The following is a 57020-nucleotide window of genomic DNA, read 5'->3' as shown; positions in this document are numbered from 1 at the left end:
GTCGGAATCCAGCAGCTGCGCGCCCAGCACGAAGTCGCGCAAGGCGCCGGCGCTCATGCGGCGCGGCCCCGACAGTCCCGCGGCCACGCAGCCGCCGATGGTGGCGGCGGGCGAGAAATGCGGGGGTTCGAAGGCCAGCATCTGGCCGTGCTCGGCCAGCGCCGCCTCCAGCTCCGCCAGCGGCGTGCCGGCCCTGACCGTCACCACCAGTTCCGACGGGTGATAGCTGACGATGCCGCGATACGGGGTCATGTCCAGCAGGCAATGGCCATCCTGCGGCGTCACCGGCCGGTAGTTGCCGTAGAACGCCTTGCTGCCGCCGCCCATGACGAACAGCGGCTTGTGACCGGCGCGAGCCGTCATGACCTGGTCGCACAATTCCGACAGGACGAAATCCATAAGGGAGACGTCCTAGAAGCGTGCGAGATCCGGGAAGCGCAGCTCGCCCGCATGTACATGCATCTTGCCGTATTCAGCGCAGCGGGCCAGCGTAGGTATGACCTTTTCGGGATTGAGCAGGCACGGCGGATCGAATGCCCGCTTGACCGCCAGGAACGCGTCGAGTTCTTCGCGAGAGAATTGCACGCACATTTGATTTATTTTCTCCATTCCCACACCGTGCTCTCCAGTCACGGTTCCTCCCACCTGCACGCACAGTTCGAGTATGGCCGCGCCGAATTTCTCGGCGCGCTCCACTTCGTCCGGTTTATTCGAATCGAACAGGATCAACGGATGCAGGTTGCCATCGCCCGCATGGAACACGTTGGCGCAACGCAGGCCGAACTCGTCTTCCATTTGCTCGATGGCGCCCAGCACCCGGGCGAGATGACGGCGCGGAATCGTGCCGTCCATGCAGTAGTAATCGGGCGACACGCGCCCGGCGGCGGGAAACGCGTTCTTGCGCCCCGCCCAGAATTTGAGCCGCTCGGCCTCCGAGGCCGACACCTGGCAGCGGGTGGACCCGGCCGCGCGGAAGATGGCTTCCATGCGCGCGATCTCGTGCGCCACTTCCTCCGGCGTGCCGTCGGATTCGCACAGCAGGATGGCCTGCGCGTCCATGTCGTAGCCGGCGCGCACGAAGGGTTCGACCATGTGCGTGGCGCGCCGGTCCATCATCTCGAGCCCGGCGGGAATGATGCCGTCGGCGATCACCTGCGTCACCGCGTTGCCCGCGGCCTCGACACTGGAAAAACTGGCCATCACGACCTGGGCGCAGGCCGGCTTGGGAATCAGCTTGACCGTCACTTCGGTCACCACCCCCAGCATGCCTTCCGAGCCGATGAATACCGACAGCAGATCCAGTCCCGGCGCGTCCGGCGCCTCGGAACCCAGTTCCACCACGTCGCCGTCGATGGTGACCATGCGCACCCGCAGCACGTTGTGCACGGTCAGGCCGTACTTCAGGCAATGCACGCCGCCCGAATTCTCGGCGACGTTGCCGCCGATCGAACAGGCGATCTGGCTGGAAGGATCCGGCGCGTAGTACAGCCCATAGGGCGCCGCGGCCTCCGAAATGGCCAGGTTGCGCACACCGGGCTCGACCACCGCGGTCGCGCTGGCCAGGTCGATATGCTTGATGCGATTGAATTTGGACAGGCCCAGCAGCACGCCCTGGCTGTGCGGCATGGCGCCGCCCGACAGGCCGGTGCCGGCGCCGCGCGCGACCACCGGGGCATTCAGGCGCTTGCAGATGCGCATCACGGCCTGCACCTGCTCTTCGCTCTCGGGCAGGGCCACTACCGCCGGCAGCGCGCGGTACAGCGACAGGCCGTCGCATTCGTAGGGACGCGTGTCCTCTTCACGAAACAGCACGCAATGCGACGGCAGCGCGGCCGACAACGCCTCGACGAGTTGCTGCAACGAATAAGGCGCCTGCGCTTGAGCCAGGCCGGTTTCGACCAGTGAATTCATGAGCGCAACAATAGCGCGACCGCAGATTGGACGCAGGCCGGGATTTACCCGCATCCTGCGTACATCCGCCGGCCACAAGGGCGCACAGACGTAACCAGCCGTAAAGTCCCTGCGCGCCGAATGGACATGGACGTTGCCGGCCCAGGCGCCCGCTTCATTCCCATCCATTGGGAATGCCTCTCGGCCATGCCCGTCGCCGGTTCCGCTGGACGAAAAAAAACCGGCGGGTCGCCCCGCCGGCCTTCACCTGCGCCCCTTGGGACGACTCACCAGGACACGATCTTGCCCGGGTTCAGGATGTTGTTCGGATCGAACGCATGCTTGAGGCTGCGCATCAGGTCCAGCGCGTCGTCACCGTGCTCTTCGGCCATGAACTGCATCTTGTGCAGGCCGACGCCGTGTTCGCCGGTGCAGGTGCCGTCGGCGGCGATCGCGCGCCGCACCAGGTTGTGGTTGATGGTTTCCGACTCCTGCCATTCGCGTTCGCTGTCGGCGTCCAGCAACATCAGCACGTGGAAATTGCCGTCGCCGACGTGGCCGACGATGGTGTACGGGAAGCTGGCCCGGTCCAGTTCCTCGACGGTGTCGCGCACGCAATCGGCCAGGCGCGAAATCGGCACGCACACGTCGGTGGTGCTGGCGCGGCATCCCGGACGCAGCTGCAGGCCGGCGAAGTAGGCATTGTGGCGCGCGGTCCACAGGCGGCTGCGGTCCTCGGGGCGCTCGGCCCATTCGAAGTCCATGCCGCCATGCTCGGCGGTGATGGCCTGCACGGTCTCGGCCTGCTCCTGCACGCCCGCCGGACTGCCGTGGAATTCGAACACCAGCAGCGGCGTCTCGCGCAGCGTCAGCTTGCTGTGCAGGTTGACGGCGCGCACGCTGGCCGCGTCCATGAACTCGACACGCGCCACCGGCACGCCCATCTGGATGATCTCGATCACGCTTTGCACCGCGGCGTCGAGCGTGGGGAAGTTGCAGACCGCGGCCGACACGGCCTCGGGCTGCGGATACAGGCGCACCGTCACTTCGGTGATGATGCCGAGCGTGCCTTCGCTGCCGACGAAGATGCGGGTCAGGTCGTAGCCGGCCGACGACTTGCGGGCGCGGCCGGCGGTGCGCACGATGCGGCCGTCGGCGGTGACCACGGTCAGCGACATGACGTTTTCGCGCATGGTGCCGTAGCGCACCGCGTTGGTGCCGGAGGCGCGCGTGGCGGCCATGCCGCCCAGGCTGGCGTCGGCGCCCGGATCGATCGGGAAGAACAGGCCGGTGCTGCGGATCTCTTCATTGAGCTGCTTGCGCAGCACGCCCGCCTGCACCGTCGCGGTCAGGTCTTCGGCGTTGACGGCCAGCACCTTGTTCATCTGCGACAGGTCCAGGCTGATGCCGCCCTGGATCGCCAGGATGTGGCCTTCCAGCGACGAACCCGCGCCATAGGGAATCAGCGGCACGCGGTGTTCGTTGCACAGCCTGGCGACCTCGGCGACTTCCTCGGTGCTCTGGGCGAAGACGACGGCGTCGGGCAGCATCGCCGGATACGGCGATTCATCGCGGCCGTGGTGCTCGCGCACCGCGGAAGACTCGGAGAAACGATCGCCAAAGCGGGCGCGCAGGGCCTCGAGACAGGCGGCCGGCACCGCGCGGCGCAGCGATTCAGCGTGCAGGGGAGCATTCATGATCAGCGGATTCTCGGGTTGGGTAATCCGGCTATTCTACGCCGCCCGCCTTGCTGCGCCGCAAACCGCCGCCCGCGGCGGCTTGCGGCAATCCTGCCTTATTTGCCGGAGGTCAGCGCGACGCGGCGGCGTTCACGCACGGCATGGGCCAGGCGCTCGAGCACGGCCACCGACGCATCCCAGTCGATGCAGCCGTCGGTGATGCTCTGGCCGTAGACCAGCGGCGTGCCCGGCACCATGTCCTGGCGGCCGCCCAGCAGGTGGCTTTCGACCATCACGCCGACCAGGCGCGCGTCGCCGGCTTCCATCTGGCGCGCCACGTCCTCGATCACCAGCGGCTGGTTCTCGGGCTTCTTGCTGCTGTTGGCGTGGCTGGCATCGACCATCACGCGTTGCGCCAGGCCGGCCTTGGACATGTCCTGGCAGGCCGCGTCGACGCTGGCGGCATCGTAGTTCGGCGTCTTGCCGCCCCGCAGGATGACGTGACAGTCTTCGTTGCCCGCCGTCGAGACGATGGCCGAATGCCCGCCCTTGGTCACCGACAGGAAGTGGTGCGGCTGCGACGCCGCCTTGATCGCATCGACCGCGATCTTCACATTGCCGTCGGTGCCATTCTTGAAACCCACCGGACACGACAATCCGGACGCCAGTTCGCGATGCACCTGGCTCTCCGTCGTGCGCGCCCCGATCGCCCCCCAGGAAACCAGGTCCGCAATGTATTGCGGCGTAATCATGTCCAGGAACTCGCACCCCGCCGGCAGGCCCAGGCTGTTGATGCCCAGCAGCAGTTCGCGCGCCACGCGCACGCCCTTGTTGATGTCGAAGCTGCCGTCCAGGTCCGGATCGTTGATCAGGCCTTTCCAACCGACCGTGGTGCGCGGCTTCTCGAAATACACGCGCATGACGATTTCCAGATCCGCGCTCAGACGGTCGCGCACCGGCTTGAGCCGTTTCGCGTATTCGATCGCCGCGCGGGTGTCGTGGATCGAACACGGGCCGATCACGACGATCATGCGGTCGTCCATGCCATGCAGGATGCGGTGCATCGACTGGCGGGCGGCGAACACGGTGTCGGAGGCCTCTTTGGTGCAGGCGAACTCGCGCATCACGTGCGCGGGCGGATTCAGCTCTTTGATTTCTCGGATGCGAAGGTCGTCGGTATTGTGTGACACGGTACTGCTCCTGGGTTTCCCGCCACCGGGATCGGTCCCGGGGTGTTCCTCAAGCTGACGGCACAAAAAAAGCCGCCAGTTCGCTGGCGGCTTTTTTGGGGGGATTCTTTCCAAACTTCAGATTGAGCGCGTCCCTTCCTCCGCCAGCGGCTTCAGAAAACCATAAAAGTAAAAGTAAAAGGCGGGGGACGCGAATTTCATGGGAAAAGACTCTAGCACAAAATTTTGGAGCCGTCACGCCGGATTTCAGCGGCGGACGGCGCCCCATTTCACGCGGTGCCGCCCACCGTCAGGCCTTCCATGCGGACGGTCGGCATGCCCACGCCCACCGGCACGCTCTGGCCATCCTTGCCGCAGGTGCCCACGCCCGAATCCAGTTTCAGGTCGTCGCCGATCATGGTGACGCGGGTCATGGCATCGGGGCCGTTGCCGATCAGCGTGGCGCCCTTGACCGGATACGTCACCTTGCCGTCCTCGATCATGTAGGCCTCGGAGGCCGAGAACACGAACTTGCCGTTGGTGATGTCGACCTGGCCGCCGCCGAAATTGACCGCGTACAGGCCGCGCTTGACGGACGAGATGATTTCCTCTGGCGCCTTGTCGCCGGCCAGCATGTAGGTGTTGGTCATGCGCGGCATCGGCAGGTGCGCGAACGATTCGCGGCGGCCGTTGCCGGTGGCCGCGGTCTTCATCAGTCGCGCATTCAGGGTGTCCTGCATGTAGCCGCGCAGGATGCCGTCTTCGATCAGGACGTTGCGCTGGGTGGCGTTGCCCTCATCGTCGATGTTGAGCGAACCGCGGCGGTCGGGGATGGTGCCGTCGTCGACCACGGTCACGCCCTTGGACGCGACGCGTTCACCGATACGGCCCGAGAACACGCTGGAGCCCTTGCGGTTGAAGTCGCCTTCCAGGCCATGGCCGACCGCTTCGTGCAGCAGGATGCCGGGCCAGCCCGACCCCAGCACCACCGTCATTTCGCCCGCGGGCGCGGGACGGGCTTCCAGGTTGACCATGGCTTCGTGCACGGCGCGCTCGACGTAGCCCTGCAGCATTTCGTCGGTGAAATATGCCAGCCCCAGCCGGCCGCCGCCGCCCGCATGGCCCATTTCGCGCCGGCCGTTGCGCTCGGCGATCACGGTCAGCGACAGGCGCACCAGCGGGCGCACGTCGGCGGCCAGGCGGCCATCGCTGCCGGCTACCAGCACCACGTCGTACTCGGCGCCCAGGCCGGCCATGACCTGGATCACATGCGGGTCGCGGGCCCGCGCCATGCGTTCGATGCGTTCAAGCAAGGCGACCTTCTCGGGGGCGCTCAGCGTGGCCACCGGATCGATGTCCGCATACAGGCTGCGGCCCATCTCGGCTTCGACCTGCGCCGCGACCTTGACCTTGCCGGCGCCGCGGCGGGCGATGCCGCGCACCGCGTGGGCCGACGACAGCAGCGCCTCGGGCGACAGCGAATCGGAATAGGCAAACGCGGTTTTCTCGCCACTCACGGCGCGCACGCCGACGCCCTGGCTGATGGAGAAGCTGCCGGTCTTGACGATGCCCTCTTCCAGGCTCCAGCCTTCGCTGCGGGTGTATTGGAAGTACAGGTCGGCATAGTCGACCTTGTGGGTGAAGATTTCGCCGAGCGCGCGCGCCATGTCGGCCTCGGTCAGCCCCCAGGGGTCGAGCAACAGCGATTTGGCGGTGGCCAGGGATGCAATAGCGGGATCGATGATTTTCATAGGACTCTGTTTGGGGGCGCAGGCGCGGAAAACGCGGCAGCCGTGACACGCAAGCCTCTATCGTAACGCCGACACGGGTCCGGCGTCCCGGGCCGCGAATATTGTCTATCAAGTTAACCAATTGGGGACTGTTCCCAAACTGTTGCGGAATCGCGGCACAAAATAAGAAAGCCCCCGGCACGACCCGGACGCCGGCGGCTCCGTCGCCGTCCGGACGCGCCAAATCGGCCTGCCGCGCTTGGATCAAAAACTTGTCATACAACCCAACGACAAAATGAACACCCGGGAAAATACACGGCGCAACGGGCACGCATACCATTCTCGCAGGATGGGAATGAAAATCCGCATACCCTGGCCAAATCCCGCGAATATGCCACGGTATCCATGTCGTCCTACCACTGATTTGCCGCGCGCATTCTTCATCCGCGGAGTTTGCCAAACCCTGGCCAGGCGTGTTCCGTTACCGCGAAAAATACCGATTCCCTTCCCATCCGCTCGCTTCGTGAAACAAAACCGTGCAATTCGGCGCCCGACCGGCGGCATTCGTCCGCCCTGTGAACCAAAGACTATCTTGTTTCAATTAGTCCCAAATTTGGGAATATCATTCCCAATACTTGTTCCAGGCCGGAAGCCGCAAGACTGAACGCTCTCAGGCGGTTTTGATACAAAGTAATTAGTCCGAAACTGCGGCAATGGCTCGGTAACTTCTGTATTATGCGAGGCACAACAAATAAACATAACTCCGCCGGCGATTAAAGCAGTTCCATAATCAGGAATAACCATGGCCCGAGAAACCTACGCAGCTCTGCAAGCAAAGATCGAAAAGGAAATCAACAAGCTCCAAAAGAAGGCTGAAGTCCTCCAGACCAAGCGTCGCAAGCCGGTGATCGCTTCGATCATCACCTCGATGCGCGAGTACGACATCACGCCCGAAGAAATTGCCGCCGCCTTTGGTGCTGGCAAATCCGTTCGCACCGCCAGCAGCGGTGGTCGCCGCAAGACCGGCGCCGCCGCCCGCCCCGCCAACGCCGCCAAACGCGCCGTTGCGCCCAAGTACCGTCATCCCCAGACCGGGGAGACCTGGAGCGGCCGCGGCAAGGCGCCTCGCTGGCTCGCCGCGGAAGAAGCCGCGGGGGCCACGCGCGACAGTTTTCTTATCAAAGAATAAAACCTATCTTTCAGTAAGAAAAATAAAGGCGCACCAAAATGGTGCGCCTTTTTTATTTTCGAACAACCCTTGCGGGCTGCTGAAATTTACTGAACCGGGAATTGGATTTCGCGCTCGGCGCCATTATTTCCTGGAAAGTTGTCAAATATTGCACGAACCAGATAGGGCATCATGCGCATGAAATTGTCCTGCTCGCTGAGTATGAAAGCGCTGGACCGATAGACTTCGGCCCCGCCCCGCTGGCTGTCGTGGATCTGCAGCGTGAGCGTATTGCGCTGGGCCACCACGGGCACGTCGACCCATTCGGGACCCCAGTAGCCGTAGTAACCGCCCCAGGGACGCGGGCCGTAGAAACCGCCATAACCGTAACCGCCATTGAAATACGGATCGTACGGGCGCCGCACCATGACCTGCGTCTGCGTCGTGCCATAACGGAACGAGACATTGAAACGGGCCTTGGCGCCGCCCTGGGCTTCCACCAGTCCGGTGGCGCCGATACCGGCGCGAACCATGTCCTGGTAGGACTGGTATTCGAGGTTATTGGCCTGCGACGGCTCGGCCGGCACGAATTGGTAAGTCTGGCCTTCGACCCCGGCAGGCCATTGCTGGAACGAGGTGACGCGCGCCGATACGGTGGGGGTGGCGCATCCGCTCAGCACCAGTGCCCCGAATACGGCCAGGACGGCCGCCCAGCGGCCGGTATTGAACGGGAAAGAACGGAACATTTGCAACTCCTCATCGCGCGCAACGGCGCCCATCATACTGAGCTTGGACCGCGCGGCCCGTGGAAAGTTTACGCCTTGCGACGCCTTGCAGCCCTGCGCCCGCCGACCCAGCCACTACAATAGGACTCTCGTTCATACAGGACTGCAATCCCATGCGCACCGACACGCCCGTTACCGTATACCGCAAGGATTACCAGCCCTACCCCTACGACATCCCGCAGGTTTCCCTCGCCTTCGATCTCGCGCCCGACAGCACCGAAGTCCGCTGCGTCATGCAGGTCCGGCGCAAAGCCGAGGCCAGCGCCGACGCCGCGCTGGTGCTCGATGGCGAAGAGCTGGAACTCGTTTCGGTAGCGGTGGATGGCCAGGCGCTGCCACCCGACCGCTACCGCCTGTCCGAACACAGCCTGGCGCTGTACGGCCTGCCCGCCGAGGCCACCATCGAGATCGTCAGCCGCTGCAAACCCTCGGCCAACTCCACGCTGATGGGCCTGTACGTTTCGGGCGGCAATTTCTTCACGCAATGCGAGGCCGAGGGCTTTCGCCGCATCACCTGGTTCGCCGACCGTCCCGACGTCATGTCGCGCTATCGCGTGACCTTGCGCGCCGCGCCGGCTTACCCGGTACTGCTGTCCAACGGCAACCTGGTGGCCTCGCGCCAATTGCCCGACGGCCGCAACGAGGTCGAATGGGAAGATCCGTTCCCCAAGCCCTGCTACCTGTTCGCCCTGGTGGGCGGCAACCTCACCCACCGCGAAACCACGGTCAAGACCGCCAGCGGCCGCGACGTGTTGTTGCAGGTCTACAGCGACCCGGGCGCCGAGACCAAGACCGAATGGGCGCTGGATTCCCTGGTGCGCGCGCTGCGCTGGGACGAAACCCGCTTCGGCCTGGAACTCGACCTGGACCGCTTCATGGTGGTGGCCGTCCATGACTTCAACATGGGCGCGATGGAGAACAAGGGCCTGAACATTTTCAATGCCGCCTACGTGCTGGCCGACGCGGATACCGCCACGGACGCCAACTACGAAGGCATCGAATCGGTCATCGGCCACGAGTACTTCCACAACTGGACCGGCAACCGCGTCACCTGCCGCGACTGGTTCCAGTTGAGCCTGAAGGAAGGCCTGACGGTCTTCCGCGACCAGGAATTCAGCGCCGACATGATGGCGCAGGACATGGACGAGGCCGCTGCCGCCAGCGCCCGCGCGGTCAAGCGCATCGACGACGTGGTGACGCTGCGCGCGGCGCAGTTCCCCGAGGACGCGGGCCCGATGGCCCACCCGATCCGCCCCGACAGCTACCAGGAAATCGGCAATTTCTATACCGCCACGGTGTACGAGAAAGGCGCCGAGGTCATCCGCATGCAGCACACGCTGCTGGGCGAGGCGGGCTTTCGCGCCGGCATGGACGAGTATTTCCGCCGCCACGACGGCCAGGCCGTGACCTGCGACGACTTCGTCGCCGCCATGGAATCGGTCTACACGCGCCAGCACCCGGGCCGTGATCTGTCGGTGTTCCGCAACTGGTACCGCCAGGCGGGCACGCCGCGCGTGACGGTCAAGCTGACGCACGACGCCGCGGCGCGCCGCTGCACCGTGACGCTGTCGCAGGAATGCCAGCCGGTCGGCGTCGAGAAGAAGGCCCCCGCCGGCTTCGTCAAGGCGCCGTACCACATCCCGTTCGCCATCGGCCTGCTGGACCGCAATGGCCGCGCCCTGCCCCTGCGGCTCGACGGCGCGGAGCGTGACACGGCGCTGCTGGAGCTGACCACGCAAACCCAGCAATGGCATTTCGACGGCATCGACGAGATGCCAGTGCCTTCGCTGCTGCGCGATTTTTCCGCGCCGGTGATCGTCGATTACGACTGGAGCGACGAGGAACTGGCGCTGCTGTCGGCCCACGACGGCAACCCCTTCGCGCGCTGGGAAGCCGGCCAGGAACTGGCCACCCGCCAGATCCTGGCGCTGGCCGAGGCGCGCCAGGCCGGCCGCACGCTGCACGTCGACCCGGCCTTCATCGCCGCCTGGCGCGCGCTGTTGACCGACCCGGCGCTGGATGCCGCCTACCGCGCCCGCGCCCTGGCGCTGCCGTCGGAAAAGACGCTGGCCGAACGCATGCAGGCCGTCGATCCGCCGGCGCTGGCGGTGGCGCGCGACTTCCTGCGCGCCGAGCTGGGCCGGCAGTTGGCGGCCGAATTCCGCCAGGCCTTCGATGACAACCAGACGCCGGGCGCATACAGCCCCGCGCCAGTGCCGGCCGGCAAGCGCGCGATGAAGAACCTGGCGCTCAGCCATCTGATGGCCGCCGGCGAGCACGAGGCGCAGCGCCTGGCCGAGCAGCAATACGAGCACGCCGGCAACATGACCGACAGCATGGCGGCGCTGTCGGCCCTGATCAACTACGGCCAGGGCGATTTTCCGCAACAGGCGCTGGCCGCGTTCTACGACAAGTGGCGCGACAACGCGCTGGTGGTGGACAAGTGGTTCGCGTTGCAGGCCGCGGCGCGCTACACCACGGTGCAAACCGCGCGCGAGCTGATGACGCACCCGGCATTCACGCTGCGCAATCCCAACCGGGCGCGCGCGCTGATTTTCCAGTTCTGCCTGAACAACGCCCGCGGCATGCACCATCCGGATGGATCGGGCTACGCCTTCTGGGCCGAGCAGGTGCTGGCGCTGGATGCGCTCAACCCCGAAATCGCGGCGCGCCTGGCGCGCGCCCTGGACAACTGGTCGCGCTACGTGCCCGCCCTGCGCGGCCCCATGCAGGAAGCCCTGCAGCGGGTGCGCGGCCACGAGGGGCTGTCGCGCAACGTGCAGGAAATCGTATCCAAGGCTTTAGAATTCGCAGCATAGGGAGAACCTCTTGAAACGTAAAACACTTACCCAATACCTGGTGGAGCAGCAACGCTCCGCGCAGGCCCTGGCCCCCGAAGTGCGGCTGCTCATCGAAGTCGTGGCGCGCGCCTGCAAGGCGATCAGCCACGCGGTCAGCAAGGGCGCGCTCGGCGGCGTCCTGGGCAGCCTCGAAAGCGAGAACGTGCAGGGCGAAGTGCAGAAGAAGCTGGACGTGCTGTCCAACGAGATCCTGCTCGAAGCCAACGAATGGGGCGGCCATCTTGCGGCCATGGCTTCGGAAGAGATGGAGACCATCCACCTGATTCCGAACCGCTACCCCAAGGGCGAATACCTGCTGCTGTTCGATCCGCTGGACGGCTCGTCGAACATCGACGTGAACGTGTCGATCGGCACCATCTTCTCGGTGCTGCACGCTCCTCACAACGTGTCGGGCGCGCCGGTCTGTGAAGCCGACTTCCTGCAACCGGGCAACAAGCAGGTGGTGGCCGGCTATGCCGTCTACGGCCCGCAGACCATGCTGGTGCTGACCATCGGCAACGGCGTGGTCGGCTTCACGCTGGACCGCGAAATGGGCTCGTGGGTGCTGACCCACGAGAACATCCGCGTGCCGGAGGACACCAAGGAATTCGCCATCAACATGTCGAACATGCGCCACTGGGCCGCCCCGGTCAAGCGCTACATCGACGACTGCCTGGCCGGCTCCACCGGCCCCCTGGGCAAGGACTACAACATGCGCTGGATCGCCTCGATGGTGGCCGACGTGCATCGCATCCTGACCCGCGGCGGCATCTTCATGTACCCCTGGGACGCGCGCGAACCGGGCAAGGCCGGCAAGCTGCGCCTGATGTACGAAGCCAACCCCATGAGCTTCCTCATCGAACAGGCCGGCGGCGCCTCCATCAACGGCACCCAGCGCATCATGGACATCCAGCCGGAAAAGCTGCACCAGCGCGTCAGCGTGATCCTGGGCTCGAAGAACGAAGTCGAGCGCGTGGGCCGCTACCACGCCGAGGACGCGGGCAAGTAAGCCACGCACGCGGCCAAACGAAAAGCCCCGGCATGAGCCGGGGCTTTTTTCATCCAGATCCCGCGAAGGGGTTACTTGACCTCTTCGATGGACTTCACGTCGTCCTTGTTGATCTGGACCTTCTTGCCGTCCTTGTCGTACTCGTACATGCCGGACTTCTTGTCGTAGGTCGGCTCGTCGGGCGTCACGGTCGAGGTCCCGTCCCGTTGCTGAATAACCGAGGGCGACGAGCATCCGGCCAGCACCCCTACTCCGGTCACCACCAGGGCCAACGTCATGGTCTTCAGATTCATGGGCGTGTTCTCCGATTGTGAATGGTGAATTCACTTTATCGGATGACCGCCCGGAAAAAGTGACGGCATGTGGCCAAAATGCGTATGAACGTAAAAAACCCCTCGCGGTTCACACCGGCGAGGGGTTGCAACCCCATACAACCGCAAGCTGCCTTTACACCTTGGCGTGCGCCTCGATGTAGCGGCGCACGGCGGCGGCATCGCAGTCCATGACTTCGACGCGCTGCGGCAAGGATTCCAGGTTGGCCAGGTTGCCCGGCGGCGTGGCCGGACGGCCCAGCGCGGCCTCGATGGTTTCCGAGAACTTGGCCGGCAAGGCGGTTTCCAGAACCAGCATCGGCACGCCGGGTTCGACGTGCTCGCGCGCGACCTTGACGCCGTCGGCGGTGTGCGGATCGACCAGCACGCCGGTCTCGTCGTAGAGCGAACGGATGGTGGCCAGGCGGTCTTCGTGCGTGCTGGCGCCCGAGACGAAGCCGTACTGCGCCTCGAATTGCGGCTTGAGCGCCGACAGGTCGAAGAAACCATCGCGCGCCATGTCGGCCCACAGCGCCTTGACGCGGCCGGCGTCGCGGCCCACCAGGTCGAACACGAAGCGCTCGAAGTTCGAGGCGCGCGAAATGTCCATCGACGGGCTGGAGGTGGCGTAGGTCTGTTCGGCCGGGCGCGGACGGTAGATGCCAGTGCGGAAGAACTCTTCCAGCACGTTGTTCTCGTTGGTGGCCAGCACCAGGCGGCGCACCGGCAGGCCCATGCCGCGGGCGATGTGGCCCGACAGGATGTTGCCGAAGTTGCCCGAGGGCACCGTGAACGAGACCTGCTGGCCCGGCTTGTCGGTGGCGCGCAGCCAGCCGTGGAAGTAGTACACCACCTGGGCGGCGATGCGCGCCCAGTTGATCGAGTTGACCGCGCCCAGGCGGTACTTGGCCTTGAAAGCCAGGTCGCCGGCCAGCGCCTTGACGATGTCCTGGGCTTCGTCGAACACGCCGCGCACCGCGATGTTGTGGATGTTCTCGTCCTGCAGCGAGTACATCTGGGCGCGCTGGAACGCGCTCATGCGGCCGTGCGGCGACAGCATGAACACGGCCACGCCGCGTTTGCCGCGCAGCGCGTATTCGGCCGCCGAACCGGTGTCGCCGGAGGTGGCGCCGACGATGTTGAGCGTGGTGCCGCGTTGGGTCAGCACGTACTCGAACACCTGGCCCAGGAACTGCATGGCCATGTCCTTGAAGGCCAGCGTCGGGCCTTCGGACAGCCCCAGCAGCGACAGGCCGTCGTTCAGCGGACGCAGCGGGACGATGTCTTCGCTGTTGAAGATCTGCGGGGTGTAGGCGGCGCGGGTCAGGCGGCGCAGGTCCTCGGCCGGGATGTCGGTGGCAAAGCGCGACAGCACTTCGAACGCCAGGTCGGCGTACGACAGGCCGCGCCACGATTCCAGCGTCTCGGCCGAAATCTGCGGCAACTGTTCCGGCACGGCCAGGCCGCCGTCCGGCGCCAGCCCTTCGAGCAGGATGTCGGAAAACGGCAGGGGCGCCATGCCCCCACGGGTCGAGATGTATTTCATATCAGAAACTCCACAATGCACGGCATCCAGCCAAGCCAGGCCGCGCGGAGCCGGCTCCGCCGGGCCGCCGCCGGCGCCCCCTTGAGGGGGAAGCGCCGCAGGCGCTTCGGGGGTGGGCCCTCATACCAAATGCTCCACGCGCAGGCGCGTGACCTTGGAACGGACAAAGGGCAAGGCCTCGATGCGCTCGATGGCCTGGTTGACGTTGCCTTCCACCGCTTCATGCGTCAGGAAGATGATGTCCGCGCCGCCGATGTGCGAGGGCTGCTGGATCATCGAGCCGATCGAGATGGAGCGGTCGGCCAGGAGGCGCGCGATGTCGGCCAGCACGCCCGGCTGGTCGTCCACGCGCAGGCGCAGGTAGTACGACGTGCTGACCTGCTCGATCGGCAGGATCGGCGTGTCGGCCATGGCGTCCGGCTGGAACGCCAGGTGCGGCACGCGGTTGCCCGGATCGGCGGTGTGCAGGCGGGTCACGTCGACCAGGTCGGCCACCACCGCCGAGGCGGTCGGCTCTTCGCCGGCGCCCTGGCCGTAGTACAGCGTCGGGCCGACGGCGTCGCCCTTGACCAGCACCGCGTTCATCGCGCCTTCGACGTTGGCCAGCAGGCGCTCGGCCGGCACCAGCGCCGGATGCACGCGCAGCTCGATGCCGTCGGCGCGGCGCTTGGTGATGCCCAGCAGCTTGATGCGGTAGCCCAGGCGCTCGGCGTGCTCGATGTCCTCGGCGGCCAGCTGCGAGATGCCTTCGATGTACGCGCGGTCGAACTGCACCGGCACGCCGAAGGCCAGCGAGGCCAGCAGCGTCAGCTTGTGCGCGGCGTCGACGCCTTCCACGTCGAACGTGGGATCGGCTTCGGCGTAACCCAGGCGCTGGGCCTCGGCCAGCACGTCGGCGAACGGCAGGCCGCGCGAGCGCATTTCCGACAGGATGAAATTGGTGGTGCCGTTGATGATGCCGGCGACCCACTGGATGCGGTTGGCGGTCAGGCCTTCGCGGATGGCCTTGATGATGGGGATGCCGCCGGCGACCGCGGCTTCGAACGCCACCATCACGCCGCGCTCGGAAGCCGCGGCGAAGATCTCGTTGCCGTGCTTGGCCAGCAGCGCCTTGTTGGCGGTGACCACGTGCTTGCCGTTGGCGATGGCTTCCAGCACCAGCTCGCGCGCCAGGGTATCGCCGCCGATCAGCTCGACCACGATGTCGATCTCGGGATCGCGCACCAGCGCGTGCACGTCGGTGTCCACGGGCAGCGTGTCGCCGACGCGGGCGCGCGCCTTGGGCACGTCGCGCACGGCGGCGCGGGTCACTTCAATGCGGCGACCGGCGCGGCGCGCGATCTCTTCCGCATTGCGCGACAGCACCGTCCAGGTGCCGCCGCCGACCACGCCCAGGCCGAGCAGGCCCACTTTCATGGGATTCATCGCGGCGCCCTCCGCGGGCGGGCGTTGAGGCGAATTCATTTCATTTCTCCATAATGCGGGCGCTACGCCACGCAAGCCACGCAAAAAACGGCTGCCCCCGTATCGGGATGCCGCGGATCCGGCTCCGCCGGTCCGCAGGCATGCCCCCTCGAGGGGGAAGCGCCGCAGGCGCTTCGGGGGTGGGCCTACCTTCGGGGGGGGGACCTTACCTATAGCCGTCCTTGCGGAACATGTCCTTGATGCCGCGCACCGCCTGGCGGGTGCGCTGCTCGTTTTCGATAAGAGCGAAGCGCACGTATTCGTCGCCATACTCGCCGAAGCCGATCCCGGGGGACACGGCCACTTTCGCATCCGACAGGACACGCTTGGCAAACTCCAAAGAGCCCATCGCCCGGTAGGGTTCGGGGATCTGCGCCCAGATGTACATGGACGCCTTGGGAATTTCCACATTCCAACCTGCTTCGTGCAGACCGCGCGCGAGCACGTCGCGGCGGCTTTGGTACTGCGCCACGATCTCGTTCACGCAGTCCTGCGGGCCGTCCAGGGCGGCGATCGAGGCCACCTGGATCGGCGTGAACGTGCCGTAGTCGTGATAGCTCTTGATGCGCGCCAGCGCGCCCACCAGCTCGCGGTTGCCGACCATGTAGCCGATGCGCCAGCCCGCCATGTTGTAGCTCTTGCTCATGGTGAAGAACTCGACCGCGACATCGCGCGCGCCGGGCACCTGCATGATCGAGGGGGCGACGTAGCCGTCGAAGGTGATGTCGGCGTAGGCCAGGTCGTGCACCACCAGGATGTCGTGTTCCTTGGCCAGGGCCACCACGCGCTCGAAGAACGACAGGTCGACGCACTGGGCGGTCGGGTTGCTGGGGAAGCCCAGCACCATCATCTTGGGCTTCGGAATCGACTCGCGCACGGCGCGCTCGAGTTCCTCGAAGAAGTCCACGCCCGGCGTCATGCGCACGGAGCGGATGTTGGCGCCGGCGATGACCGCGCCGTAGATGTGGATCGGGTAGCTGGGGTTGGGCACCAGCACGGTGTCGCCACGGTCCAGGGTGGCCAGCATCAGGTGCGCCAGGCCTTCCTTGGAGCCGATGGTGACGATGGCTTCGGAATCGGGATCGAACTCGACCGCGTAGCGGCGCTGGTACCAGTCACAGATGGCCTTGCGCAGGCGCGGGATGCCCTTGGATACCGAGTAGCCGTGGGTGGTCGGGCGGGTGGTGGCCTCGACCATCTTGTCGACGATGTGCTTGGGAGTGGCGCCGTCCGGATTGCCCATCGACATGTCGATGATGTCCTCGCCGCGCCGACGGGCTGCCATCTTGAGCTCGCCGGTAATGTTGAAAACGTACGGGGGCAAACGCTCAATGCGAGAGAACTTCCTCATGATGGGAATCCTTAGGGGCGAAGGGGCAAAAATCCAGGGCGCGGGCGCGCGAAGGGGAAACGGGCTCAAAAGCCGCGCCAGCGCAGGTTTGCGGCGCAGCAAAACCCTGTAATCTAGCGCAAGGACGCCCGGGCGGCAAATGGAACAAAAATAGGGCCTGCTTGATGGCGAATTTGGTGGCGAAAATGCCCGCCCGCCCGCCGGGCCGCCCCAAGGGCGGGCAGCCCCCGCAGGGGGGCGGAGCGCGAGCGCAACGAGTCAAGCGTGGGGGTATTCCCTTTGCAACATACGGCCATCCTGATGCGCTATTATCGGAACCATAAAGCCGGAGTATTTATTGAAGCTGCATACCGATCCTGCGACGGCCGCCCTGAACACCGTCACCGCTTATGGTGATGGCTATATCGAGGTCAACCAGGTACGTTTTTCCTCCTCGGTCGCTTTTGGCCCCGAAGGCGAAGTTACCCCTTGGCCCGTTCAGTCGCCGGCCGACATCACCCCCACCCTCTTGCGCCAGGCGGCCGGATTGTCCGAACCCGTCCGCGACCCGTTGGCGTTCCTGGACGAACCCGAAGCCACCCCCAGCCGCCCGGCCAATGCGCCGGAAGTGCTGCTGGTCGGCACGGGCGGCCGGCAACAGTTCCTGCGCCCCGAGGTGCTGCGTCCCCTGTTGGCGGCCGGCATCGGCGTCGAAATCATGGACACCCACGCCGCCTCGCGCACGTACAACATCCTGATGGCGGAGGGCCGGCGCGTGGTCGTCGCCCTCATCCCCCCCAACGGAGACCCCCAGACATGATGATGCCCATCATCGGCAAGCCCGCCCCGCTGTTCACCGCTGAAAGCACCATCGGGCCGATCAGCCTGGAGCAGTGCCAGGGTCGCGCCGTGATCCTGTATTTCTACCCCAAGGACAACACCCCTGGCTGCACCACCGAGAGCCAGGATTTCCGCGACCTGCACGCCGACTTCCTGTCGGCCAGCGCCGTGGTGGTCGGAATCTCGCGCGATTCGCTGAAGTCGCACGAGAACTTCAAGGCCAAGTACGAGCTTCCTTTCCCTCTCATCTCCGACGCCGACGAAACCGTGTGCAACCTGTACGGCGTCATCAAGCAGAAGAACATGTACGGCAAGCAGGTGCGCGGCATCGAGCGCAGCACCTTTCTGATCGACGCTTATGGCGTGCTGGTGCAGGAGTGGCGCGGGGTGAAGGTCCCGGGCCACGCCAAGGAAGTCCTGCAGGCCGCCAAGAGCATCGGTTAGCCGTGCACAGGAATACCCGTCAGGTGCCATAGCCGGCCCATACTGGAGAGTGACGCATATGCCGCTTCCGAAGTTGCCCACCCGCCCCGCAGCCATCCTGACCTTCCCCTCGGGCGATAACGCCCGGGCGCAGGCCCGCACGACCAAGACCGCCGCTGCGCGGTCCAATACCAATACCCAGGCCGTCCTGGCCGAAGACGACGAGGACGAGCTGCTGGTCCAGCCCGAACTCGACGGTATCGGCTCGCCGGCCCGCAAGGCGCAGATCCCGGCCCGCCAGGTTCCCCCCCCGCCGCCCGCCGCGCCGGCGCCGCGCCCCCAGGCCCGCCAGGCCAAACCCGCGCCGGCCCCGGCCAAGCGCGCCAAGGCGCGTGCCCAGAACGCCCCGCGCAAGCTGTTCGTGCTGGACACCAACGTGCTGCTGCACGACCCCAGCTCGCTGTTCCGCTTCGAAGAGCACGACATCTTCCTGCCGATGATGACGCTCGAAGAGCTGGACCACCAGAAAAAGGGCATGTCGGAAGTGGCGCGCAATGCCCGCCAGGTCAGCCGCTCGCTCGACGCGCTGGTGCAGGACGCGACCCAACTCGAAGACGGCCTGGAGCTGGCCAAGCTGGGCAACAAGGACGCCACCGGGCGCCTGATGTTCCAGACCACCGCCATCCACAGCACCCTGCCGTCGGACCTGCCCATGGGCAAGGCCGACAACCAGATCCTGGGCGTGGTGCGGGCCTTGCAGGAAAAATACCCGCAGCGCGAAGTCGTGCTGGTGTCCAAGGACATCAACATGCGCCTGAAGGCGCGCGCGCTGGGCATGGCCGCGGAAGACTACTTCAACGACCACGTCCTGGAAGACTCGGACCTGATGTACTCGGGCGTGATGCAGCTGCCCGAGGACTTCTGGAACAAGCACGGCAAGGACGTCGAGTCCTGGCAACAGGGCGGCACCACCTTCTACCGCATCCACGGCCCCTTGTGTTCGCAGTTCGTGGTCAACCAGTTCGTCTACTTCGAAGGCCAGATGCCCCTGTATGCCCAGGTGCGCGAGGTCAGCGGCAAGATGGCGGTGCTGGCGACGCTGCGTGACTACACCCACGGCAAGAACAACGTCTGGGGCATCACCGCGCGCAACCGCGAGCAGAACTTCGCCATGAACCTGCTGATGAACCCGGAATGCGACTTCGTGTCGCTGCTGGGCCAGGCGGGCACGGGCAAGACGCTGCTGGCGCTGGCGGCCGGCATCACGCAGGTGCTGGAAACCAAGCGCTACACCGAGATCATCATGACCCGCGTCACGGTGCCCGTCGGCGAAGACATCGGCTTCCTGCCCGGCACCGAGGAAGAAAAGATGCTGCCCTGGATGGGAGCGCTGGAAGACAACCTCGACGTGCTGAACATGGGCGAAGGCGAAGGCAATGGCGACTGGGGGCGCGCCGCCACCATGGACTTGATCCGTTCGCGCATCAAGGTCAAGTCGCTGAACTTCATGCGCGGGCGCACCTTCCTGAACAAGTACCTGATCATCGACGAGGCCCAGAACCTGACGCCCAAGCAGATGAAGACGCTGGTGACCCGCGCCGGCCCCGGCACCAAGGTGATCTGCCTGGGCAACATCGCCCAGATCGACACCCCCTACCTGACCGAAGGCAGCTCGGGCCTGACGTTCGTGGTCGACCGCTTCAAGGGCTGGCCGCACTCGGGCCACGTGACCTTGCAGCGCGGCGAACGCTCGCGCCTGGCGGACTATGCCGGGGACGTGTTGTGAACCCTCGCGGGTGAGTCTCCGCGCCGCGCCCACTGCCGTGGACGGGCGCCGCCTCCCCGGGATGGCGTCTCCAAAGAAAAAGCCCCTTGAGCGATCAAGGGGCTTTTTTATCACCGGGGTCGGACGATTACTTGTCGGCGGCGTTGGTGATGGCGTTGCCGGCCCGCGACATGTCCTTGCCCATGCCCGCCACGGTATTGCAACCGGCGAGTACGAAGCCGAACACGACGAAGGCGGTCAGCACGATCTTGCTGCGCATGCTGGCGCTCCTGAAGTGAAGAAACGGTTCCGGGGCGTACTTTAAACGATCTGGACGCGGAGTTCGCCCAGGCCTTCCACGCCGCCGGTGATGACATCGCCCTGCACCACGGCGCCCACGCCTTCCGGCGTGCCCGTGAAGATGATGTCGCCCGGTTGCAGCTCGAACAGGCCCGACAGGTAGGCGATGCTTTCGGGCACGTTCCAGATCATCTGGGAGATATCGCTGGCCTGCTTGCGCTGGCCGTTCACGTCGAGCCAGATGGCGCCCTTGTCGAGCGTGCCGACCACGCTGCGCGGATGGATCGGGCCCAGCGGCGCCGACAGGTCGAAGGCCTTGCCCACTTCCCAGGGACGGCCCTGCTTCTTCATCTCGCCCTGCAGGTCGCGGCGCGTCATGTCCAGGCCGAGGGCATAGCCCCAGACGCAGTCGTTGGCTTCTTCAACGGGGATGTCGCGGCCGCCCTTGCCCAGCACCACCACCAGCTCCATTTCGTAGTGCAGGTTGGAGGTCTTGGGCGGGTACGGCATCTTGCCCGTCTCGCCGTCGGCCACGCTCAGCACCGCGTCGGCGGGCTTGCAGAAGAAGAACGGATCTTCACGGCCGGTGAAACCCATTTCCTTGGCGTGCTCGGCGTAGTTGCGGCCGACGCAGTAGACGCGGCGCACCGGAAACAGCGCGGCGCTGCCGGCAACGGGAACCGCGGTCAGCGGCTGGGGAGGCAATACGTAGTCCATGATCTATCAACCTATGACGGGTGGGACGGTCCGATGGCAAAAATCATCCGCGAGTGTATCCCTTTCCGGGAACGCGAATATTCAGGAAATTGTAGGGATTTCCCCGTCGAACACCACCAGGCGTTCGATGAAATCCGCCATGTAGGCCTTCATTTCCTGGTGGGCGGGCGACACCTGGTAGCGGTCGTGGGCGGAGGCATCGGTGAAAGCCGCCACCACGGCGTGGGTCAGGCCGTCCGCGCGGCTGGCCAGATTGGGCCGGAAGGCGTAGCCGGCCACCCCGTCGCATTCAGCCAGGATGCGGTCGCAGTACCCCTGCACCCGGTCATGGAAGCGCGCATCGGCGGCGCCGGACAATTGCAGCATCACGACATGCAGGAACATCAGGACTCCTTTTTCGAACGGGCGACGGCCAGCCAGGCCCGGGACACCAGTCCCATGATGCCGTCGCGGAACAGCAGGACGCAGAGGATGAAAATGGCGCCTTGCACGATTAAGACCCAGGAACCCAGCGGCGCCAGGTAATTCTGCAGCGAGACGAAGGTGAAGGCGCCGGCAAGCGGCCCGAACACCGTGCCGATGCCTCCCAGCAGCGCCATCAGCACCACTTCGCCGTTGGCGTGCCAATGCACGTCGGTCAGCGAAGCCACGCCGAACACCAGCACCTTGAGCCCGCCGGCCAGCCCCGCGACCGCGGCCGACAGCGTGAAGGCCAGCAGCTTGTAGCGCGAAGTCGAATAGCCCAGCGAGCGGGCACGCTGCTCGTTGTCGCGCACGGAACGGATCACCTCGCCGAACGGCGAGTTCAACACCCGCAGCACGAAGGCGTAGCCCAGCGCGAACACCGCCAGCGTGAAGTAGTACATCGGCATCACGCTGTCCAGGTCGAACAGGCCGAACAGCTTGCCGCGCGGCACGCTCTGCAGGCCGTCCTCGCCGCCGGTGAAGCCCGCCTGCACCGCGATGAAGTACACCAGTTGCGACAACGCCAGCGTGATCATGGCGAAGTAGATGCCCTGGCGCCGGATCGCAATGGCGCCGAACACCAGCCCCAGCAGGCCGCCGGTCAGCACGCCGGCCAGCAGGCCCAGTTCCGGCGTCGCGCTCAGCAGCTTCATGACGATGCCGGTGGCGTAGGCCGCCGCGCCAAAGAAGGCCGCATGGCCGAACGACAGCAGGCCGACATAGCCCACCAGCAGGTTGAAGGCGGCGGCGAACAGCGCGAAGCACAGCACCTTCATCAGGAAGGTGGGATAGACGAACCAGGGCGCGGCCAGCGCCACCACGGCCAGGCCTGCCATGCACCAGCGCATGGCGCGGCGGCCCAGCTGCACCGGCTCGCGCGTGGCTTCGGCCGCCAGCACGTTCTGCACCTGCAACGGCTTGCCGAACAGGCCGGCCGGCTTGCACAGCAGCACCAGCACCATGATGATGAAGATCGCCAGGTTGGCGGCCTCCGGGTAGAACACCTTGGTCAGCCCCTCGATGATGCCCAGCCCGAAGCCGCTGACGATGGCGCCCATGATGGAGCCCATGCCGCCGATCACGACCACGGCGAACACCACCACCACCAGGTTCGAGCCCATCATCGGGCTGACCTGGTAGATGGGCGCGGCGATCACGCCCGCCACCGAGGCCAGCGCCACGCCCAGCGCGTAGGTCAGCGTGATCAGCAGCGGCACGTTGATGCCGAACGAGCGCACGATGGTCGGGTTCTCGGTGGCCGCGCGCAGCATGGCGCCGACCCGGGTCTTCTCGATCAGCACCCATACCGCCAGGCACAGCACCAGCGACACCACCACCGCCCAGCCACGATACCAGGGCAGGAACATGAAACCCAGGTTGACCCCGCCGGTCAGCGCCTTGGGGATGGTGTAGGGCAGCCCCGACACCCCATAGGCCTGGCGCAGCCCGCCCTCGATCAGCAAGGCCAAACCGAAGGTCAGCAGCAGCCCGTACAGATGGTCCATGCGGTAGGTGCGCGAGATCAGCACGCGCTCGACCAAGATGGCGAACGCCGCCATGATGAGCGGCACCAGCACCAGCGCGGCCCAGTAGTTCACCCCCAGGTAGTTCAGCAGCATCCAGGCCAGGAACGCGCCCGCCGTGTACTGCGCGCCATGGGCGAAGTTGATGATGTTCAACAGACCGAAGATCACCGCCAGCCCGATCGAGAGCAAGGCGTAGAACGAACCGTTGATCAGGCCGAGCAGGAGCTGGCCGAACAGTGCCGTGGACGGCACGCCGAAAATTTCGAACACAGGATTCTCCCCCTCAGACACCCAGGCGGCGCGCGATCCGCCCGGGATCGTTGCGCGCCTCTTGCGCCGACAATTGGTCGACCACGCGGCCATGCTCCATCACGTAGTGGCGGTCGGCCACCTTGGTGGCGAAGCGGAAATTCTGCTCGACCAGCACAATGGTGAAGCCGCGCTCCTTGAGCGTGCGGATGGCCTGCCCGATCTGCTGCACGATTACCGGCGCCAATCCTTCGGTGGGCTCGTCCAGCAGGATCAGCTGGGCGCCGGTGCGCAGGATTCGGGCGATGGCCAGCATCTGCTGCTCGCCGCCGGACAGGTTGCCGCCGGAGCTGCCGCTGCGTTCGCGCAGGTTGGGAAACAGGGCGTAGATCTCGTCCAGCGACATGCCGCCGTCGGCCAGGCGCGGCGGCAGCATCAGGTTCTCGGTCACGTCCAGGCTGCGGAACACCGCGCGTTCCTCCGGGCAATACACCACGCCCAGGCGCGGGATGCGGTGCGGCGCCATGCCCACGGTTTCCTGGCCATTCAAGAGGATCGAGCCGCGGCGCTTGTCCAGGATGCCCATGACGGCGCGCAGCGTGGTGGTCTTGCCGGCGCCATTGCGGCCCAGGATCGTGACCAGCTCGCCGCGCCGCACCTCGATGTCGACGCCGTGCAGCACATGCGATTCGCCATACCAGGCGTTGAGGTCCTTGATCGACAGCATCAGTCGTCTCCCTCGTCGGCGCCCATGTAGGCGGTAATGACGCGCTCGTCGCGCGACACCGTGGCGTAGTCGCCCTGCGCCAGCACCGCGCCGCGCGCCAGCACCGTGATGGAATCGGACAGGTCCGCCACCACCGACAGGTTGTGCTCCACCATCAGGATGCTGCGATTGGCCGAGACCCGGCGGATCAACGCCGCGATACGGGCCACGTCTTCCTGGCCCAGGCCGGCCATCGGCTCGTCCAGCAGCATCACTTCGGGTTCCAGGGCCAGCGTCATGGCGATTTCCAGCGCGCGCTTGCGGCCGTAGGGCAGCAGCGCCGCCGTGGTGTCGGCCAGGCCCGCCAGGCCGACGGCCTCCAGCAGGGCCAGGCCCTGGTCGTTGAGCCGATCGACGCTGCGGCGGCTGCGCCAGAACCGCATGCCGTCGCCATGCTGGCGCATCAGCGCCACGCGCATGTTCTGCAGCACGGTCAACCCCAGGAACACCGCCGAGATCTGGAACGAGCGCACGATGCCCAGCCGCGCGATCTGCTCCGGCGCCAGCGCGGTGATGTCGCGGCCGCGGTAGTGGATCGTGCCCTGGTCGGGCGTCAGGAACTTGGTCAGCAGATTGAAGCAGGTGGTCTTGCCGGCGCCATTGGGGCCGATCAAGGCATGGATGGAACCTTCCCGCAGGGCCAGGGACACGCCGTCGACGGCATTGAAGCCGCCGAACCGCTTGACCAGCCCCTGGGCGGACAGAACCGCTTGGGTGCTCATGGCCATCCTCCTACATGCGGGCCAGCAGGCCGCCATCGATGGCCAGCACGTGGCCGTTGACGAACGCGGCGCCCGGCGAGGCCAGGTAGACCACCGCCGGCGCGATGTCTTCGGGCGTGGCCCAGCGTCCCGCCGGCACCGCGGTCGACAGGAACGACTGGAACTGCGGATTGTCTTGCAGCCCCTGGGTGAAGTCGGTGCGCACGAAACCCGGCGCCAGCGCATTGCAGGTGACGCCCTGGCCGCCATACTCGACCGCCAGCGCGCGGGTGAACGCCGCGATCGCGCCCTTGGCGGTGGCGTAGGCCGCGATGTTGGGCATGGTCGCCTGGCCCGCGACCGACGACATCAGCACGATGCGGCCGAAGCCGCGCGCCGTCATGGCGGGCAGCACCGCGCGGGCGCAATGGAAGGCGCCGTTGACGTGGACGTTCTGCAGCGCCTGCCACTCGGCCGGAGTCATCTCGACCACCGGCTTGCGGTTCTGGTTGCCGGCATTGCTGACCAGCACGTCGATGGCCACGCCATCGGCTTCCAGCTGCGCGACGGCCGCCGCCACGGCGGCGCCGTCGGCCACGTCGAACACCGCGCTACGCGCCGTGACGCCGGCCGCGGCCAATCGTTCGCAGGCGCCATCGCAGGCGGCCTGCGACAGATCGTTGATGATCACGCGCGCGCCCGCCCGGCCCAGGCCGGCGGCAATCGCATAGCCCAGCCCGCGCGCGCCCCCCGTCACCAGCGCGGTGCGCCCGGCCAGCCCGAAGGCCTGGCCCAGATAGTCCTGATTCAAGCTTGTCTCCTTGTTTTATAGGCGCCGGATCTCTCGCCGCGGCGACCTTCGGGACTGGCTCCTGAAGGTCGCCGCGCCCTGGCCCGGCCCGTGTCGCTCCGCTTTCCTTGCTGGAAAACGTGATTGACATAAATCTCAATATACGCGACTATTTTTAAACACTCAATAACAAGATTTTTAGTTTTTCTTCCATAACGAGTTTTGGCTAGGAGACATCATGGCCCTCGAAACCCCTGGCTGCCCTGCGGCCAACGCGCTGCCGCCGCTGGCATCGCGCTTTTTGAAAGTGGATGAATTGCCCTGGAAACCCACGCAAGTGGCAGGCATCGACATGAAGGTACTGATGCAGGACAAGGAGTCCGGCCTGCTGACCGCCCTGTTCCGCTGGCAGCCGGGCACCGAGCTGCCGCTGCACGAGCACGTCGAGGTCGAGCAGACCTACGTGCTGGAAGGCTCGATCGTCGATGCCGAAGGCGAAGTGCGCGCCGGCGACTACGTCTGGCGCCCGCGCGGCAACCGCCACGTGGCGCGGGCGCCGCACGGCGCGCTGGTGCTGAGCTTCTTCCTGAAACCCAATCTGTTCATCGACGCCTACGCCGGCCAGACGCTGGAATAGACGCCGGAACAGGCGCACCCCGGCAAGACCCGCGCGACCGCCCGGCACAGGATGGCGCGCCAAGATACAAGCCCCCGAGGAGACAAACCCATGAAGATCCGTTTCAAGCATTGCCTGGCCGCCTGCGCGCTGGGCGCCGTTTCACTGTCGGCCCAGGCACAGGTGTCCGACGACGTCGTCAAGATCGGCGTGCTGGGCGACCAGTCTGGCATGATGGCCGACCTGTCCGGCAAGTTCGGCGTCGAGGCCGTGAAGATGGCCGTGGAGGATTTCGGCGGCACGGTGCTGGGCAAGCCGATCGAGGTGGTGTCCGCCGACCACCAGAACAAGGTGGACATCGGCGTAGCCACCGCGCGCCGCTGGTACGAGAACGAAAAGGTCGACCTGATCCTGGACGTGCCCAACTCCGCCATCGCCCTGGCGGTGCAGGACCTGACCCGCCAGATGAAGCGCGTGGTGATCTTCACCAGCGCCGGCTCGGCCGACCTGACCGGCAAGGCGTGCTCGCCCAACGGCATGCACTGGACCTACGACACCTACGCCTACGCCACCGGCGTGGCCAGCGGCGTCATGGAGGACGGCGGCAAGAGCTGGTACTTCATCACCTCCGACTATGCCTTCGGCCATTCGCTCGAACGCGACGCCATGGCGGTGGTCAAGGCCAAGGGCGGCCAGGTCGTGGGCAGCGTGCGCCACCCCATCGCCAGCGCCGATTTCTCGTCATTCCTGCTGCAGGCGCAGGCCTCCAAGGCCCAGGTGATCGGACTGGCCAACGGCAGCGGCGACACCATCAACAGCATCAAGCAGGCCTTCGAGTTCGGCATCATGGGCAGCAAGCAGCGCGTGGCCGCGCTCTTCATGAGCATCGTCGACGTGCGCAGCGTCGGGCTGGAATACGCGCAGGGGCTGAACCTGGTCGAGCCGTTCTACTGGGACCAGGACGACAAGGCGCGGCAATGGTCCGAACGCTACTTCAAGCGCACCGGGCGCATGCCCTCGATGGTGCAGGCCAGCAACTACAGCGCCGCCATGCACTATCTGAACGCCATCAAGGCGGCCGGCACCGACGGCTCCGAGGCGGTGATCAAGAAGATGCACGAAACGCCCATCAACGACTTCATGACCGAGAACGGCCGCGTCCGCGAGGATGGCCGCGTGATGCGCGATCTGTACCTGTTCCAGGTGAAGAAACCGTCCGAATCGAAGCGCGACTGGGACTACTACAAGCTGGTGCGCAAGATCCCCGCCGAACAGGCGTTCCGTCCGCTGGACCAGGGCGGCTGCGCGCTGGTGAAGCCATGAGCGGCGGCGCGCCCGGCCTGCTGGCAGGCAAGCGCGCCGTGGTCACGGGGGGCGCCAACCCCCGTGGCATCGGCGCGGCCATCGTCGCGCAGTTCCTGGCGCAGGGGGCCAGCGTGGCGGTGCTGGACCGCGACTACCCGGCCGGCGCCGACGCCGCGCTGGCCGGCGGCCGCGTCAACCTGCACTGCGACGTGTCGAGCGGCGCCTCCTGCGAGCAGGCCGTGGCGCGGGCGGCGCAGGCGCTGGGCGGCATCGACCTGCTGGTCAACAACGCCGGCATCGTCGCCGCCACCCGCATCTGGGACCTGCCCGAGGACGAGTTCCGCCGCATGCTCGACGTCAACCTGACCGGCACCTACAACGTCACCCGCGCCGCCCTGCCCCATCTGTTCGAGAGCGGACGCGGTCCCGCCATCGTCAACCTGGGCTCGACCGCCGCATTGCGCGGCGGCGGGCTGCTGGGCGGTTCGCACTATGCCGCGTCCAAGGGCGGCGTGATCAGTTTCACCAAGGCGCTGGCGCGCGAACTGGGGCCTCGCGGGGTGCGCGCCAACTGTGTGGCGCCGGGCATCATCGAGACCGACATGACGCTCGGCAAATTCGGCGAAAATTGGGAACAAGAACTCAAACAGGGCATTCCGCTGCAACGCTTCGGCTCTCCGGCCGAAGTGGCGCAGGCCATTCTGTTCCTGGCCTCGGACCTGTCCTCCTACTCAACCGGCATCGTGGTCGACGTCAACGGCGGCTTCCACATTCACTAGGCGCGTCAGCAGCAATGAGCACTCCCGATCGCATGTTGTCCATCCTCGACCTCTTCCGCGACGACACCACCGCCGCCTTCCAGGAGGACGTCATGGCGCATCTGGAGTGCTCGCGCGCCACCGCCTACCGCTATCTCAAGTCGCTGACCGAAAGCGGGCTGCTGGCGCCCACCGCGGGCGGCGCCTACGTGCTCGGCTCGCGCATCATCGAGCTGGACCGGCACCTGCGCCGGCACGATCCGCTGATGCGCGCGGCGCGCGACGTCATGCGCGCCGCCGGCGACGAACTCAACGCCAACCTGATGCTGTGCAGCTATTACGGCGACAAGGTCATGTGCGTGGACCGCTACTGGACCGACCATTCGATCGAATCCAGCTACGCCCGCGGCCGCCCCTTCCCGATGTTCCGCGGCGCCACCGCCAAGCCCATCCTGGCCAACCTGCCGCCCTACCAGCTGCGCAACCTGATGCTGTGGCATGCCGCCGAGATCCGCGAGGCCGGGCTGGGCGAGGACTGGGATGCGTTCCGCGCCAACCTCAAGCAATTGCGCGCGGCCGGCGTGTGCGTGTCGCACGGCGAGGTCGACCCGGGGTTGATGGGGATCGGTTCGGCCATCTTCACGCCGGACCAGAAGGTGGTGGGCAGCCTGGTGTTCATCGCCGCCGAGGCGCGCACCCCGGCCAAGCGGCTGGCGCTGCTGCAGGAACGCATCCAGGCCGCGGCGGCGCAGGTGACGCAGAATCTGCAGGGCCTGCAAGACAACGGCGCGGCGGCGATCGGCATCATGCCGTCGCGGCCGCGCCGCCTGAAGACGCCCGCCGGTGCGACACCGGCGCGGCGTGGCAAGGCCTGATCAGGCCTTGTTGTAGCGCTCAGCGCTCTTGGTGATTTCCTCGTGGGCGGCATCGACGCCCTTCCAGCCCTTGACCTTGACCCACTTGCCCTTTTCCAGGTCCTTGTAGTGCTCGAAGAAATGCTGGATACGGGCGGTGTCTTCGGCCGGCAGGTCCTCGTAGGACTTGATGTTGCGGTACGGGGGGTACAGCTTTTCGATCGGCACGGCCAGCAGCTTGGCGTCGCCGCCGGACTCATCGTCCATTTCCAGCACGCCGATGGCGCGGCAGCGCACCACGGCGCCGATCTGGATCGGGAACGGGGTCAGCACCAGCACGTCGGCGGGGTCGCCATCTTCCGACAGGGTCTGCGGGATGTAGCCGTAGTTGCACGGGTAGTGCATGGCCGTCAGCATGAAGCGGTCGACGAAGATCGCGCCCGATTCCTTGTCGACCTCGTACTTCACCGGGTCGGCGTTCATGGGGATTTCGATGATGACGTTGAAGTCTTCCGGCAGCTTCTTGCCGGGGGGCACGCGGTCATAACTCATGATGGAACCTTGTCAGTCTGAAAAGAGGATCAAAGCGAACCGTCGTCCTTGAACGGCGGCTTGGTGGTCGGCACCGGCACGGCGGGCGGCGCGGCCGGCTTGGGGGCGGCCGGCGCGGCCGGCGTATAGGTCGGCACGGGATTGTCGAAAGCCGCCGCGGGAATTGGCGCGCTGTCGAAATACTCGTCGATGTCGGAGGTGCTGCCGCCGACGACCGGCGCGTCTTCGGGCGCCAGGGCGCGGGCCTGCTGCTCCTTGCTGGCGCGGGCATCCGGATCCAGCACGTAGTCGGACGCCGATGCCGCCACGGCGGGCGGCAACGCGGGATAGTCGCCGCCAATCTCGGCGTCGCCATCCGACAGCCCCACCGCGTAGCCGCCCTCGGCGTCGACGTGGTAGGGATCCGACCCGGTATCCGCGGCCGGCAGCGCCGCGTCCGCGGCCAGCACCGGCAGCGCCATGCTGGCCGCCGTCGCCAGGCGCCAGTGGCGCACCGCGTCGGCCGGCCGATCGAGGCGGTCGTACAGGCTGCCCAGCAGCGCGTGCGTCTGCGCGTCGCTGCGGCGCGACAGGCTGCGCAGCAGGTAGCGCTCGGCCTGGCCCCACAGCTGGCCGTTCAGGCACAGCATGCCCAGCGCGGTCAGCAGATCGGGATCGGTGGGACGCTGCTGCAGCCAGGTCTCGGCCTTGGCCAGGCGACGCGAGACCTGCCCGGCATCACAACGGGCGTAGGCAGCCACCAGGGCGGGATTGAATTTCACGGCGATGGCGGCTTCCAGCACCTTGGCGGCCTCGTTGGCCTCGCCCGCCGTCTCGAAGGCGGAGGCGCCGGCCAGCGCGATTTCCGGCAGCAGGCGCTCTTCGGCCTTCAGGTCTTTCCAGATGGCGCGCCAGGCGTCATTGGCCGCACCCGCGCGCAGGCGCGCCGCGCCGGCCGCGTCGATCAGTTGGTCGCCTTCGCTGCGCGCCAGCGCATTGCGGCGCAGCAGGCCGCGCGCCAGCGTGAAGACCTGCTCGTCATGATGCAGGGCCGTGTGGGCGCGCAGCAGCAGGCGCATGGTGTGCAGATGACGGGCGCCGCCGTCGGCCAGCGGCGCCAGCACCGCCAGCGCGCGTTCGGCGCGGCCCTGGTCGAGCAGCATGTCGGCCGACACCGTGGCGGTTGCCTCCACCAGGCCCGGCTCGGCGCCGGCATGTTCCTGGGCCACGGCCAGCAGGCGGTCACGACGGTCGAATTCACCCAGGCCATGCGCCGCGCGCGCGGCGGACAAGGCGGCCAGCACACGGCGGGTCTGCACCTTGGTCTGGTCGAGCAGGCGGGTCAGGTCTTTCTCGGCATGGGAATAGCGGCCTTCCAGCAGGCCGATCCAGCCGCGTTCGAGCAATTCGTGATCACGCGCCTGCGCTCGCTTGCCGCGCCAGGCGCGGACGCGATCGGGAATCGCCAGCAGCCAGGCCAGCAGGCGCAGGCCCACGTACAGCACCACGAAGGCCGCCACGATCAGCAGCACGGCCAGCGTCAGCGACATGGAGATGCGCCACGGCCACACCAGCAGCAGCACATTGCCGGAATGGGAACGCAGCACCACCGCCAGGGCGACGGCGATGACGGCAAGCAGCAGGGTCCAGAACCAGGTACGCATGGGCCTAGTCCTGGTCGGTGGTCTTGAAGCCGGCGGCGCGCAGGGCGGCCACGGCGTTCAGGCTGTCGGAGACGTCCGGCATGCGCACGGCGATGTCCGTCTGCGCCAGTTCGCGGGCCAGGTTCTGGGCCGCGACCGTGTCAGGTGAGCGGTTGTCGAAGTACTTGGCCAGCGTGGTGCCGACGTTGTCGAGTTCGCTCTTCCAGACCGCGGGCTGGCGCATCAACATGGCCAGTTGCACGGTCAGCAGACGCTGGCGCAGCGTGCCGCGCACCTGGTCGGCCTGTTCCGGCGACAACAGCAGCGCCGCGGGTTCGTCCACGCGCTGGATGGTGATCAGGCCGCCCAGTTCATGCGCCAGCGCCGAACCGGCACGGCCAGGCCAGGACGCCACTTCGGCGCGCCAGCGTTGCCACCAGGGCGCATCGGCCGGCAAGCCGGCCTGCGGGTCGGCCACGGCCGGAGCCGGGGCCGCGGGACGGGCGTCGCCGGCGGCGGCGATGCCGGGCGCGGCGGCGTCCGGCACCAGCAGCGGTGCCTTGCCGATCAAAGCAGTCAGGCGCTCGATGCGCGCCGATTGGGCGGGGATGTCCACGGTGGACACGGCGCGCAGGCGGTCCAGGTCGCCATTGATGGCTTGCTGCAGGCTGGAGAAGCGCGGACGGTCGGCGCGGGCCAGCCGCGACTGCGCAGTTTCCAGCGCGACGATGGCGTTGGAGACGTTGCCGGCCAGGCGCAACTGCTGGCTGCCGATGGTCAGCAGGCGCTCGACGTCGTTGGCCAGCAGTTCGTCACTGGCGCTGTCGTTGAAGTTCTGCCAGGCCTGTTGCAGGGCGTTGTATTGGCTCTGGGTCTCGCGCACGCTTTCTTCGAGGTCGCCCAGGCGACCGGCCTGGGCTTGCGCCAGCGCCAGCGCTTCGCGCGTGTCCTTGCGCGCCTGCGCCACGTCGGCGGTCAGCGTATCGAGCCGCGAGGCGACCTCGCGGCCGGCGGCGACGAACTGGGTACGCTGTTGCCACAGCGCGTAGCCCAGGCCGACGGCCAGCAGGATGACGATGATGAGGGCGGTGACCAGGGGGCCACTGCCGCGCTTGGCCGGACGGGCCTTGACGGAATCGGCCGGGGCCGATGCGGGCGCGCTGGCGCCCGGGGCGGCCGGGTGAACGGCCGGATCGGTAGCGGGAGTCTTGTCTGTCATGACGCGATTGTATTCGGTGTCAGTCCGAAGCAACGAATCAAGCAGCAACAAAAGCCTGGAAAATCGACTCGTCGTTGGGCATGCAGATTTTTACCATTGCCTGCTGCCCGGCTCCACCGGCCGGTGCGGGCACGCGGGCGCCGAGCGAGGGATGGGTCAGGACGAAGCGGCAGCGCTGCCACCAGTCGGCCAGCCCCGCGGCCCGCAGTTGCGCGCGCACCGCGTCCGCGCCCTCCCCGCTGGTGATGAGCCAGGTGGGGAAAACGCCTTCCGCGGCCCAGCGCCGCAGGCGCGACAGCTCGGATTCGTCCCATTGCGCGGGAGACCGCGCATAGGCCGCATGACGTGTCACGACAACGCCATGCCCCGCCAATTTGTCGCCCAGCCAGTCACGCCCCTGCGTGCCGCGGACCAGCAGAACCCGGGCGGGCAGCCGTGGCAGCCCGCGAAGGACCTCCCAGAGGGCTTCGGAGTCATGGCTGGCGGCCTCGTCCCCAGGGTGCAGAACTGTTGTATTCGCGCCAAAACCGGGCATTTCCCGCAGCCCCGCCGCGCTGGCCGGCCCGACCGTGGCGACGACCACCTGCCGCGGCCAGGCCGTGCAGGCTCCGATGCGCGCCAGCTGGTCCAGGTACTGCCGGGCGGCATTGCCGCTGACGAACACCACCATGTCATGGTCGGCCGGCCGCGGCAGGTCGTCCGCGGCCACCGGCAAGGCGTGGATGGCAAGCGCCGGCAGGACGCAAGGCGTCCAGCCGGCGGCACGCAGACGGTCGGCCAGCGCCTCATTGCGGCCCGCGGGCCGTGTCAGCACGGCCACGCGCGACGCTCGGGCGGCGGCCCTTTCCATCACTCGGGGGCGGCGTCTTGCTGCAGTTCGTCGAGGATGGCCTGGGCGCCGGCGTCGAACAGCTCGGCGGCGACCGCCTCGCCGATCGCCTGGGCCTGGGCCACCGGGCCGCTGCCGTGGGCGCGCAGCATGCGCGTGCCATCGGGCGACGCCACCAATGCGCGCAGCGTCAGGGTGTCATCGGCGATTTCAGCGTAGGCCGCCAGCGGCACCTGACAGGAACCGCCCAGCCGGCGCGACACGGCGCGCTCGGCCAGCGAAATCGACGTGGCGCCCGCGTCGTTCAGCGGCGCCAGCCAGGCGCGCATATCGTCGCGATCGTCACGGATTTCGATGGTCAGCGCGCCCTGCCCGGCCGCCGGCAGGCTTTCGGCGGGATCGAGCAGGCTGCTGATGCGGTCGGTCAGGCCGAGCCGGTTCAGGCCGGCCGCGGCCAGCACGATGGCGTCGTATTCACCGCGATCGAGCTTGCCCAGGCGGGTGTCGAGGTTGCCGCGCAGCGGCTTGACCAGCAACTGCGGATAGCGCGCGCGGATCTGCGATTCGCGGCGCAGGCTGGAGGTGCCGACGACCGCGCCGGCCGGCAGGTCGGCCAGCGTGGCGTAGCGGTTGGAGACGAAGGCGTCGCGCGGATCGGCGCGATCGAGCACCGCGCACAGCTCGAACGGGGCCTGCATGTCGACCGGCATGTCCTTCAGGCAATGCACGGCCAGATCGGCGCGGCCGTCGAGCAAGGCGGTTTCGAGTTCCTTGACGAAGAGTCCCTTGCCACCCACCTTGGAGAGGGTGCGATCGAGGATCTGGTCGCCTCGGGTCGTCAGGGTGAGAAGCTCAACCGCGCACGCCGGATACAGCGTGCGCAGCCGATCGCGCACATGCTCGGCTTGCCACAGGGCAAGCCGGCTGGCGCGGGTCGCGATGACCAAGCGTTGCGGTAGCGACACGTCGCGCCATCAAACGAAGTTGGAGACGATGACCGTCGCCACGACCCCGAGGATGGCCAGCACGAACAGGCCCTGCAGGAGGCTCAGGCCTGATTCGGATTGCTGGGGATCGGCGGATCTACGCAGACTCATGTACGGATTCCTTGGAGGCGGTTTTGCGGCTTGCCAGCCACCGTCCAAGGACAACAACGAGCAAGGCGCCGAAGATTTCTACGCCGATTTTAACCGCAGTGGGCTGGACGCCGAATTGACTTTCGACAAACACGTCCGTAACCAGCATGCCGCCCGCGATCCAGCCCAGCAACGCCGCGCCGAAGGTCACCACCAGCGGGTAGCGGTCGATCAGCTTCAGGACCAGCGTGCTGCCCCAGATGATGATGGGCACGCTCACGATCAGGCCGAAGATCACCAGGCCGATCTGGTGATCGGCGTGGGCGTTCTGGGCAGCGCCGGCAATGGCGATGACGTTGTCCAGGCTCATCACGAAGTCCGCGATGATGATGGTCTTGATGGCGCTGATGATGGACGTCCCGCCCTTCACGTTGCCATGGGCGTCGTCTTCGGGGATCAGCAGCTTGACGCCGATCCACACCAGCAACGCGCCGCCCACCACCTTCAGGAACGGGATCGACAGCAGGGTCAGCGCGAAGGCGATCAGGACCACGCGCAGCAGGATGGCGCCGGCGGTGCCCCACAGGATGCCCTGCATGCGTTGCTTGGGCTCCAGGTTGCGGCACGCCAGCGCGATCACCACCGCGTTGTCGCCACCGAGCAGGATGTCGATGAGGATGATCTGGAATACCGCTGCCCAACTCAGCGTCTGGAAAAACTCAAGCAATTTGAACCCCCGAAGGCATTTATCAAAATAAAGGCCGGCCCCGTGCCGGCCAGCCCGCCGCGCGCCTGGCGCGGGCGGGCCCATTCAAAACAACATATTATTGTAGTTCAGCTTTCAGTCAGCTTTCTGGCGCATCAACAAAACTTTGCCAATTGCCAGGACCAGCAGCGCACCCATCGCGCCGGTCATGAGGGCGAAACTGTGCTGCGTCACGCCCAGGGCCGCGTCGATGCGCGCCACCGGCTCCTGCAGGGCCGGATCGCCCACCAGCAGTTCGCCGGCGATGAACCCGAGCAGCGCCGCGCCCACCCAGACAATGAGGGGGAAGCGCTCGATGACCTTGAGCAGCAGCGTGCTGCCGAAAATGACCAGCGGAATACTAATCGCCAGGCCCAGCACCAGCAGGGTCGTGTCGCCCATGGCCGCGGCGGCCACGGCCACCACGTTGTCCAGGCTCATCACGAGGTCGGCAATCATGATAGTGCGGATTGCGGTCAGCAGATTGCCGTGGGTCTTGCCATCGCCCTCTTCTTCGCCTTCGGGCAACAGCAGCGTCACGCCGATGTAGACCAGCAGCAACGCGCCGATGAGCTTGAGCCACGGCAGCATCAGCAGCTTGGCGGCAACCAGCGTCAGCACGATACGCATGATGATCGCGGCGGCAGAGCCGATCACGATCGCTTTCTTTTGCTGCGCCGGAGGCAGCGAGCGCGCGGCCAGCGCAATTACCACGGCGTTGTCGCCCGACAGCAGAATGTTGACCCAAATGATCTGGAGCAACGCTAACCAGAATGCCGCTGAACTGAGTTCCATACCTCTCTTTCCTAGGACGTGATCCCCCTAGGACAAACCAAATGAATGGGTGGAAAAGACAAAAAGACGTACTGACCGTCTTGGTGCGAGCCCGACGGCATTCTTGCTGGGTACGTGCAGAATTTCTTTCATTATAGTTTCGTTCAGCTTTCCGTATGTTTCACCCGGCCGCATCATGGACGCGGGATTTCCCCTAGGCCCTGCGGTGAGCGGGCAAGAGAAAGGCCCGCCGAAGCGGGCCTTTTGGGTCAGGCTGACAACCTTACAGCACCGACTTGAGCAGCTTGCCCATTTCGGAGGGGTTGCGCGTGGTGCGGATGCCGCAGGCTTCCATGACTTCCAGCTTGGCGTCGGCCGTGTCGGCGCCGCCGGAGATCAGCGCGCCGGCGTGGCCCATGCGCTTTCCGGGAGGGGCGGTGACACCGGCGATGAAGCCGACGACCGGCTTCTTCATGTTGTCCTTGGCCCACTGGGCGGCGTTGACTTCGTCCGGGCCGCCGATTTCGCCGATCATGATGACGGCGTCGGTGTCGGGATCGTCATTGAACATCTTCAGGACGTCGACGTGCTTGAGGCCGTTGATGGGGTCGCCACCGATGCCGACGGCGCTGGATTGACCCAAGCCCAGCTCGGTGACTTGCGCCACGGCTTCGTACGTCAGGGTGCCCGAGCGGCTGACGATGCCGATGCGGCCCTTGCGGTGGATGTGACCGGGCATGATGCCGATCTTGATTTCGTCCGGGGTGATCAGGCCGGGGCAGTTCGGGCCCAGCAGCAGCGTTTTGCTGCCCTTGGCCTTCATGCGGTTCTTGACTTCCAGCATGTCACGGACCGGGATGCCTTCGGTGATGCAGATCACCAGATCCAGTTCGGCCTCGACGGCTTCCCAGATGGCGGCGGCAGCGCCGGCGGGCGGCACGTAGATGACCGACACGGTGGCGCCGGTATCGGCCTTGGCGTCCTTGACCGACGCGAAGATCGGCACGCCTTCGAAGTCCTCACCGGCCTTCTTGGGGTTCACGCCGGCCACGAAGGCGGCTTTGCCATTGGCGTACTCGCGGCACATGCGAGTGTGGAACTGACCGGTCTTGCCCGTGATGCCCTGGGTGATGACCTTGGTGTCCTTGTTGATCAGAATCGACATTTGTGAATCCTTGGATTTTCTTTGTACCGCCGGGCCGTCCCTAGGTGCAAAGCGCCCCCTTGGGGGGCAGCAAGCCACGAAGGGGCGCGGCGTGGGGGCATAGTTACTTGACGGCGGCAACGACGCGGGTGGCGGCTTCGGCCATCGTGTCGGCGCTGATGATCGGCAGGCCCGACTCGGCCAGCATCTTCTTGCCGAGTTCTTCGTTGGTGCCCTTCATGCGCACGACCAGCGGCACGTTCAGGTTGACGGCCTTGCAAGCGGCGATCACGCCTTCGGCGATGACGTCGCAGCGCATGATGCCGCCGAAGATGTTGACCAGGATGGCCTTCACGCTCTTGTTCTTGAGCATGATCTTGAAGGCTTCCGTGACCTTCTCGGCCGTGGCGCCGCCGCCGACGTCCAGGAAGTTGGCCGGCTCGCCGCCGAACAGCTTGATGGTGTCCATGGTGGCCATGGCCAGGCCGGCGCCGTTCACCAGGCAGCCGATGTTGCCGTCGAGCTGGATGTAGGCCAGGTCGAACTTCGAGGCTTCGATTTCAGCCGGATCTTCTTCGTCCAGGTCGCGGTAGGCGACGATTTCCGGATGGCGGAACAGGGCGTTGGAGTCGAAGTTGAACTTGGCGTCCAGGGCGATGATGTTGCCCTTGCTGTCGCGGTTCAGGGGGTTGATTTCGACCAGCGAGGCGTCGGTGTCCATGTAGCACTTGTAGAGCTTCTGGAACACGTCCACGGCCTGGGCGGTCGAGTCGGCGGGCAGGCCGATCGCGTTGGCGATCTTGGTGGCTTGCTCGGCGGACAGGCCGGTCAGCGGGTCGATGTATTCGGTGACGATCTTCTCGGGGGTGGAGTGGGCCACTTCCTCGATGTCCATGCCGCCTTCGCTGGAGGCGATGAAGGCGACCTTCTGGGTGGCGCGGTCGGTGACCAGCGACACGTAGTATTCCTTCTGGATGTCGGCGCCGTCTTCGATGTACAGGCGGCGGACCTTCTGGCCTTCCGGGCCGGTCTGGTGCGTGACCAGCTGCATGCCCAGGATTTCGGAGGCGAGCTTGCGCACGTCGTCCAGCGAGCGCGCCAGCTTCACGCCGCCGCCCTTGCCGCGGCCGCCCGCGTGGATCTGTGCCTTGACGACCCAGACCGGTCCACCCAGCTTTTCAGCGGCAGCCACGGCCTCGTCGACGGAAAGAGCGGGGATCCCGCGCGGCACCGGGATGCCAAATTGCTTCAGCAGTTCCTTGCCTTGATACTCGTGGATTTTCATGTGTTACCTGTCAGGACGTATGAGAAAGAGAAGGTGAATCGGAGGTCGAATCGGCCGATGCCTCAGCGCTGCCCCCGGTGTACCACTTGGGATAGTGCTCAGCCACCACCGGGCCGTCGGTGCTCAGCGCATGACAGCCGTCCAGTTGGAATGGACGCCGGTTCGGGTTGCTTTCCTGCCGCCGGCGGTTGGCCATGGTCTGCACCGCCGCGGTGGGAAGCACCTGCGACAGTTCGGTCATGTGCGTACAGCCCTCGACATGGCCGAAGCGCTCCTTGACCTGGCGGCGGAACCCCTTGAGCAGGTTCATGCCGATCAGGTCAGCGTAGGCGGATTCGATGGCCATGCAATGCTCGCCGTAAGGCGCGGCATCATAGACGGCCTGCGCCGCCACGATGGTGAAATCGCCATCGATGGTGATGCGCAGGTGCATATGGTGGATGGGCTGCCCCGCCTTGAACATCTCGCCGTCGCGCTTGGGGAAATCGTACGCCTTGACGTCGATGAGTTCGGCCTCCAGGTCCCAGTTGCCGTCATCGCGCGCATACGACTGCACGCGTATGGAACGCGTGTGCAGCGGCTGGCGAGGACAATCCGGCGGTGGCAAGGGCATGCTTGGGGCCTGCGGGGCAGAGACGGCCGGCGCATGGTGCGCGGCAACAAAACCTTCAAAGTATAGCGCAGCCCGCCCTGCCCCGACCGTCAGAATACGCGTCGCGCTCGCCCCGGCGCCGGGCGTGCCGGCGCCTGTCGGCTCATTGGCGCGTCCACGGCGTGGCCGGGCTGCCCATCCAGGACTGCCCAGCCGGGATGCTCTCGCCCTTGAGCACCAGGGTCAGCGGTCCCAGCCGGGCGCCGTCCTCGACCCGGGTGTCGTACAGGATGGTGCTGCGCGGCCCGACGTTGACGCCATGGCCGATCCGTACCGGCCCGATTTTCATCACGCGGTCCTCGAACAGGTGGGTCTGCGGGCCCGACCAGGCGTGCATGACGGCATCGTCCCCAATTGATACGCAGTCGTACTCGGTGACGTCGGTGGTGTCCATGAACACGCGCTTGCCGATGCGCGCCCCCATGCAGCGCAGCGCCAGCGGCAGCCAGGGCGTGGCGCGCAGGAAATTGAAGAAATTGGGCACCGCGATCGATTCATACAGGCTGGTGACGGCCTCGCTCTTCCACACGAACGGCGTCCACATGGGCTCGGCGCGCGGCCGGTAGCGGCCGACCAGCAGCCACTTGAGCAGCACCAGGAACAGGAAGGTGCCGACGCCGTAGAGCACCCCGGCCAGCATCAGCTCGTCGAAGGCGGCCAGGAATCCCTCGCGCGCGGCGATCGGGATGACCTTCATGACCGTCAGGTAGCCCACCGCGATCACCACCGCCAGCGGCAGGATCATGCGCATCAGCTCGACCGCGCCGCGCGCGACCTTGCGGCCCAGGCTGGGGCGGAAGGTCAGGTGCTCGGGAAAACCGGCCGCCTGCTCGCGCGCCGGCAGCGCCAACGGCGGATTGCCGAGCCAGGTCTGGCCGCTGGCCATGCGGGCATTGGCCGGCGCCCGGCTCTGCACGCCGATCAGCACGTCATCGGGCAGCACCGAGCCGTCCGGCACATAGGCGCCGTTGCCCACGAAACTGCGATTGCCGATGACGGTGGGCCGCATGGTCATCCAGCCCCGGTCGATCTCCTCGTCGCCCAGCATCACGCCGTCGGCGATGAAGCTGTCGCGGCCCAGGGTCAACATGTCGGGCACGATGCCCATCGCGGTCGAGATTTCGGTGCCGCGCCCGACCCTGGCGCCCAGCAGCCGGTACCAGGTGCCGGCGTAGATCGACGCATACAAGCCGTGCAGCACGCTCAGGCTGGATTCCTGGATCTGGTTGGTCAGCCAGCGCCGCAGGTAGATCTGTCCATACACCGGCCAGCGGCCGCTGGCCAGGCGCGGCAGCAGCGTCCAGCGCAACAGCGCGGACACCAGCACGGTCAGCAGCAGCAGCAAGGCGCTGGCCGGCAGCGCCAGCAACAGGTAGACCAGGAACGCGTAGGGCCAGGACACGCGCGAGCCCATCAGGTCCAGCCAGCGCGCGTCGATCCAGTCGATCAGCACGAAACTCGGGAACACGGGCATGAAGAACAGGGCCGCGATCAGCGTGCCGCCGGCCGCATAGGCCAGCACGTCCAGCCGCGCCCAGCGTCCTTCGCGCGCCGGCCGCGCGGGTAGCTCGGGGGCGCGCGCCTGCGGATCGTGCCGCGCCGGCGCGCCGGTCCAGATCTGGCCGGCCGGGATACGGGCGCCGGCGGGCAGCGAAGACAGGCCCTCGAGCCGGCCGTCGTCCTCGATCACGACGTCGCCCTGCACCACCGCGTAGGAGCCGACGTAGGCATTCGCGCCCAGCGCGATGGGCGCCACCTCCCAATGCGCGCCGCGCACTTCAAAGTTCTCCAGGTTGACGGCGGCGCCGATGCTGGCGCCGTCAGCCACCGTCAGCAGATCCGGGGCGCGCACCGAAATGCGGCTGATGGCGGTGTCGCGGCCAATGCGCGCGCCCAGCGCCCGCAGGTACCAGGCCTGCAGCGGCGAGCCCGCCAGCAGGTGAGCCGGCGGGATGTCGAGGATGCGGTCGACCAGCCACCAGCGATAGAAGGTCCAGCCATAGAGCGGATAGCGGCCGGCCTTGAGTCGCCCCAGGATGCCCCACTTGCAGACCACCGCCACGCCAAAGCTGAGCAGGTTGCAGGCCAGGTAGCTGGCGATCGACAGCGCCACCGCGCGCCATACCGAATCGCCCTCGTCGCCGGTGAAGTAGTGGTAAGTGAAGAACGGCGTCAGCCAGATCAGCATGCGCACGCCGATCAACAGCGGCAGCACCGCCAGCTGCGCCAGGCCGCAGGCCCAGCGGCGCCACTGCGGCGCGCGCTCGACCTCCGCTGCCTCGGCCGCCGGGGCCTGGACCTCGTCCGAAGCGAGCGCCAGCGCATCGAGCCGGGCCGCCAGCGCCCCCAGCACCGAATGCTGGTAGAGCTCGTGCATGGTCAGGGCCGAGAACTGCGGATGCTTGCGCAACGACGACACCAGCCGCGCCGCCAGCAGCGAATGGCCGCCCAGGTCGCGGAAGAAATCGCTCGCCAGCCGCAGCGGCTGGCCCGGAAAGAGTGGCCGCAGCGCCTCGAACAGGGCCTGCTCGCCCGCCGAGACCGGCACGTCATCCTCGCCGCTGGGCTCGGACGCCGTGGCCAGTTCGCGCGCCTTCAAGGCCTTGCGGTCGATCTTGCCCGAGGTCAGGCGCGGCACCTCGGCCACCAGCTCGAAACGGGCCGGAATCATATAGGCCGGCAGCTCGGCGGCCAGCGCCGCCCGCAGCGCGTGCGGGTCGAGACGGACATCGCCCTCCGGCGTCAGGAACGCCACCAGCTGGTCGATGCCCGCCAGGTCGCGCAGCACCACGGCGGCGGCGCCAACGCCAGCCTGGCGGTACAGCGCGGCCTCGATCTCGCCCAGTTCGACGCGAAAGCCGCGCACCTTGACCTGGTCGTCGCTGCGGCCCAGGCACTGGATCTGGCCGTTCTCGTCGATGCGCGCCAGGTCGCCGCTGCGGTACATGCGGGTGTCATGTTCGCCGCTGGGACGCGGGTTGGCCAGGAACTTCTCGGCTGTCAGTTCGGGGCGCCCCAGATAGCCGCCGGCCACGCCCGGGCCGGTGATACAGAGCTCGCCGGTCTGGCCCTGCGGCAGCACCGCGCCGTCCTCGCCGCGGATCAGCATGCCGTAGTTGGGCAGCGGCGTGCCGATGGTCACCGGCTGGCCGGGCAGCAGTTCGGCCAGGCTGGCCGACACGGTGGTCTCGGTGGGACCATAGGTATTGAACAGGCGCCGGCCGGGCGTGGCCCAGCGCTGCACCAGGAACTCCGGGCACATCTCGCCGCCCAGGTTGACGATGCGCAGGCCCGGCACGTCGCGCGCGAACAGCGCCAGCAGCGTCGGCACCGCGTGCAGCACGGTCACGCCCTCGCGCGCCAGCGCATCGGGCAGCGCCTCCGGATCGGTGGTCAGCATCTTGGGCGCCACCCACAGCGTGGCGCCGACCAGGTAGCTGATCCAGATTTCCTCGAACGACATATCGAAGGCAACCGAGAAGCCCTGATAGACCTTGTCGCCGTGGCGCACGCCGAGCACCTCGTTTTCGCTGCGCAGGAAATGGCAGATGCTGGCCTGGCTGATCGGCACGCCCTTGGGCTTGCCGGTGGACCCCGACGTGTAGATGACGTAGGCGGGATGTTCGGGCAGCAGGCCATCCCGGCGCCGCAATGGCGCGTCGACCGCCGCCGCCAATTCCCAGGGCGTCCAGGTGGCCATGCCGTCCAGGCGGACCTCGCCACCGGCAACCAGCCCGTGGGCGCCGGCGTCCTGCAGGCAAACCAGCATGCGCTCGGGCGGCGTGTCGGATTCGAACGGCAGCCAGGCCGCGCCCGCCTTGGCGATGGCCGCCTGCATGATGAGCAGTTCGTCGCCGCGCGGCAGGCACAGGCCGACGATGTCGCCCGGCCGCACGCCGGCCTCGATCAGGTGGTGCGCGGCCAGGTCGGCGCGGCGCCCGAGTTCGTCATAAGTGAGGGATTGATCCAGCCAATGGATGGCAATGGCGGCGGGATGCCGCAGGATCGTGGCTTCCAGGATATCGGGCAGCGTTTCCGCTTGCAGCAGATCCGGCCGACGGGGGCCTTGGAGAATCATAGGTACGGCGACAATCCGGCAAATGGGATGTTTGCCTATTGACCCACGCGGTGCGAATTCGTTCAAGCAGGGACGAAAAAAACCCCTGTGGCGTGCATCAGGCGCGCAACACAGGGGCTCCGGGTTGCCGGCCCCGGCAAACTCACGGCGGGCCGGCCGCCGCCGGTCAGGCGGCTTCGCGCAGTGCGCGGGCGGCTTGCACCATGCCGATCAGCGCCGCTTCGGTTTCCGGCCAGGCGCGGGTCTTCAGGCCGCAATCCGGATTGACCCACAACCGCTCCTTGGGCAGGCGGGCGGCGGCTTTCTGCATCAGGCCGACCATCCAGTCCACTTCCGGAACGTTGGGCGAATGGATGTCGTAGACGCCCGGGCCGATGTCGTTCGGATAGCGGAAATCCTCGAACGCCTTGAGCAGTTCCATGTTGGAGCGCGACGTCTCGATCGTGATCACGTCCGCGTCCATGGCGGCGATAGACTCGATGATGTCGTTGAACTCCGAATAGCACATGTGCGTGTGGATCTGGGTCTCGTCGCGCACGCCGGCGGTCGACAGGCGGAAGCAATCCACGGCCCAGTCCAGGTACGCCTGCCAATCGGCGCGACGCAGCGGCAGGCCCTCGCGGATGGCCGGCTCGTCGATCTGGATGACGCTGATGCCGGCCGCTTCCAGGTCCACCACCTCGTCGCGCAAGGCCAGCGCCAGTTGGCGGCAGGTCTGTTCGCGCGGCTGGTCGTCGCGCACGAACGACCACTGCAGGATGGTGACCGGACCCGTCAGCATGCCCTTGACGGGCTTGTCGGTCAGCGACTGGGCGTACGAGGACCAGCCCACCGTCATCGGCGCGGGGCGCGCCACGTCACCGAAGATGATCGGCGGCTTGACGCAACGCGAACCGTAGCTCTGCACCCAGCCGTTCCTGGTGAAGGCAAAGCCGGCCAGCAGCTCGCCGAAGTACTCCACCATGTCGTTGCGCTCGGGTTCGCCATGCACCAGCACGTCCAGGCCGACCTTCTCCTGGAATCGGATCACCTCCTCGATTTCCTTGCGGATGGCGCTCTCGTAAGCCGAATCCGTCAGCGCGCCCGCCTTCCAGTCGCGGCGCAGCGCGCGGATCTCGGCGGTCTGCGGGAACGAACCGATGGTGGTGGTCGGGAACGCCGGCAGGCCGAGCTCTTCCTGCTGCCGGGCGATACGGCCGGCGAAAGGCGCGCGGTCCCGCGATACCGCGGCCGAGGCGGCCATGCGTTGCGCCACGGCGGGGTTGTGGATGCGGGCGGACGAGCGACGCGCGGCCAGGGCGGCGCGCTGACGGGCCAGGCCGTCCTGCACGCTGGCCTCGGTGGCGCTGTCCAGCGCGCGGCCCAGCAGGCTCAACTCGTCCAGCTTCTGCGCGGCGAACGACAGCCAGCTCTTGAGCTCGGCGTCCAGTTCGGTTTCGTTGGCCAGGTCCACCGGCACGTGCAATAGCGAGCACGACGGCGCCAGCCACAGCCGCTCGCCCAGTTGCTGCTTGACGGGCGCCAGCGTCGCAATGGCGGCGTCCAGATCGGTGCGCCAGATGTTGCGGCCGTTGATGACGCCGGCGGACAGCACCTTGTCGGCGCCCAGGCCGGCCAGCACGTCGCCCAGTTGCTCCGGAGCGCGCACCAGGTCCACGTGCAGGCCGGCTACCGGCAGCGCCAGCGCCGTGCCCAGGTTGTCCTTGAGGCCATCGAAGTAGGTGGCGACCAGCAGCTTGACCGGGCTGGCCGAGAACGTGGCGTAGACCTGCCTGAAGGCATCGCGCCAGGCTTGCGGCAGGTCCAGCACCAGGATGGGTTCGTCGATCTGCACCCACTCCACGCCCAGCTTGGCGAAGCGGGCCAGCACTTCCTGGTACACCGGCAGCAGGTTGGCCAGCAATTGCAGCTTGGCCGCGTCGGCCGCGCCGCCGGCAAAGGCGTCGCCCTTGCCCAGGAACAGCCAGGTCAGCGGACCCGGGATCACCGGCTTGACGGCATGGCCCAGCGCCTGCGCTTCACGGATCTGCTCGAACAGCGATTCACGCGCGATGCGGAAGGCCTGGCCCGGCACCAGTTCCGGCACGATGTAGTGGTAGTTGGTGTCGAACCATTTGGTCATTTCGCACGCGGCGGCGGGCTTGCCCGACGGGGCGCGGCCGCGGCCCATGCGGAACAGCGTGTCCAGCGAGACCGGCTCATTGTCCTTCTGGCCGAACCGCGCCGGCACGGCGCCCAACAGCGTGGTCCATTCCAGGATCTGGTCGTACCAGGCGAAATCGCCCACCGGCACGAATTTGACCCCGGCGGCGGCCTGCGCCTGCCAGTGCCGGGCGCGCAGCTCGCGGCCGGTCTGCTCCAGCGTTTCGCCGGTCTGCTTGCCCGCCCAATAGGCTTCGACCGCGCGCTTCAGTTCGCGCTGGGCACCAATGCGGGGGAACCCCAAATTATGAATCGTAGTCATGGCAGTCGCGTCTTAGACAAATTTTGTTCAAGTGCCGATTATTCTGGACCCAAAGCAAAATGAATCAAAATCAATGTCTACATTCATAAGATGAAAAAATCTCATAGAATATAAGTTCATTCCCGCCCCTGGTCGGGAGTTCCCGCCGTGTTGCCCCCCCGGCGACGGCGCCATCCTCACCGCTACCGCCGCCCCATGCTGGAAATCCGCCACCTCGAAACGTTGACCGCCATCCGCGAAGGCGGCAGCCTGCAGGAAGCCGCCGAGCGCCTGCACCTGACCCAGTCGGCCTTGTCGCATCAGTTGCGCGACCTCGAAACCCGGCTGGGCACGCCGCTGCTGAACCGCCGCACCCGGCCGGCCCGCCTGACCACGGCGGGCCTGCGCGTGCTGGCGCTGGCCGACGAAGTGCTGCCGCGCATGCGCGCCACCGAACGGGAATTGCAGCGGCTGGCCGCGGGCCGCACCGGCCGCCTGCACCTGGCCATCGATTGCCATTCCTGCTTCCAGTGGTTGATGCCGGCGCTCGACGCCTTCCGCGCGCAATGGCCCGACGTGGCGCTGGACCTGTCGGCGGCCTTCTCGTTCGCCCCCCTGCCCGCGCTGGTGCGCGGCGACCTCGACCTGGTGATCACGTCCGACCCGCAGCCGCTGGACGCGGTCGAGTACCTGCCCCTGTTCAAGTACGAGCTGGTGCTGGCCGTGTCCGAATCGAATCCGCTGGCCGGCAGCAAGTTCGTCATGCCCGATCAACTGGCCGACCAGACGCTGATCACCTATCCGGTGGACAAGCAGCGCCTGGACATCTTCACGGCCTTCCTGGACCCCGCCGACGTCGAACCGGCCGCCATCCGCAAGGCGGAACTGACGCCCATCATCGCGCAGCTGGTGGCCAGCAACCGCGGCGTGGCCGCCCTGCCCAACTGGGCGCTGACCGAATACATGAACCAGGGTTGGCTGCGCCAGTGCCGGCTGGGGCCCCAAGGCGTGTGGCGCACCTTGTACGCGACGGTGCGCAGCGAGGACACCGACGCCTCGTACATCGACGAATTCCTGACATTGACGCGCGACGTCTGCTTCAAGACGCTGAGCGGCATCAAGTCGGCGAAATAGGAAAAGGCAACGACGGGCCGGCAATGGCCCTCGCCGCGCGGCCCGCTCAGTCGTCGTCGCCCGCGCCCAGGATGCGACGGATGACGTCATGCGCGAAGCCGCGGCTGGCCAGGAAGCGGGCCTGCTTGGCATAGGCGGCGCGATCCTCGGGCTTGGCGCCGAAGCGTTTCTGCCAGACCTCGAGCGCGCGCTCGTATTCGGTGGCGCGCAATTGCTCGCGCAGCTCGGATACCTGGGCATCATCCACGCCGTGCTGGCGCAATTCCTGCACGATGCGGGCCGCCCCCTGGCGCGAGGCGCGGCGGTGCACCAGGCTTTGCGCAAAACGCTCGGTCGACAGCCAGCCTTCCTTTTCCAGCGCGTCCAGCACGCGCTCGACCTCATCGGGGTCTTCGGCATGGGGCGCGAGTTTTCGCGCCAGCTCATCGCGGGCATGCTCGCGCCGCGACAGATAACCCACCGCCCGCATTTTCAGCGACGGCCCCTTGGGGCGCGGGCGCGACTTGTCTTCGGATGGCTGCGCCCCCTCGCCCGCGCCATCGCCATCATCACCGCCCTTGCCACGCCGGCCGCGCCCGCCGGCCGCGCGCCGTTCGGAACTGCGCTGCCACTGCGACGCCGGCGCGCCGGCGCCCTCTGGTTCCTGGCCGGACGCCCCGGTGGATTCGGCGGCCCGCCGCAGGTCCGACGTGCGGCGCAGTCCTTCGGGCTTGGCCACGGTCTCGAATTCATCGTCCAGCCTGGCGCGCAGGCGATCAGCGGACGTGACGGGCGGTTTCCAGCTCATGCGCTTCCTCTATGTGCCAGCGGCAGGCCTCCCGGGACGGGAGCCTGCCGCTGGCGGCCGGGCTGGCGGGCCCGGCGCTATCCGGTGAAGGGGCGACGCGATTACTCTTCGCTGTCGTCTTCGGCGGTGGGCACGAATTCCGCGGCGCGGCTGACGATGCCCTGGTTCTCGCGGACCCGGTTTTCGATCTCGATCGCCAGTTCCTTGTGTTCCTTCAGGTATTCACGGACGTTGTCCTTGCCCTGGCCGATGCGGTTGCCGTTGTAGCTGTACCACGCGCCCGACTTGTCCACCACGTTGGCGGCCACGCCCAGGTCAATGATTTCGCCTTCGCGCGAGATGCCGGCGCCGTACATGATGTCGAACTCGGCCTGCTTGAACGGGGGCGCGACCTTGTTCTTGACCACCTTGACGCGGGTTTCGTTGCCGACGACCTCGTCGCCCTTCTTGATCGAGCCGATGCGGCGGATGTCCAGGCGCACCGAGGCGTAGAACTTGAGCGCGTTGCCGCCCGTGGTGGTTTCGGGGTTGCCGAACATCACGCCGATCTTCATGCGGATCTGGTTGATGAAGATGACCATGCAGTTGGTCTTCTTGATGGTGGCGGTCAGCTTGCGCAGCGCCTGGCTCATCAGGCGGGCCTGCAGGCCGGGCAGCGAATCGCCCATTTCGCCTTCGATTTCGGCCTTGGGCACCAGGGCGGCGACCGAGTCGACCACGATCAGGTCGACCGAACCCGAGCGCACCAGCGCGTCGGTGATTTCCAGGGCCTGCTCGCCCGTGTCCGGCTGCGAGATCAGCAGGTCGGACAGGTTGACGCCCAGCTTCGAGGCGTACTGCACGTCCAGCGCGTGTTCGGCGTCGACGAAGGCGCAGGTGCCGCCCAGCTTCTGCATTTCAGCCACGACCTGCAGGGTCAGCGTGGTCTTGCCCGAGGATTCCGGACCGTAGATTTCTACCACGCGGCCGCGCGGCAGACCGCCGACGCCCAGCGCGATGTCCAGCCCCAGCGAGCCGGTCGACACCACCTGGATGTCATGCGAGACCTCGTTGTCGCCGTAGCGCATGATCGAGCCCTTGCCGAACTGCTTTTCGATCTGCGAGAGCGCGGCGGCCAGCGCCTTGGCTTTTTCCGCGGCGGCGGCCTTGGTGGTTTTGTCGTCCATGTAGTGTCCTGTCAGGTCTGGTCTGTAACGTATCGGGGCGCGGCACGGGGTGTCGGTCAGCGCGCGGGTTGTCGCAAGGGGTGATCGGGCCGTTGCTGACAGCTGTTGCCAGAAAATTGGCAGTGAAAGCTGTGGCGCTGAAGCGGTGATCGGTAAAGCGATAGCGCAGATTATGGCATCGGATTGTACTGTACAAAAAACCAGTGTGCCACAGTTTTCCACGTATTCCCTGAGTGGGCAAGCCCGGTGCCATATGACAGAATCGGGGAAAAAACTGGCGCTATGTCCCCATTGCGCTCCCGGCACGCCGCCCCGGCATCCCACCGAGGGCGGCACGCGTGCGCCGCTCACCCGGCGCCCTTCTTCTTTTCGACTGCCCATGCGCATCCTGATCGCGGAAGACGACAGCATCCTGGCCGACGGCCTGTCACGCTCGTTGCGCCACAACGGTTACGCGGTCGACGCCGTCCGCGACGGCCTGGCGGCCGATTCGGCGCTGGCGGCCCAGGCCTTCGACCTGCTGATCCTCGACCTGGGCCTGCCGCAACTGGCCGGCCTGGAGGTCCTGCGCCGGCTGCGCGCCCGCAATTCCGCCCTGCCTGTCCTGATCCTGACCGCCGCCGACAGCATCGAGCAGCGCGTCAAGGGGCTGGACCTGGGCGCCGACGACTACATGGCCAAGCCCTTCGCCCTGTCGGAACTGGAAGCGCGCGTGCGCGCCCTGACCCGCCGCGGCGCGGGCGGCGGCGCCACGTTGCTCAAGCATGGCCGGTTGGTGTTCGATCAGACCGGACGCGTGGCCACGGTCGACGACCAGACGCTGGACCTGTCCGCGCGCGAGGTCAGCCTGCTGGAAATCCTGCTGACCCGCAGCGGCCGCATGGTCAGCAAGACCCAGCTGGTGGACCATCTGTGCGAATGGGGCGAGGAAGTCAGCACCAATGCCATCGAAGTCTACGTGCACCGCCTGCGCAAGAAGCTCGAGCCCAGCGGCGTGAAGATCGTGACGGTGCGCGGCCTGGGCTATTGCCTCGAACGGGACCAGGGTGCGGCCTACCTCGCAAGCTGAACCGCCACAGCCGGAGGCGCTCAACCAGGAAGCGCTGGATGTGATGCAGGCCGGGGCCCGCGGCCCCAGTTTCGCGCCACCGCAGCGCTCGCTGCTGGGCGAGATCCTCGACTGGATGCTGGCGCCACTGTTCCTCTTGTGGCCCATGAGCGTCGCCATCACCTATGTGGTGGCGCAGAACATCGCCAACGTGCCCTACGACCGCGCGCTGGCCAACAACCTGCACGTGCTGACGCGCCAGGTCCATGCCCAGGATGGCCGCGCGGTGCTGCGCATGACCGACCCGGCGCGCGAGGTGCTGCGCGCCGATGAAACCGACAGCGTGTTCTGGCTGGCCCTGGGAAGCCGCGGCGAATACCTGGGCGGCGACCGCGCCCTGCCGCTGCCGGCCTCGGTTGGCCAGCCGCGCCCCGGCGAAGTCCAGTACGAGGACGACACCCTGCGCGGCTTCGGCGTGCGCCTGGCCTTCACCTGGGTCGACCTGAACCTGCCCAATACCCAGCCGGCGCTCTTGATCGTGGCCGAGACGGTGGAAAAGCGCACCCAGCTGGCCAACGACATCATCAAGGGCGTGATCATTCCGCAGTTCGTGGTGCTGCCGATCGCGGTGTTGCTGGTGTGGTTCGGCCTGTCGCGCGGCGTCGCGCCGCTGAACGCGCTGCAGCAGCGGCTGCGGGCGCGCCGGCCGGACGACCTGTCGCCCATCGACGAACGCGCCGCGCCCTCCGAGATCGCGCCGCTGGTGGCGGCCATGAACGACCTGCTCGACCGCCTGTCCGCCAACGTGCAGGCGCAGCGCCGCTTCGTCGCCGACGCCGCGCACCAGCTGAAGACGCCGCTGGCCGGCCTGCGCACCCAGGCCGAGCTGGCCCTGCGCGACGCCAGTCCCGAGGAAATGCAGGCCAGCCTGCGCCAACTGGTGACCGGTTCCGAACGCGCCACCCGCCTGGTGAACCAATTGCTGCTGCTGGCGCGGGCCGAAAACCCCAGCGCCATCGGGCTGGCCGCCACCGACCTGAACGCCATCGCCTATGAGCAGGCCATGCACTGGGTGCCGCAGGCGCTGTCGCTCGGCACCGACCTGGGCTTCGAGGGTTCGGAGACCCCGGTCGAGATCAACGGCAACCCGCTGCTGCTGGCCGAGCTGCTCAACAACCTGGTCGACAACGCGCTGCGCTACACGCCGCGCGGCGGCCACATCACGGTGCGCGTGCAAGCCCTCGATGGGCAGGCCGTGCTGGAAGTCGAGGACTCCGGCCCCGGCATCGCGCTCGAAGAGCGCGAACGCGTGTTCGACCGCTTCTACCGCGTGCTGGGCACCCTGTCCGACGGCAGCGGACTGGGCCTGGCCATCGTCCGGGAAATCGCCCAGAAGCACCAGGCGACCGTCCTCATCAGCGACCATCCGACCCCGCACTCCGACCTGCCCGGCACTCGCATCCGGGTGGTGTTTCCGCTCTACGCCGAACCGGTCGAGGACCTCGGCGACTAGGGCTGCCGTGGCGCGCGGGCGCCATGCAAGGCTCCCCCCTTGCGCACAGGCGCACGCCCCATCTTGCCGACCCATTCTTCGCATGGCAGGTTCGCGCCCGGCGAGGCAAGGTTCCCCACTCCGTCCCTAGGACTATCCCTAGCTCCCCAGGGGAAAATTACTTTTTGTTTCAATTTTAAGATTCAGGTAAGGGTCTCGTCAGAACCCCGTCAGCCTGGCGTTCCAACCTTGCGGTAGCTCGATGTCGGCCCCGCCGGCGGAGGGTCAAGCACGGCGGAAAACCGCCGGCCAGAAAAATCGAGGAGACATCATGAGCACAACTACCATGGCAGGTCGCGGTCCATCCGCGAATCCGCGCCCGATGACCAAGGATGAACGCCGCGTCATCTTTGCCTCGTCGCTGGGCACGGTGTTCGAGTGGTACGACTTTTATCTTTACGGTTCGCTGGCCGCCATCATCGCCCAGCACTTCTTCTCCGGCGTGAACCCCACGGCCGGCTTCATCTTCGCGCTGCTGGCCTTCGCCGCCGGTTTCGCGGTGCGCCCTTTCGGCGCGCTGGTGTTCGGCCGCCTGGGCGACCTGGTCGGACGTAAATACACCTTCCTGGTCACCATCGTGATCATGGGCCTGTCCACCTTCCTGGTGGGCGTGCTGCCCAGCTACGCCAGTATCGGCCTGGCCGCGCCCGCCATCCTGATCGTCCTGCGCCTGCTGCAAGGCCTGGCGCTGGGCGGCGAGTACGGCGGCGCCGCGACCTACGTCGCCGAGCACGCGCCGCACGGCCGCCGCGGCTTCTACACGTCGTGGATCCAGACCACCGCCACGCTCGGCCTGTTCCTGTCGCTGCTGGTGATCCTGGGCATCCGCACCTTCATGGGCGAGGACGACTTCAAGGCCTGGGGCTGGCGCATTCCGTTCCTGATCTCGGTCGTGCTGCTGGGCATCTCGGTGTGGATCCGCCTGCAATTGAACGAGTCGCCGACCTTCCAGCGCATGAAGGATGAAGGCAAGGGCTCGAAGGCTCCCATCGCCGAATCGTTCGGCCAGTGGAAGAACCTGAAGGTCGTGCTGCTGGCGCTGCTGGGCCTGACCGCCGGCCAGGCCGTGGTCTGGTACACCGGCCAGTTCTACGCGCTGTTCTTCCTGACGCAGACGCTGAAGGTCGACGCCAACACCGCCAACATCATGATCGCGATCGCGCTGCTGATCGGCACGCCGTTCTTCGTGATCTTCGGCGCGCTGTCTGACAAGATCGGCCGCAAGCCCATCATCATGGCGGGCTGCCTGATCGCCGCCGCAACCTACTTCCCGATCTTCCAGGGCCTGACGCACTTCGCCAACCCCGCGCTCGAAAAGGCGCAGGCCAGCGCGCCGGTCACGGTCATCGCCGACCCGTCCACCTGCTCGTTCCAGTTCAACCCGGTGGGCACTGCTTCGTTCACCAGCTCCTGCGACGTGGTCAAGTCGTTCATGGCGCGCAACTCGGTGAACTACAAGAACGAGGCGGCCCCGGCCGGCTCGGTGGCCAAGGTCAAGATCGGGAGCGACGAATTCGCCTCGTTCGACGGCAAGGGCATGGCCCCGGCCGACTTCAAGGCCAAGGCCGCCGAGCTGGACAAGGCCCTGACGACCGCGATCCGCAGCCACGGCTACCCGGCCAAGGCCGATCCGGCGCAGAGCAACAACGTCATGGTCGTCGTGCTGCTGACCATCCTGGTGATTTACGTGACCATGGTGTACGGCCCGATCGCGGCCATGCTGGTGGAAATGTTCCCGACCCGCATCCGCTACACCTCGATGAGCCTGCCGTACCACATCGGCAACGGCTGGTTCGGCGGCTTCCTGCCCCCGGTCGCCTTCGCCGTGGTGGCCGCCACCGGCAACATCTACGATGGCCTGTGGTACCCGATCATCATCGCGGTCATGACCCTGGTCATCGGCACGCTCTTCGTGCGCGAGTCCAAGGACAACGACATCAACGCTTAACGTCCATCCCCCGCCGGGCGGGACTGCTGCGCCTGCCCGGCCTTTCAAAAGCTCCCCTGGGAGCTTTTTTTTTGCGCCGCAATCCTCGCCGGCCGTCCAGCCTGGCAACGACCGGGCCTGGATGGACCGCGGACACGCGATGCGCAATCCTGATTCAGGACGCTGTCAGACCCCCGCCGTTAGACTGGCGCCTCAGATTACGGCCTTGCGCCTCATCGCCCGGCGATTGATCCCCCTGCCAGGCGGTTGCAGGGCTAGTGTTCTGACACCGATACCGCGTTCCCCGCGAGCCTTTTATGACGCGGTATTGTGTGCTCCCGTACCGGCCCGGCCTTTATTGAGCCGGGCCGCTTTTTTTTTGCGGTGGCTGACGCCGGCGCAAAAAAAGGCGGCCGCGATGGCCGCCTCCGGTTTTCCGGGGGATGCGCCTCAACGGCGCATGCCGACCCCGATGACCAGCACGCCGGCCACGATCGCGGCAATACCGGCCCACATTGGAATTGGCACGGACTTCTCGGTCTCGGCCGTGGCCTTGACCGAGCCGACCTGCAGCACGGTTTCCTCGGACTTGTAGCTGAAGCCCTTGTAGGCCAGGGCGGCAATGCCCAGCACGATCAGGATGGCGCCGACGATCTTCATGCTTCTTCTCCTATTGCACGGGGATGTCGCGGACATTACCGCAAGGCCGTCCCCCTGTCAGTGACAGAACGTGTCGCCTGGCCCCATCGTATTGCGCCGCTACGGCAAAGCGGCCCGCGTCGTATAGAATCAACCCTTTTGGCCGACGCTCATGTGGTTCAAGAATCTCAAGATTTACCGTCTCTCCTCGCCGTGGACGCTGACCGGCGAGCAGCTTGAAGAAACGCTTGCGCGGCATGCCTACCAGGCCGGCAACAACCTCGAAATGCAAAGCCTGGGCTGGGTCCCGCCGCGCGAAAACGGCGGGCTGGCCCACGTCGTGGGCGGGCAGATCCTGCTGAATCTGCGCGCCGAGAAAAAGCTGCTGCCCAGCACCGTCGTCAACCAGGTCGCCAAGGCGCGCGCCCAGGAAATCGAAGAGCAGCAAGGCTACAAGCCGGGCCGCAAGCAGATGAAGGAAATCAAGGAGCGCGTCACCGACGAACTGCTGCCGCGCGCCTTCAGCGTGTACCGCGACACCCGCGTGTGGATCGACCCGCAGAACCACTGGCTGGTGATCGACGCCGCCGCCTCGGCCAAGGCCGATGAAGTCATCGGCCTTTTGGCCAAGTGCGTGGACCCGTTCCCGCTCGAAAACCTGTACGTGGCGCAGTCGCCCGCCTCCGCGATGACCGGCTGGCTGGCGGAAGACGAAGCGCCGAGCAACTTCAGCATCGACCAGGACACCGAGCTGCGTTCGTCCGGTGAAAGCGGCGCGGCCATCCGCTACGTCAAGCACTCGATCGACGCCGACGACGTGCGCCGCCACATCCAGTCGGGCAAGCAGTGCACGCGCCTGGCCATGACCTGGGCCGACCGCATTTCGTTCGTGCTGACCGAAGGCCTGGACGTCAAGCGCGTCGCGCCGCTGGACGTGCTCAAGGAAGGCAACGACACCGTCGCCACCAACGACGACGAGAAGTTCGACTCCGACATGATGCTCATGACCGGTGAACTGGCCAAGATGCTGGCCGAGCTGGTCGAGGCGCTGGGCGGCGAAAAGAAGATCTGAACGCAGCCCGCCTCGCCGACACAGGCCGCCTTCGCAAGAGGCGGCCTTTTTCATCGCCGAGCCGCCTCAAGATGAAAACGCCCCCCTCGGGGGGGCAGCTAGCCGGCGACGCTGCGGTCGCGCCCCGCCTGCTTGGCCTGGTACAAGGCCTTGTCGGCCCGATCGATCAGGTAGGCGTAGTCCGGATGGCCGTCGAAGGTCGCCACGCCGATGCTGGCGGTGATCCGCAGGCTGCCCGCTTCCGGAATGGCAAAGGCGTGGCGGCGGATTTCCGCGCCCAGTTTCTCGGCCGCGGCCAGCGCCGCCTCGCGCGCCGTGTCCACCAGCACCACCAGGAATTCCTCGCCGCCATAGCGGAACACGAAATCGCTGGAACGACAGGACTGGTGCACGACTTCGGCGAATTGCCGCAGCACCTGGTCGCCGCCAGCGTGGCCATGACTGTCATTGATGGCCTTGAAGTGATCAATGTCCAGCAGCAATACCGAGAAGGTCGAATGCTCGCGCGTGGCGATCAGGATCTCGCGGCCGATCACCGACGGCAGGAAGCGGCGGTTGAGCACATTGGTGAGGGGATCGCTGCCGCTTTCGATCTCGGCCACCATGTCGAACAGGCCGTTGAGCAGATGCTTGATGCGCGCCACCAGTTCCTGCAGTTCGCGCACCTGGTCCGGCAGCGACTCGGGGCCGCCCTGCAGCAGGCGTGGCAGCACCACGTCGTCGAGCCGCGCCACTGCCTCGATGATCTGTCCCAGCGCGGGCGCGCTCTCGAACAGCACCCCGCCCTTGTGTTGCAGCCACACGCCGAACTCGGAAGCGGCCAGCCGCGGCAGCACCTGCTCGGGGGCGCGATAGTGCAGGCCGATCAGCACCGCCTGGCTCCATTCGAGCAACGCGGCCCGCTGGCGCTCGCGCTCGGTCGATATGTTCTGCCCCAACGCGAACAAGCGATAGGCCTCGTCGTTGCGGGCGCCGCGGTTGATGTCGCGCATGAACGCGCGGCTCATCTGCTCGATCGCCAGGTCGAACAGGTTGCAGACGTACTGGGTCGCGATCGACGCAGCCATGCCATCCAGATCGCTGGCGCGCAGTCGCTGGGCGATCTCATTTTTCAGAATGCGGGCGCCGGCCATCACCAGGTGGATCGGGATATGCACGCGCGCATGGACTTCGCCCACTTTTTTCTGGGTCGCCATCAACGCCGCGATGTCGCCCTGCTCGCGCACGCACAGCAGGCCCTTGAGCCAGCCCTTCATGCCTTTGTGCAGGCGCGTGGAAACGATCTCGTGGGACAGGCGCGGCCCCGCCTCGGCATCGGCCAGCAGCGTGGAATAAAAGGCGTCGACCAGTTCGTTGGCGCTGTCGGACACCACCGCGGCAACCTGGCCGCGGGTATAGGCATCGACCGAGGAATAGACCGCCTGCCAGGCCTGGGCATTGGAAGCGCTGAGGTAGCACGCCTGCCCGGCGGGATCAGGGGAAGACGGGACTGCGCGACTGCTCGAAGACATAAGACCATCCGACCGAAGATTCCACGGCGTGCCCTGGAGCGGCACGCGACGGGAAAAACCAGCGCGGATTATGCTTGAAATCGCCGGCGGCGGCCGTCATGACCACACCGCCGCGCGGCCCGCGGACGCCTTATTCCAGGCCGTGGAACACCGAGTCGTCCGGACCGATGTGCGACGGGTGCTGCCAGGTCACATCGCGCAGCGAGTGCTGCACCAGCCCTTCCACGCCCAGCAGCACCGCGAAGATGGCCATGCGGATGGGAATACCGTTGTCGGTCTGGCGGAAGATCGCCAGGCGCGGATCGTGGTTCAGGTCCACGCTCAGGTCGTTGGCGCCCGGCCGGCTGTCGCGCGGCAGCGGGTGCATGACAATGGTGTCCGGACCGCAATAGGCGTCGATGATGGCGCGGTTGATCTGGAAGTCGGGCGTATAGCCTTCGTTCTCTTCGTTGGCGAAGCGCTCCTTCTGCACGCGCGTGGCGTAGATCACGTCCGCGCCGGCAAGGCCTTCGGCCAACGAACTCTTCTGCTCGATGATGTTGCCGTTGCGGCTGGCCTGCTCGACGATGTAGGACGGCATTTCCAGTCCCTTGGGCGACACCAGCGAAAACTTGACGTTCTTGTAGAGCGCCATCAGCTTGATCAGCGAATGCACCGTGCGCCCGTATTTCAGGTCGCCCACCATGGCGATGTGCGCGCCGTCGAGCAGCTTGCCCAGGCGCGAGAACTCGGTCAGGATCGTGTACAGGTCCAGCAGGGCCTGGCTGGG

The 57020-nt window shown here is 66.6% G+C and carries 50 protein-coding genes (2 of these 50 running past the window's edge); 15 read left to right on the top strand and 35 right to left on the bottom strand.

Features of this window, described 5'->3' with window-relative positions:
* The 5 genes from glcE to tldD all read right to left on the bottom strand — a co-directional run.
* Positions 1-399: the start of a glycolate oxidase subunit GlcE gene (glcE, locus tag ACVN9Z_RS15535; RefSeq protein WP_458212378.1), read on the bottom strand. 684 nt of this gene lie to the left of the window's left edge; 399 of the gene's 1083 nt are visible here — the first part of the coding sequence; the start codon lies at positions 397-399; the stop codon falls past the left edge of the window.
* Between the two features lie 12 nt (positions 400-411).
* Positions 412-1911, bottom strand: coding sequence for an FAD-linked oxidase C-terminal domain-containing protein (locus tag ACVN9Z_RS15530; protein WP_006388443.1), 1500 nt, complete (start codon positions 1909-1911; stop codon positions 412-414).
* 266 nt (positions 1912-2177) lie between these two features.
* Complete coding sequence (locus ACVN9Z_RS15525) at positions 2178-3587, bottom strand: FAD-binding oxidoreductase (protein ID WP_024068245.1); 1410 nt, start codon at positions 3585-3587, stop codon at positions 2178-2180.
* Between the two features lie 98 nt (positions 3588-3685).
* A complete protein-coding gene (gene aroG, locus ACVN9Z_RS15520) occupies positions 3686-4759 on the bottom strand; it encodes a 3-deoxy-7-phosphoheptulonate synthase AroG (protein ID WP_458212377.1) in 1074 nt (357 codons plus the stop codon).
* 269 nt (positions 4760-5028) lie between these two features.
* Positions 5029-6489: a metalloprotease TldD gene (tldD, locus tag ACVN9Z_RS15515; RefSeq protein ID WP_020924482.1), complete on the bottom strand. Its 1461-nt coding sequence runs from the start codon at positions 6487-6489 to the stop codon at positions 5029-5031.
* Positions 6490-7270: 781 nt separating this feature from the next.
* Here tldD and ACVN9Z_RS15510 point away from each other — a divergent pair.
* The gene (locus ACVN9Z_RS15510) at positions 7271-7657 is read left to right on the top strand and encodes an H-NS histone family protein (RefSeq protein WP_006388439.1); all 387 of its coding nucleotides are present in this window, start codon (positions 7271-7273) and stop codon (positions 7655-7657) included.
* 86 nt (positions 7658-7743) lie between these two features.
* Here the strand turns inward: ACVN9Z_RS15510 and ACVN9Z_RS15505 are convergent, their stop codons facing one another.
* Complete coding sequence (locus ACVN9Z_RS15505; protein WP_006388438.1) at positions 7744-8382, bottom strand: DUF4136 domain-containing protein; 639 nt, start codon at positions 8380-8382, stop codon at positions 7744-7746.
* A 152-nt stretch (positions 8383-8534) separates the two neighbouring features.
* On the opposite strand from ACVN9Z_RS15505, the gene pepN reads away from it, so the two are divergent.
* Positions 8535-11240, top strand: coding sequence for an aminopeptidase N (gene pepN / locus ACVN9Z_RS15500; RefSeq protein ID WP_054484694.1), 2706 nt, complete (start codon positions 8535-8537; stop codon positions 11238-11240).
* Between the two features lie 10 nt (positions 11241-11250).
* On the top strand, positions 11251-12270 hold the full coding sequence (locus ACVN9Z_RS15495) for a class 1 fructose-bisphosphatase (protein ID WP_006388436.1): 1020 nt from the start codon (positions 11251-11253) through the stop codon (positions 12268-12270).
* 71 nt (positions 12271-12341) lie between these two features.
* Here ACVN9Z_RS15495 and ACVN9Z_RS15490 read toward each other — a convergent pair whose 3' ends face one another.
* The 4 genes from ACVN9Z_RS15490 to alaC all read right to left on the bottom strand — a co-directional run bounded on the left by ACVN9Z_RS15490 (position 12342) and on the right by alaC (position 16942).
* Complete coding sequence (locus tag ACVN9Z_RS15490; RefSeq protein WP_006388435.1) at positions 12342-12563, bottom strand: YgdI/YgdR family lipoprotein; 222 nt, start codon at positions 12561-12563, stop codon at positions 12342-12344.
* Positions 12564-12717: 154 nt separating this feature from the next.
* On the bottom strand, positions 12718-14127 hold the full coding sequence (gene thrC, locus ACVN9Z_RS15485) for a threonine synthase (RefSeq protein ID WP_238927128.1): 1410 nt from the start codon (positions 14125-14127) through the stop codon (positions 12718-12720).
* A gap of 120 nt (positions 14128-14247) precedes the next feature.
* Positions 14248-15552: a homoserine dehydrogenase gene (locus ACVN9Z_RS15480; RefSeq protein ID WP_020924485.1), complete on the bottom strand. Its 1305-nt coding sequence runs from the start codon at positions 15550-15552 to the stop codon at positions 14248-14250.
* A gap of 205 nt (positions 15553-15757) precedes the next feature.
* Entirely contained in the window at positions 15758-16942 is a 1185-nt protein-coding gene (gene alaC / locus ACVN9Z_RS15475; RefSeq protein ID WP_006388432.1) for an alanine transaminase, read from the bottom strand.
* A gap of 337 nt (positions 16943-17279) precedes the next feature.
* Here alaC and ACVN9Z_RS15470 point away from each other — a divergent pair, with 337 nt between their 5' ends.
* Genes ACVN9Z_RS15470 through ACVN9Z_RS15460 form a run of 3 tightly spaced genes read left to right on the top strand, consistent with a single transcriptional unit; the run spans position 17280 to position 19970 of the window.
* Positions 17280-17741, top strand: coding sequence for an Mth938-like domain-containing protein (locus ACVN9Z_RS15470; RefSeq protein WP_006388431.1), 462 nt, complete (start codon positions 17280-17282; stop codon positions 17739-17741).
* Positions 17741-18205, top strand: a complete 465-nt coding sequence (locus tag ACVN9Z_RS15465) for a peroxiredoxin (RefSeq protein WP_006388430.1) — start codon at positions 17741-17743, stop codon at positions 18203-18205. Before ACVN9Z_RS15470 ends, ACVN9Z_RS15465 begins: the two co-directional genes overlap by 1 nt.
* A gap of 58 nt (positions 18206-18263) precedes the next feature.
* Entirely contained in the window at positions 18264-19970 is a 1707-nt protein-coding gene (locus ACVN9Z_RS15460) for a PhoH family protein (protein WP_024068242.1), read from the top strand.
* 127 nt (positions 19971-20097) lie between these two features.
* On the opposite strand, the gene ACVN9Z_RS15455 is transcribed toward ACVN9Z_RS15460, so the two are convergent.
* The 7 genes from ACVN9Z_RS15455 to ACVN9Z_RS15425 form a co-directional block, all read right to left on the bottom strand.
* A complete protein-coding gene (locus tag ACVN9Z_RS15455) occupies positions 20098-20229 on the bottom strand; it encodes an entericidin A/B family lipoprotein (RefSeq protein WP_006388428.1) in 132 nt (43 codons plus the stop codon).
* A gap of 41 nt (positions 20230-20270) precedes the next feature.
* On the bottom strand, positions 20271-20966 hold the full coding sequence (locus ACVN9Z_RS15450) for a fumarylacetoacetate hydrolase family protein (protein ID WP_006388427.1): 696 nt from the start codon (positions 20964-20966) through the stop codon (positions 20271-20273).
* Between the two features lie 81 nt (positions 20967-21047).
* Positions 21048-21350, bottom strand: coding sequence for a Dabb family protein (locus tag ACVN9Z_RS15445; RefSeq protein ID WP_054443043.1), 303 nt, complete (start codon positions 21348-21350; stop codon positions 21048-21050).
* A complete protein-coding gene (locus tag ACVN9Z_RS15440) occupies positions 21350-23227 on the bottom strand; it encodes an ABC transporter permease (RefSeq protein ID WP_458212376.1) in 1878 nt (625 codons plus the stop codon). Before ACVN9Z_RS15440 ends, ACVN9Z_RS15445 begins: the two co-directional genes overlap by 1 nt.
* A 13-nt stretch (positions 23228-23240) precedes the next feature.
* The gene (locus ACVN9Z_RS15435) at positions 23241-23933 is read right to left on the bottom strand and encodes an ABC transporter ATP-binding protein (RefSeq protein WP_024068239.1); all 693 of its coding nucleotides are present in this window, start codon (positions 23931-23933) and stop codon (positions 23241-23243) included.
* Complete coding sequence (locus tag ACVN9Z_RS15430) at positions 23933-24694, bottom strand: ABC transporter ATP-binding protein (protein WP_006388423.1); 762 nt, start codon at positions 24692-24694, stop codon at positions 23933-23935. Before ACVN9Z_RS15430 ends, ACVN9Z_RS15435 begins: the two co-directional genes overlap by 1 nt.
* Positions 24695-24704: 10 nt before the next feature.
* Positions 24705-25484, bottom strand: coding sequence for an SDR family NAD(P)-dependent oxidoreductase (locus ACVN9Z_RS15425; RefSeq protein ID WP_054484690.1), 780 nt, complete (start codon positions 25482-25484; stop codon positions 24705-24707).
* Positions 25485-25701: 217 nt separating this feature from the next.
* On the opposite strand from ACVN9Z_RS15425, the gene ACVN9Z_RS15420 reads away from it, so the two are divergent.
* From ACVN9Z_RS15420 to ACVN9Z_RS15405, 4 genes are all read left to right on the top strand, one after another.
* Positions 25702-26100, top strand: a complete 399-nt coding sequence (locus ACVN9Z_RS15420) for a cupin domain-containing protein (RefSeq protein WP_006388421.1) — start codon at positions 25702-25704, stop codon at positions 26098-26100.
* A gap of 90 nt (positions 26101-26190) precedes the next feature.
* Entirely contained in the window at positions 26191-27402 is a 1212-nt protein-coding gene (locus ACVN9Z_RS15415; protein ID WP_238920318.1) for an ABC transporter substrate-binding protein, read from the top strand.
* A complete protein-coding gene (locus ACVN9Z_RS15410) occupies positions 27399-28163 on the top strand; it encodes an SDR family NAD(P)-dependent oxidoreductase (RefSeq protein ID WP_049054474.1) in 765 nt (254 codons plus the stop codon). The genes ACVN9Z_RS15415 and ACVN9Z_RS15410 overlap by 4 nt, the downstream gene beginning before the upstream one ends.
* A 14-nt stretch (positions 28164-28177) precedes the next feature.
* Positions 28178-29017, top strand: coding sequence for an IclR family transcriptional regulator (locus tag ACVN9Z_RS15405; RefSeq protein WP_006388418.1), 840 nt, complete (start codon positions 28178-28180; stop codon positions 29015-29017).
* Here ACVN9Z_RS15405 and ppa read toward each other — a convergent pair whose 3' ends face one another.
* From ppa to metE, 13 genes are all read right to left on the bottom strand, one after another.
* Positions 29018-29548 carry an inorganic diphosphatase gene (gene ppa / locus ACVN9Z_RS15400; RefSeq protein ID WP_006388417.1) on the bottom strand — a complete coding sequence of 177 codons (531 nt, stop codon included), beginning with the start codon at positions 29546-29548 and terminating at the stop codon, positions 29018-29020. It lies immediately after the preceding gene.
* Between the two features lie 29 nt (positions 29549-29577).
* Complete coding sequence (locus tag ACVN9Z_RS15395; protein WP_458212375.1) at positions 29578-31191, bottom strand: heme biosynthesis HemY N-terminal domain-containing protein; 1614 nt, start codon at positions 31189-31191, stop codon at positions 29578-29580.
* 4 nt (positions 31192-31195) lie between these two features.
* Positions 31196-32389, bottom strand: a complete 1194-nt coding sequence (locus ACVN9Z_RS15390; RefSeq protein WP_024068234.1) for a uroporphyrinogen-III C-methyltransferase — start codon at positions 32387-32389, stop codon at positions 31196-31198.
* 37 nt (positions 32390-32426) lie between these two features.
* A complete protein-coding gene (locus tag ACVN9Z_RS15385) occupies positions 32427-33239 on the bottom strand; it encodes a uroporphyrinogen-III synthase (protein WP_054443048.1) in 813 nt (270 codons plus the stop codon).
* Positions 33239-34183: a hydroxymethylbilane synthase gene (hemC, locus tag ACVN9Z_RS15380; protein WP_006388413.1), complete on the bottom strand. Its 945-nt coding sequence runs from the start codon at positions 34181-34183 to the stop codon at positions 33239-33241. Before hemC ends, ACVN9Z_RS15385 begins: the two co-directional genes overlap by 1 nt.
* A 9-nt stretch (positions 34184-34192) precedes the next feature.
* Entirely contained in the window at positions 34193-34315 is a 123-nt protein-coding gene (locus tag ACVN9Z_RS15375; protein ID WP_020924500.1) for a hypothetical protein, read from the bottom strand.
* Positions 34302-35021, bottom strand: coding sequence for a TerC family protein (locus ACVN9Z_RS15370; protein ID WP_024068232.1), 720 nt, complete (start codon positions 35019-35021; stop codon positions 34302-34304). The genes ACVN9Z_RS15375 and ACVN9Z_RS15370 overlap by 14 nt, the downstream gene beginning before the upstream one ends.
* Positions 35022-35135: 114 nt before the next feature.
* Positions 35136-35834, bottom strand: a complete 699-nt coding sequence (locus ACVN9Z_RS15365; RefSeq protein ID WP_006388411.1) for a TerC family protein — start codon at positions 35832-35834, stop codon at positions 35136-35138.
* A gap of 262 nt (positions 35835-36096) precedes the next feature.
* Positions 36097-36978, bottom strand: coding sequence for a succinate--CoA ligase subunit alpha (gene sucD, locus ACVN9Z_RS15360; protein WP_006388410.1), 882 nt, complete (start codon positions 36976-36978; stop codon positions 36097-36099).
* Between the two features lie 103 nt (positions 36979-37081).
* A complete protein-coding gene (gene sucC, locus ACVN9Z_RS15355; protein ID WP_006388409.1) occupies positions 37082-38242 on the bottom strand; it encodes an ADP-forming succinate--CoA ligase subunit beta in 1161 nt (386 codons plus the stop codon).
* Positions 38243-38252: 10 nt separating this feature from the next.
* Positions 38253-38855 (bottom strand): DUF2889 domain-containing protein, encoded by a 603-nt coding sequence (locus ACVN9Z_RS15350; protein ID WP_006388408.1) that lies wholly within the window; start codon positions 38853-38855, stop codon positions 38253-38255.
* Positions 38856-38997: 142 nt separating this feature from the next.
* Positions 38998-42972: a Pls/PosA family non-ribosomal peptide synthetase gene (locus ACVN9Z_RS15345; protein ID WP_458212374.1), complete on the bottom strand. Its 3975-nt coding sequence runs from the start codon at positions 42970-42972 to the stop codon at positions 38998-39000.
* Positions 42973-43138: 166 nt separating this feature from the next.
* Positions 43139-45436: a 5-methyltetrahydropteroyltriglutamate--homocysteine S-methyltransferase gene (gene metE / locus ACVN9Z_RS15340; RefSeq protein ID WP_006388404.1), complete on the bottom strand. Its 2298-nt coding sequence runs from the start codon at positions 45434-45436 to the stop codon at positions 43139-43141.
* 195 nt (positions 45437-45631) lie between these two features.
* Here metE and ACVN9Z_RS15335 point away from each other — a divergent pair, with 195 nt between their 5' ends.
* Positions 45632-46549, top strand: coding sequence for a LysR family transcriptional regulator (locus ACVN9Z_RS15335; protein ID WP_006388402.1), 918 nt, complete (start codon positions 45632-45634; stop codon positions 46547-46549).
* Between the two features lie 46 nt (positions 46550-46595).
* Here the strand turns inward: ACVN9Z_RS15335 and recX are convergent, their stop codons facing one another.
* Both recX and recA read right to left on the bottom strand, forming a co-directional pair.
* On the bottom strand, positions 46596-47336 hold the full coding sequence (gene recX / locus ACVN9Z_RS15330) for a recombination regulator RecX (protein WP_006388400.1): 741 nt from the start codon (positions 47334-47336) through the stop codon (positions 46596-46598).
* A 101-nt stretch (positions 47337-47437) separates the two neighbouring features.
* Complete coding sequence (recA, locus tag ACVN9Z_RS15325; protein WP_006388399.1) at positions 47438-48502, bottom strand: recombinase RecA; 1065 nt, start codon at positions 48500-48502, stop codon at positions 47438-47440.
* Between the two features lie 379 nt (positions 48503-48881).
* Here recA and ACVN9Z_RS15320 point away from each other — a divergent pair, with 379 nt between their 5' ends.
* The 3 genes from ACVN9Z_RS15320 to ACVN9Z_RS15310 all read left to right on the top strand — a co-directional run bounded on the left by ACVN9Z_RS15320 (position 48882) and on the right by ACVN9Z_RS15310 (position 53050).
* On the top strand, positions 48882-49571 hold the full coding sequence (locus ACVN9Z_RS15320; RefSeq protein ID WP_006388398.1) for a response regulator transcription factor: 690 nt from the start codon (positions 48882-48884) through the stop codon (positions 49569-49571).
* 115 nt (positions 49572-49686) lie between these two features.
* Positions 49687-51063: a sensor histidine kinase gene (locus ACVN9Z_RS15315; protein ID WP_085941802.1), complete on the top strand. Its 1377-nt coding sequence runs from the start codon at positions 49687-49689 to the stop codon at positions 51061-51063.
* Positions 51064-51388: 325 nt separating this feature from the next.
* Positions 51389-53050 carry an MFS transporter gene (locus ACVN9Z_RS15310; protein ID WP_035183535.1) on the top strand — a complete coding sequence of 554 codons (1662 nt, stop codon included), beginning with the start codon at positions 51389-51391 and terminating at the stop codon, positions 53048-53050.
* Positions 53051-53479: 429 nt separating this feature from the next.
* Here the strand turns inward: ACVN9Z_RS15310 and ACVN9Z_RS15305 are convergent, their stop codons facing one another.
* Positions 53480-53689 (bottom strand): hypothetical protein, encoded by a 210-nt coding sequence (locus ACVN9Z_RS15305; protein ID WP_006388393.1) that lies wholly within the window; start codon positions 53687-53689, stop codon positions 53480-53482.
* A gap of 151 nt (positions 53690-53840) precedes the next feature.
* Here ACVN9Z_RS15305 and ACVN9Z_RS15300 point away from each other — a divergent pair, with 151 nt between their 5' ends.
* Entirely contained in the window at positions 53841-54740 is a 900-nt protein-coding gene (locus ACVN9Z_RS15300; RefSeq protein ID WP_006388392.1) for a recombination-associated protein RdgC, read from the top strand.
* A gap of 98 nt (positions 54741-54838) precedes the next feature.
* Here ACVN9Z_RS15300 and ACVN9Z_RS15295 read toward each other — a convergent pair whose 3' ends face one another.
* Together ACVN9Z_RS15295 and ACVN9Z_RS15290 are read right to left on the bottom strand one after the other, a co-directional pair.
* Positions 54839-56251: a diguanylate cyclase gene (locus tag ACVN9Z_RS15295; RefSeq protein ID WP_458212373.1), complete on the bottom strand. Its 1413-nt coding sequence runs from the start codon at positions 56249-56251 to the stop codon at positions 54839-54841.
* Between the two features lie 130 nt (positions 56252-56381).
* On the bottom strand, positions 56382-57020 hold the final stretch of the coding sequence (locus ACVN9Z_RS15290) for an aspartate carbamoyltransferase (RefSeq protein WP_006388390.1). 654 nt of this gene lie beyond the right edge of the window; the window shows 639 of its 1293 coding nt (coding positions 655-1293); its start codon lies off the right edge, out of view; its stop codon occupies positions 56382-56384.

This window comes from Achromobacter sp. KK8 (genome assembly GCF_054188005.1).
The sequence above is the reverse complement of the archived record's forward strand: the minus strand, read 5'-3'. Positions and strand labels throughout refer to the sequence as shown.

Excerpts from the sequence above, each read along its gene's own strand:
- ppa (WP_006388417.1), bottom strand. The coding sequence starts at position 29,548 with ATGAGTTATGACCGCGTGCCCCCCGGCAAGAAGCTGCCGGAAGACTTC.
- ACVN9Z_RS15295 (WP_458212373.1), bottom strand. The coding sequence starts at position 56,251 with ATGTCTTCGAGCAGTCGCGCAGTCCCGTCTTCCCCTGATCCCGCCGGG.
- ACVN9Z_RS15455 (WP_006388428.1), bottom strand. The coding sequence starts at position 20,229 with ATGCGCAGCAAGATCGTGCTGACCGCCTTCGTCGTGTTCGGCTTCGTA.
- ACVN9Z_RS15410 (WP_049054474.1), top strand. The coding sequence starts at position 27,399 with ATGAGCGGCGGCGCGCCCGGCCTGCTGGCAGGCAAGCGCGCCGTGGTC.
- ACVN9Z_RS15465 (WP_006388430.1), top strand. The coding sequence starts at position 17,741 with ATGATGCCCATCATCGGCAAGCCCGCCCCGCTGTTCACCGCTGAAAGC.
- ACVN9Z_RS15390 (WP_024068234.1), bottom strand. The coding sequence starts at position 32,389 with ATGACAGACAAGACTCCCGCTACCGATCCGGCCGTTCACCCGGCCGCC.
- ACVN9Z_RS15320 (WP_006388398.1), top strand. The coding sequence starts at position 48,882 with ATGCGCATCCTGATCGCGGAAGACGACAGCATCCTGGCCGACGGCCTG.
- ACVN9Z_RS15405 (WP_006388418.1), top strand. The coding sequence starts at position 28,178 with ATGAGCACTCCCGATCGCATGTTGTCCATCCTCGACCTCTTCCGCGAC.
- ACVN9Z_RS15490 (WP_006388435.1), bottom strand. The coding sequence starts at position 12,563 with ATGAATCTGAAGACCATGACGTTGGCCCTGGTGGTGACCGGAGTAGGG.
- recX (WP_006388400.1), bottom strand. The coding sequence starts at position 47,336 with ATGAGCTGGAAACCGCCCGTCACGTCCGCTGATCGCCTGCGCGCCAGG.
- ACVN9Z_RS15510 (WP_006388439.1), top strand. The coding sequence starts at position 7,271 with ATGGCCCGAGAAACCTACGCAGCTCTGCAAGCAAAGATCGAAAAGGAA.
- sucC (WP_006388409.1), bottom strand. The coding sequence starts at position 38,242 with ATGAAAATCCACGAGTATCAAGGCAAGGAACTGCTGAAGCAATTTGGC.
- thrC (WP_238927128.1), bottom strand. The coding sequence starts at position 14,127 with ATGAAATACATCTCGACCCGTGGGGGCATGGCGCCCCTGCCGTTTTCC.
- ACVN9Z_RS15530 (WP_006388443.1), bottom strand. The coding sequence starts at position 1,911 with ATGAATTCACTGGTCGAAACCGGCCTGGCTCAAGCGCAGGCGCCTTAT.
- ACVN9Z_RS15300 (WP_006388392.1), top strand. The coding sequence starts at position 53,841 with ATGTGGTTCAAGAATCTCAAGATTTACCGTCTCTCCTCGCCGTGGACG.
- ACVN9Z_RS15395 (WP_458212375.1), bottom strand. The coding sequence starts at position 31,191 with ATGCGTACCTGGTTCTGGACCCTGCTGCTTGCCGTCATCGCCGTCGCC.
- ACVN9Z_RS15315 (WP_085941802.1), top strand. The coding sequence starts at position 49,687 with ATGCTGGCGCCACTGTTCCTCTTGTGGCCCATGAGCGTCGCCATCACC.
- ACVN9Z_RS15450 (WP_006388427.1), bottom strand. The coding sequence starts at position 20,966 with ATGGACTACGTATTGCCTCCCCAGCCGCTGACCGCGGTTCCCGTTGCC.
- ACVN9Z_RS15420 (WP_006388421.1), top strand. The coding sequence starts at position 25,702 with ATGGCCCTCGAAACCCCTGGCTGCCCTGCGGCCAACGCGCTGCCGCCG.
- tldD (WP_020924482.1), bottom strand. The coding sequence starts at position 6,489 with ATGAAAATCATCGATCCCGCTATTGCATCCCTGGCCACCGCCAAATCG.
- sucD (WP_006388410.1), bottom strand. The coding sequence starts at position 36,978 with ATGTCGATTCTGATCAACAAGGACACCAAGGTCATCACCCAGGGCATC.
- ACVN9Z_RS15525 (WP_024068245.1), bottom strand. The coding sequence starts at position 3,587 with ATGAATGCTCCCCTGCACGCTGAATCGCTGCGCCGCGCGGTGCCGGCC.
- ACVN9Z_RS15415 (WP_238920318.1), top strand. The coding sequence starts at position 26,191 with ATGAAGATCCGTTTCAAGCATTGCCTGGCCGCCTGCGCGCTGGGCGCC.
- recA (WP_006388399.1), bottom strand. The coding sequence starts at position 48,502 with ATGGACGACAAAACCACCAAGGCCGCCGCCGCGGAAAAAGCCAAGGCG.
- alaC (WP_006388432.1), bottom strand. The coding sequence starts at position 16,942 with ATGAGGAAGTTCTCTCGCATTGAGCGTTTGCCCCCGTACGTTTTCAAC.
- ACVN9Z_RS15310 (WP_035183535.1), top strand. The coding sequence starts at position 51,389 with ATGGCAGGTCGCGGTCCATCCGCGAATCCGCGCCCGATGACCAAGGAT.
- ACVN9Z_RS15375 (WP_020924500.1), bottom strand. The coding sequence starts at position 34,315 with ATGAGTCTGCGTAGATCCGCCGATCCCCAGCAATCCGAATCAGGCCTG.
- pepN (WP_054484694.1), top strand. The coding sequence starts at position 8,535 with ATGCGCACCGACACGCCCGTTACCGTATACCGCAAGGATTACCAGCCC.
- ACVN9Z_RS15430 (WP_006388423.1), bottom strand. The coding sequence starts at position 24,694 with ATGAGCACCCAAGCGGTTCTGTCCGCCCAGGGGCTGGTCAAGCGGTTC.
- ACVN9Z_RS15305 (WP_006388393.1), bottom strand. The coding sequence starts at position 53,689 with ATGAAGATCGTCGGCGCCATCCTGATCGTGCTGGGCATTGCCGCCCTG.
- ACVN9Z_RS15460 (WP_024068242.1), top strand. The coding sequence starts at position 18,264 with ATGCCGCTTCCGAAGTTGCCCACCCGCCCCGCAGCCATCCTGACCTTC.
- ACVN9Z_RS15350 (WP_006388408.1), bottom strand. The coding sequence starts at position 38,855 with ATGCCCTTGCCACCGCCGGATTGTCCTCGCCAGCCGCTGCACACGCGT.
- ACVN9Z_RS15480 (WP_020924485.1), bottom strand. The coding sequence starts at position 15,552 with ATGAATCCCATGAAAGTGGGCCTGCTCGGCCTGGGCGTGGTCGGCGGC.
- ACVN9Z_RS15435 (WP_024068239.1), bottom strand. The coding sequence starts at position 23,933 with ATGCTGTCGATCAAGGACCTCAACGCCTGGTATGGCGAATCGCATGTG.
- ACVN9Z_RS15345 (WP_458212374.1), bottom strand. The coding sequence starts at position 42,972 with ATGATTCTCCAAGGCCCCCGTCGGCCGGATCTGCTGCAAGCGGAAACG.
- ACVN9Z_RS15445 (WP_054443043.1), bottom strand. The coding sequence starts at position 21,350 with ATGTTCCTGCATGTCGTGATGCTGCAATTGTCCGGCGCCGCCGATGCG.
- ACVN9Z_RS15385 (WP_054443048.1), bottom strand. The coding sequence starts at position 33,239 with ATGGAAAGGGCCGCCGCCCGAGCGTCGCGCGTGGCCGTGCTGACACGG.
- ACVN9Z_RS15335 (WP_006388402.1), top strand. The coding sequence starts at position 45,632 with ATGCTGGAAATCCGCCACCTCGAAACGTTGACCGCCATCCGCGAAGGC.
- ACVN9Z_RS15365 (WP_006388411.1), bottom strand. The coding sequence starts at position 35,834 with ATGGAACTCAGTTCAGCGGCATTCTGGTTAGCGTTGCTCCAGATCATT.
- metE (WP_006388404.1), bottom strand. The coding sequence starts at position 45,436 with ATGACTACGATTCATAATTTGGGGTTCCCCCGCATTGGTGCCCAGCGC.
- ACVN9Z_RS15505 (WP_006388438.1), bottom strand. The coding sequence starts at position 8,382 with ATGTTCCGTTCTTTCCCGTTCAATACCGGCCGCTGGGCGGCCGTCCTG.